The 57,671-nt window shown below is 42.0% G+C and carries 44 protein-coding genes and 1 pseudogene (1 of these 45 running past the window's edge); 38 read left to right on the top strand and 7 right to left on the bottom strand.

Features of this window, described 5'->3' with window-relative positions; translation table 11 throughout:
• The 30 genes and pseudogenes from CEX98_RS00985 to CEX98_RS00840 all read left to right on the top strand — a co-directional run.
• Nucleotides 1-611, top strand: partial view of a nucleotide sugar dehydrogenase gene (locus CEX98_RS00985; RefSeq protein ID WP_099640274.1) — the 3' portion only. 556 nt of this gene lie to the left of the window's left edge; the window shows 611 of its 1,167 coding nt (coding positions 557-1,167); its start codon lies beyond the left edge, outside the window; the stop codon is at nt 609-611.
• Between the two features lie 291 nt (nt 612-902).
• On the top strand, nt 903-1,379 hold the full coding sequence (gene rfaH, locus CEX98_RS00980) for a transcription/translation regulatory transformer protein RfaH (protein ID WP_099640273.1): 477 nt from the start codon (nt 903-905) through the stop codon (nt 1,377-1,379).
• Between the two features lie 538 nt (nt 1,380-1,917).
• Nucleotides 1,918-3,033, top strand: a complete 1,116-nt coding sequence (locus tag CEX98_RS00975) for a polysaccharide export protein (RefSeq protein WP_099640272.1) — start codon at nt 1,918-1,920, stop codon at nt 3,031-3,033.
• A gap of 8 nt (nt 3,034-3,041) precedes the next feature.
• Entirely contained in the window at nt 3,042-3,476 is a 435-nt protein-coding gene (locus tag CEX98_RS00970; RefSeq protein ID WP_099640296.1) for a low molecular weight protein-tyrosine-phosphatase, read from the top strand.
• Nucleotides 3,477-3,490: 14 nt separating this feature from the next.
• A pseudogene (locus CEX98_RS00965) lies at nt 3,491-5,724 on the top strand (polysaccharide biosynthesis tyrosine autokinase).
• Between the two features lie 305 nt (nt 5,725-6,029).
• The gene (gene tviB, locus CEX98_RS00960) at nt 6,030-7,304 is read left to right on the top strand and encodes a Vi polysaccharide biosynthesis UDP-N-acetylglucosamine C-6 dehydrogenase TviB (RefSeq protein WP_099640271.1); all 1,275 of its coding nucleotides are present in this window, start codon (nt 6,030-6,032) and stop codon (nt 7,302-7,304) included.
• Between the two features lie 77 nt (nt 7,305-7,381).
• Nucleotides 7,382-8,413: an NAD-dependent epimerase/dehydratase family protein gene (locus CEX98_RS00955; protein WP_099640270.1), complete on the top strand. Its 1,032-nt coding sequence runs from the start codon at nt 7,382-7,384 to the stop codon at nt 8,411-8,413.
• A 2-nt stretch (nt 8,414-8,415) separates the two neighbouring features.
• Nucleotides 8,416-9,366, top strand: coding sequence for a Gfo/Idh/MocA family oxidoreductase (locus CEX98_RS00950; RefSeq protein ID WP_099640269.1), 951 nt, complete (start codon nt 8,416-8,418; stop codon nt 9,364-9,366).
• Nucleotides 9,366-9,944 carry an acyltransferase gene (locus CEX98_RS00945; RefSeq protein WP_099640268.1) on the top strand — a complete coding sequence of 193 codons (579 nt, stop codon included), beginning with the start codon at nt 9,366-9,368 and terminating at the stop codon, nt 9,942-9,944. The genes CEX98_RS00950 and CEX98_RS00945 overlap by 1 nt, the downstream gene beginning before the upstream one ends.
• Before the next feature lie 15 nt (nt 9,945-9,959).
• Entirely contained in the window at nt 9,960-11,054 is a 1,095-nt protein-coding gene (locus CEX98_RS00940) for a DegT/DnrJ/EryC1/StrS family aminotransferase (protein ID WP_099640267.1), read from the top strand.
• Nucleotides 11,041-12,240: an L-2-hydroxyglutarate oxidase gene (gene lhgO, locus CEX98_RS00935; RefSeq protein ID WP_099640266.1), complete on the top strand. Its 1,200-nt coding sequence runs from the start codon at nt 11,041-11,043 to the stop codon at nt 12,238-12,240. The genes CEX98_RS00940 and lhgO overlap by 14 nt, the downstream gene beginning before the upstream one ends.
• Before the next feature lie 14 nt (nt 12,241-12,254).
• Entirely contained in the window at nt 12,255-13,232 is a 978-nt protein-coding gene (locus CEX98_RS00930; RefSeq protein ID WP_099640265.1) for an NAD-dependent epimerase/dehydratase family protein, read from the top strand.
• Nucleotides 13,232-14,395, top strand: a complete 1,164-nt coding sequence (locus tag CEX98_RS00925) for a DegT/DnrJ/EryC1/StrS family aminotransferase (RefSeq protein WP_099640264.1) — start codon at nt 13,232-13,234, stop codon at nt 14,393-14,395. The genes CEX98_RS00930 and CEX98_RS00925 overlap by 1 nt, the downstream gene beginning before the upstream one ends.
• A 72-nt stretch (nt 14,396-14,467) precedes the next feature.
• Nucleotides 14,468-16,330, top strand: coding sequence for an asparagine synthase (glutamine-hydrolyzing) (gene asnB, locus CEX98_RS00920; protein WP_099640263.1), 1,863 nt, complete (start codon nt 14,468-14,470; stop codon nt 16,328-16,330).
• Nucleotides 16,327-16,905: an acyltransferase gene (locus tag CEX98_RS00915; RefSeq protein ID WP_197707190.1), complete on the top strand. Its 579-nt coding sequence runs from the start codon at nt 16,327-16,329 to the stop codon at nt 16,903-16,905. The genes asnB (CEX98_RS00920) and CEX98_RS00915 overlap by 4 nt, the downstream gene beginning before the upstream one ends.
• Before the next feature lie 98 nt (nt 16,906-17,003).
• A complete protein-coding gene (locus CEX98_RS00910) occupies nt 17,004-18,119 on the top strand; it encodes a hypothetical protein (protein ID WP_099640262.1) in 1,116 nt (371 codons plus the stop codon).
• The gene (locus CEX98_RS00905; protein ID WP_099640261.1) at nt 18,109-19,356 is read left to right on the top strand and encodes a hypothetical protein; all 1,248 of its coding nucleotides are present in this window, start codon (nt 18,109-18,111) and stop codon (nt 19,354-19,356) included. The genes CEX98_RS00910 and CEX98_RS00905 overlap by 11 nt, the downstream gene beginning before the upstream one ends.
• A 12-nt stretch (nt 19,357-19,368) precedes the next feature.
• Entirely contained in the window at nt 19,369-20,538 is a 1,170-nt protein-coding gene (locus CEX98_RS00900; RefSeq protein WP_099640260.1) for a hypothetical protein, read from the top strand.
• Entirely contained in the window at nt 20,531-21,592 is a 1,062-nt protein-coding gene (locus CEX98_RS00895) for a glycosyltransferase (RefSeq protein ID WP_099640259.1), read from the top strand. The genes CEX98_RS00900 and CEX98_RS00895 overlap by 8 nt, the downstream gene beginning before the upstream one ends.
• Before the next feature lies 1 nt (nt 21,593).
• Nucleotides 21,594-22,961 (top strand): phenylacetate--CoA ligase family protein, encoded by a 1,368-nt coding sequence (locus tag CEX98_RS00890; protein WP_099640258.1) that lies wholly within the window; start codon nt 21,594-21,596, stop codon nt 22,959-22,961.
• Nucleotides 22,961-24,889, top strand: coding sequence for an asparagine synthase (glutamine-hydrolyzing) (gene asnB / locus CEX98_RS00885; RefSeq protein ID WP_099640257.1), 1,929 nt, complete (start codon nt 22,961-22,963; stop codon nt 24,887-24,889). The genes CEX98_RS00890 and asnB (CEX98_RS00885) overlap by 1 nt, the downstream gene beginning before the upstream one ends.
• A gap of 11 nt (nt 24,890-24,900) precedes the next feature.
• Nucleotides 24,901-26,013, top strand: coding sequence for a glycosyltransferase family 4 protein (locus CEX98_RS00880; protein ID WP_099640256.1), 1,113 nt, complete (start codon nt 24,901-24,903; stop codon nt 26,011-26,013).
• On the top strand, nt 26,010-26,603 hold the full coding sequence (locus tag CEX98_RS00875) for a sugar transferase (RefSeq protein WP_099640255.1): 594 nt from the start codon (nt 26,010-26,012) through the stop codon (nt 26,601-26,603). Before CEX98_RS00880 ends, CEX98_RS00875 begins: the two co-directional genes overlap by 4 nt.
• Nucleotides 26,600-26,950 carry a hypothetical protein gene (locus CEX98_RS00870; RefSeq protein WP_099640254.1) on the top strand — a complete coding sequence of 117 codons (351 nt, stop codon included), beginning with the start codon at nt 26,600-26,602 and terminating at the stop codon, nt 26,948-26,950. Before CEX98_RS00875 ends, CEX98_RS00870 begins: the two co-directional genes overlap by 4 nt.
• Nucleotides 26,950-27,720: a formyltransferase family protein gene (locus tag CEX98_RS00865; protein ID WP_197707189.1), complete on the top strand. Its 771-nt coding sequence runs from the start codon at nt 26,950-26,952 to the stop codon at nt 27,718-27,720. The genes CEX98_RS00870 and CEX98_RS00865 overlap by 1 nt, the downstream gene beginning before the upstream one ends.
• The gene (locus CEX98_RS00860; protein ID WP_099640253.1) at nt 27,720-28,901 is read left to right on the top strand and encodes a DegT/DnrJ/EryC1/StrS family aminotransferase; all 1,182 of its coding nucleotides are present in this window, start codon (nt 27,720-27,722) and stop codon (nt 28,899-28,901) included. The genes CEX98_RS00865 and CEX98_RS00860 overlap by 1 nt, the downstream gene beginning before the upstream one ends.
• Before the next feature lie 261 nt (nt 28,902-29,162).
• Nucleotides 29,163-31,133 (top strand): polysaccharide biosynthesis protein, encoded by a 1,971-nt coding sequence (locus tag CEX98_RS00855; RefSeq protein WP_099640252.1) that lies wholly within the window; start codon nt 29,163-29,165, stop codon nt 31,131-31,133.
• Nucleotides 31,134-31,362: 229 nt separating this feature from the next.
• Complete coding sequence (locus CEX98_RS00850) at nt 31,363-33,393, top strand: YjbH domain-containing protein (RefSeq protein ID WP_242441584.1); 2,031 nt, start codon at nt 31,363-31,365, stop codon at nt 33,391-33,393.
• Between the two features lie 344 nt (nt 33,394-33,737).
• Nucleotides 33,738-35,330 carry a hypothetical protein gene (locus tag CEX98_RS00845; RefSeq protein WP_099640251.1) on the top strand — a complete coding sequence of 531 codons (1,593 nt, stop codon included), beginning with the start codon at nt 33,738-33,740 and terminating at the stop codon, nt 35,328-35,330.
• Between the two features lie 247 nt (nt 35,331-35,577).
• Complete coding sequence (locus CEX98_RS00840) at nt 35,578-36,255, top strand: hypothetical protein (RefSeq protein ID WP_172439699.1); 678 nt, start codon at nt 35,578-35,580, stop codon at nt 36,253-36,255.
• An 81-nt stretch (nt 36,256-36,336) separates the two neighbouring features.
• Here CEX98_RS00840 and galU read toward each other — a convergent pair whose 3' ends face one another.
• From galU to CEX98_RS00825, 3 genes are all read right to left on the bottom strand, one after another.
• Nucleotides 36,337-37,233: a UTP--glucose-1-phosphate uridylyltransferase GalU gene (gene galU / locus CEX98_RS00835; protein WP_099640250.1), complete on the bottom strand. Its 897-nt coding sequence runs from the start codon at nt 37,231-37,233 to the stop codon at nt 36,337-36,339.
• A 69-nt stretch (nt 37,234-37,302) separates the two neighbouring features.
• Nucleotides 37,303-38,676 (bottom strand): MBL fold metallo-hydrolase RNA specificity domain-containing protein, encoded by a 1,374-nt coding sequence (locus CEX98_RS00830; protein ID WP_099640249.1) that lies wholly within the window; start codon nt 38,674-38,676, stop codon nt 37,303-37,305.
• A gap of 162 nt (nt 38,677-38,838) precedes the next feature.
• Nucleotides 38,839-41,337, bottom strand: a complete 2,499-nt coding sequence (locus CEX98_RS00825; RefSeq protein WP_099640248.1) for a S8 family serine peptidase — start codon at nt 41,335-41,337, stop codon at nt 38,839-38,841.
• Nucleotides 41,338-41,959: 622 nt separating this feature from the next.
• On the opposite strand from CEX98_RS00825, the gene CEX98_RS00820 reads away from it, so the two are divergent.
• The 4 genes from CEX98_RS00820 to CEX98_RS00805 all read left to right on the top strand — a co-directional run bounded on the left by CEX98_RS00820 (nt 41,960) and on the right by CEX98_RS00805 (nt 45,198).
• Nucleotides 41,960-43,483, top strand: a complete 1,524-nt coding sequence (locus CEX98_RS00820; RefSeq protein ID WP_099640247.1) for a curlin repeat-containing protein — start codon at nt 41,960-41,962, stop codon at nt 43,481-43,483.
• A gap of 106 nt (nt 43,484-43,589) precedes the next feature.
• Complete coding sequence (locus CEX98_RS00815) at nt 43,590-43,976, top strand: curli production assembly/transport protein CsgE (RefSeq protein ID WP_242441583.1); 387 nt, start codon at nt 43,590-43,592, stop codon at nt 43,974-43,976.
• Between the two features lies 1 nt (nt 43,977).
• Entirely contained in the window at nt 43,978-44,427 is a 450-nt protein-coding gene (locus CEX98_RS00810; RefSeq protein WP_099640246.1) for a curli assembly protein CsgF, read from the top strand.
• Nucleotides 44,428-45,198 carry a CsgG/HfaB family protein gene (locus CEX98_RS00805; RefSeq protein WP_099640245.1) on the top strand — a complete coding sequence of 257 codons (771 nt, stop codon included), beginning with the start codon at nt 44,428-44,430 and terminating at the stop codon, nt 45,196-45,198. It begins immediately after the preceding gene.
• A 78-nt stretch (nt 45,199-45,276) separates the two neighbouring features.
• On the opposite strand, the gene CEX98_RS00800 is transcribed toward CEX98_RS00805, so the two are convergent.
• A complete protein-coding gene (locus CEX98_RS00800; protein WP_099640244.1) occupies nt 45,277-46,200 on the bottom strand; it encodes a manganese-dependent inorganic pyrophosphatase in 924 nt (307 codons plus the stop codon).
• Between the two features lie 224 nt (nt 46,201-46,424).
• Between CEX98_RS00800 and CEX98_RS00795 the strand changes: the two genes are divergently transcribed.
• Together CEX98_RS00795 and mutM are read left to right on the top strand one after the other, a co-directional pair.
• Nucleotides 46,425-46,910 carry a hypothetical protein gene (locus CEX98_RS00795; RefSeq protein ID WP_099640243.1) on the top strand — a complete coding sequence of 162 codons (486 nt, stop codon included), beginning with the start codon at nt 46,425-46,427 and terminating at the stop codon, nt 46,908-46,910.
• 24 nt (nt 46,911-46,934) lie between these two features.
• The gene (gene mutM / locus CEX98_RS00790; protein WP_099640242.1) at nt 46,935-47,744 is read left to right on the top strand and encodes a bifunctional DNA-formamidopyrimidine glycosylase/DNA-(apurinic or apyrimidinic site) lyase; all 810 of its coding nucleotides are present in this window, start codon (nt 46,935-46,937) and stop codon (nt 47,742-47,744) included.
• A gap of 18 nt (nt 47,745-47,762) precedes the next feature.
• On the opposite strand, the gene CEX98_RS00785 is transcribed toward mutM, so the two are convergent.
• A complete protein-coding gene (locus CEX98_RS00785; RefSeq protein WP_099640241.1) occupies nt 47,763-49,382 on the bottom strand; it encodes a DUF342 domain-containing protein in 1,620 nt (539 codons plus the stop codon).
• Between the two features lie 165 nt (nt 49,383-49,547).
• Nucleotides 49,548-50,441: a LysR family transcriptional regulator gene (locus CEX98_RS00780; protein WP_099640240.1), complete on the bottom strand. Its 894-nt coding sequence runs from the start codon at nt 50,439-50,441 to the stop codon at nt 49,548-49,550.
• 109 nt (nt 50,442-50,550) lie between these two features.
• Between CEX98_RS00780 and CEX98_RS00775 the strand changes: the two genes are divergently transcribed.
• Nucleotides 50,551-52,122 carry an NADH-quinone oxidoreductase subunit L gene (locus CEX98_RS00775; RefSeq protein WP_242441582.1) on the top strand — a complete coding sequence of 524 codons (1,572 nt, stop codon included), beginning with the start codon at nt 50,551-50,553 and terminating at the stop codon, nt 52,120-52,122.
• A gap of 8 nt (nt 52,123-52,130) precedes the next feature.
• Nucleotides 52,131-54,542 carry a YbcC family protein gene (locus CEX98_RS00770; protein WP_242441581.1) on the top strand — a complete coding sequence of 804 codons (2,412 nt, stop codon included), beginning with the start codon at nt 52,131-52,133 and terminating at the stop codon, nt 54,540-54,542.
• Between the two features lie 53 nt (nt 54,543-54,595).
• On the opposite strand, the gene CEX98_RS00765 is transcribed toward CEX98_RS00770, so the two are convergent.
• Nucleotides 54,596-57,529: a TonB-dependent receptor gene (locus tag CEX98_RS00765; protein ID WP_099640238.1), complete on the bottom strand. Its 2,934-nt coding sequence runs from the start codon at nt 57,527-57,529 to the stop codon at nt 54,596-54,598.
• Between the last annotated feature and the right edge of the window lie 142 nt (nt 57,530-57,671).

Below are 57,671 nucleotides of genomic sequence, written 5' to 3'. Positions count from 1 at the left end.
TAACTACTGATCCTACGGAAGCTGAGGCTATAAAGCTATTCTCAAATACATATTTGGCTATGCGGGTTGCTTATTTTAACGAACTTGACACCTATGCAGAAGCACATCAATTAAGCACCAAGCAAATAGTGGAAGGCGTTGGCTTAGACCCTCGCATAGGAAGTCATTACAATAATCCATCTTTTGGTTATGGTGGATATTGCTTGCCCAAAGACACCAAGCAGTTACTCGCTAACTACCAAAATATACCCAACAATTTGATAAAGGCTATAGTAGATGCCAACAGCACGCGAAAAGCATTTATTGCTGATTCAATTCTAAAGCGCGGTGCCAAAACTGTCGGGATTTATCGGTTGATTATGAAAGCAGGCTCTGACAACTTCAGAGATTCAGCAATTCAGGACGTGATGAAGTATATCCGAGCTGAAGGAGTTGAAATCATTATTTTTGAGCCGGTTCTACAACAGTCTGAGTTTCAACATTTTAGGGTCTATGATGATCTAAACCAGTTTAAAGCAGAATCGGATATTATTGTCTCTAATCGTATAGTTTATGAGCTGGAAGATGTGAGGGATAAAGTCTACACAAGAGATATCTATGGGCGAGATTAAGCTGATTTATTTATGATCTTCCGCTCAAATAGGTATGAAATATCTTCGTAAGAGGCTTAATTTTTAGCAAAGCTATTTTAGTCAAAAAGTAATTGTTGCTTTTACTATTTACTTAACGATCTTTGTTAAAAGTCATTTAAAGTCAATGTTTTGTGGGTTTTTTGATGGCTTCGTGACTGTATGTAGTGAACGATTTTTACATTTTTTGATTTCAACGGTGTGCTAGACGAAATTGATAAATTGAGTATAATAATAGGCGTATTTTTGGTTAGTTTTAAAGGATGAGTGCACATGGAGTGCTGGTATTTGGTATATTGCAAGCCTAAACAAGAAAGTCGTGCTAGAGCAAACTTGCTTGCTCAAGGTATTGAAGCCTTTTATCCAGTTATCAATCAAAGTAAAACTACATCATCAAAAGTATTATCGCAGCCTCTCTTTCCCCGTTATTTATTTGTTAGTTTAGATCCTGAGCTATCCGCTTTTTCTGTAGTTAAGAACACTAGGGGCATTTCTGATTTTGTTCGCTATGGAGCTAACCTGCAACTGGTTCCTGCCTCTCTAGTCTCGCAGTTGATGCAATCTAAACAGGAGTTCGGCGTATGCGAATTAAACATGGGTGATGCCGTGATAGTGCAAGACGGGTGTTATAAAAATATTCAAGCGCTCTATCAGGAACCTGATGGTGAAAAAAGAAGTGTGTTACTAATCAAACTGTTAAATCAAAGCATTGAAATCACCATTGCAAATAGTGCGATAATGAAGTTATAAAGGGGCTGGCAATTCAAGACGCATGTTACTTACTGTTAAGGCTACCGCACATAAAACTAATGATCATACCTTAGCTAATGTTCTTTTAACTATATAAGCGTCTCAATGTCTCGAGTTTATTTAAGAACGGCAATGAGTTTTATACCAAATGTCTGTTTTATCAGTTAGGTTGATATGCCGATAGTTTAGTCCATAGATGATAATTTGGACGAATAGCTTTTGGGAGCTGTAACCTAAGGGCGGAAGCGTGTCTGAAGCGGAGTGAACAAATATATTGATGTGTATTTGCTGACAGCTTTTACTGCGCAGGCTAGCGTAATGAAATTACATGTTGGTATGTGGACTTGAGATTATAGTTAAAACGTAAAAAAACAACGACTATGTTTTACTTGTAAAGGTTACTCATTTGTGAGTGAGAATGTCGGTGCAATATCAAGTACTCACTTGCGATTAACATCTCGCCATGCTTTAATTAGCCATCAAAAAATTGCTTGTTAAAAGCTTTTAAAAAGAACATATAAAATTTTAGGAAGATACAATGGCGCTACGCTGTAAAACTATCATTGCTTCTGCGGTCTTATTAGCAATGAGTGGCTGTACTCTGATCCCAGGGGGCCATTTCAACGGAATAAAGTCGGCTGAGCAGACCGCCAACCTAGAACGAGATTTGGAACAAGTTAACACTAGAGTGATAGATGCGAAACTAGTTCAACAACAGAAAACTAGTAACGAGGCTTCTATAGATCGGAGTGCATTAGTTGGGATAGACACCTCAAGTTATGAATACCGCTTGGGTGTAGGCGACGTTATCACGATTGGTGTTTGGGATCACCCTGAACTAACCATTCCTGCAGCAGTGCAAAGAACAGCTGAATTTGACGGATTTCGTGTACAAGCTGATGGAACTGTGACTTTTGCTTATGCTCCCAAAGTACCAGCAGCTGGAAAAACCGTAACTGAATTAAGAGACGCCCTATCACACAGACTAAGCCGAGTTATTGAAGAGCCGCAAATTGATGTAAAAGTAGTTGGTTTCAATAGTCAGAAAGCTTATGTTACAGGTGAAGTGAAAAAACCTGGAGTTCACCCGATTACTGAGTCACCAATAACTTTGATTGATGCAATAAATCAATCTGGCGGCCTAACCGAATCGGCTGATTGGGAGACTGTAACTTTCACTCGAGACAATAAAACTGAGATTATTCATCTTGATGATTTCTATGCCGAAGGCGATATTTCGCAAAATCGGTTATTAAAAAATGGTGATATAATTCATGTTAGCAGAAACGACAAGCGTAATGTTTACGTTTTAGGCGATGTTGTGAGAGCTGGTAAAGTTGATGTAAAGCGCTATGGCTTAAGTTTGGCGGAAGCTCTGAGTGAAGTGGGCGGCTTTAATGAGCGTACGGCAGATGCCAATGGTGTATTTGTATTACGTAAACGTAACCTAGAACGCGATGGTGTCATTGCTGATGTTTATCAATTGCATGCTAAAAATATTGCTTCGCTAGTCCTTGCGGAACAATTTAAGCTAGAGCCTCAAGACATTGTCTATGTAACCAGTGCACCATTGGCACGTTGGAACAAGGTTATTAGTTTATTATTACCTTCGCTTTCAACCGTTGATGCCCTTCAAGATATAGAAAACCAGTAGTGAGTAAGATGTTTGATAGTGTATTAATGGTATGTGCTGGTAATATTTGCCGCAGCCCCACCGCAGAGTATGTATTAAAGAGCAAACTCGTAGACCAAAATATAACTGTGTCATCAGCAGGCTTAACAGCATTGGAAGGTAAGCCGGCAGACTCAATAGCGCAAGAGCTTACCCAAGCAAGAAATATTGACATGAGTGGTCACCAAGGCCGACAGCTGAGCGAATCTATCGTAGCTCAAAACAGCTTAATCTTGGTGATGGAGCAGCGTCACCTTGACGATGTATGCACGCGCCACCCGCAAGCTCGTGGAAAAACATTTTTGCTCGGTAAATGGATTGGTGATAAAGAAATTCCCGATCCGTACCGCCAATCGCGTGAAGCCTTTGAGCACGTATACGAGCTAATCGACAGCGCCTGCAGCGCTTGGCAAAAGTATTTATAAGGAACTGAGAGTATATGAACGCTCAGCCAAATATGATCACCTCGCAAAGAAACACAAAAGACGATTTACAAGAAATAGACCTGTTGGCACTCCTTGGTGCTTTAATTGACGCTAGATGGTTTATTATTTGTATTACAGCCGTATTTATGGCTCTTGGAGTAGCTATCGCTATTTTCAGTACGCCTATTTATCAAGCCACAGCAATGATCCAAGTGGAAGAAAGGGGGGGGGCAGTCCCAGGCTTTGACGATATGTCTGGCATGTTTGAGTCAACTTCGGCAGCTATTACTGAAATCGAACTACTCAAGTCTCGTAGTGTAATCGGTGAGGCGGTAGATCAACTCAACTTAGATACAGTCGTCGAACCTAAGCTTTTTCCAATTATTGGGGCGCGTAGCTATCGTCAGTTCGTTCCTCAACCTGAGCAAGCATTAGCTCATCCAAGCTTTGGGGCAGATAGCTACGCGTGGGGTGGTGAAAATGTCGAAGTGTACCGTTTTCGCGTTCCTCAAAGCGCAATTGGCACTAGTTTTACCTTAAGGGCTTTAGAGCAAAGTAAGTTTCAACTTTTAAACGCCAACGATCAAGAGGTACTTGCTGGTGAGGTCGGTGAAACAGTAAAAAAAGGTGGCTTTGAGCTTACATTAAAAACTTTAACAGCACGACCAGGTACAGAGTTTGCAATAATTAAACGTAACCGTTTACAAACTATCGTTGACTTGCAAGCAGCCATTGGTGCGTCTGAAAAAGGCAAGGATTCAGGGATTATAACTCTGAGCCTGCAACACAATATTCCAGCTCATGCAGAACAAGTGCTAGATAAAGTGGCTGCAATTTATGTGCGACGTAATGTAGAACGCAACAGTGCCGAGGCGCAAAAATCATTGGAATTTTTAGAGGTGCAGTTACCTGAAGTTAAACGTAACTTAGAGCGTGCAGAAAAAGCTTTTAATGAGTACCAAATTAAACAAGAATCAATCGATATTAGCTTAGAAACACAAGCCATTTTAGAGCAAATTGTAAAATTGGAAACAAAAATTCAAGAGCTAGAATTAAAGCGTTTGGAAATGGGGCGAAAGTTTAAACGAGAGCACCCGTCCTACCTTGGTTTAGTAGAGCAAATTGATACGGTAAAAAAACAGCGCAATCAACTTTCATCAGAAGTACAAGTGCTACCAGAGACCCAGCGCGATTTATTAAGGCTGAAGCGAGATGTAGAGGTTAATAATGAAATTTACACTTTACTACTGGCCAAAACTCAAGAGTTAGATATTGTTCGCGCTGGTACAGTAGGTAATGTACGTATTGTTGACTACGCTGAGGTGAATACCACTAAGCCAGTCAAACCGAAAAAAGCGTTAATTGTCGTGATGGCGACTATGTTAGGTGGCATGCTAGCAGTGGCGACTGTTTTGGTTCGTCGAGCGTTACATAAAGGTATTGAAGATCCAAATGAGATCGAAGCCATTGGCTTACCTGTTTACGCAAGTGTGCCGTACTCAGAATACCAAGTTAAGCTAACTGGTTTTGCCAAAGCCCGAAAAAATAAAACCGGCAAAGCAAAGTCTATTCTTGCAGTTGACAATCCTGCGGATCTTTCTATTGAGGCGCTACGCAGTTTAAGAACCAGTTTACATTTTGCCATGATGGAGGCAAAAAATAACATTATAGCTATTTCTGGTCCAAGCCCTGGCGTTGGAAAGTCTTTTATTTCAGTAAACTTAGCAACCGTGCTCGCCCAAAGTGGCAAGAAAGTACTTATTATCGATGCTGATATGCGTAAAGGTTATTTGCAAACTCAGTTTGGCATGAAGTGGGATAATGGCCTAAGTGATTATCTATCGGGTCGCTTAGGGTTAACCGAAGCCACCAAGCCTTCTCAGGTAGAAGGACTAGATGTAATCACGCGAGGCCAAATACCACCTAATCCATCTGAGTTATTAATGCATAGTAATTTCAGTAAGTTGGTAGAAGAAGTCAGTGCTAAATATGACTTAGTGATTATAGATACACCACCAATCTTAGCCGTAACCGACCCTGCAATCGTAAGCGCTCACGCAGGAAGCACGCTACTAGTGACACGTTTGGCCAAAACCATATCAGAGAACTTGAGCTAACCCGCAGTCGGTTTGAAAAAAATGGCATAGATGTAAAAGGCGTCGTATTTAATGGAGTTGTTAAAAAGGCTAGTAATGCTTATGGTTATTATGGCTATTACAACTATGAGTATAAGTCAGATAAAGCGTAGTCCTTAAGTTTTAACGAGAAAATAACAGTCCTTGTAATTTTAGCATAACCTTGAGTCCGCAAAATAAATGATATTTGAAGGTTGCTGTTATAGTGTTTCTTACAAGGTTTCATACCGTTCTAGCTTTGTTTGGTACATAACCAAGCTAGGGCGGTAATCAGCTCAACTAACTTTATTTTGCGAAAAATAAATTTCGTCGTAGCCGTGACTTGATGTTGCTATGTCATGGACCTAATGTAAAGCACTCCCAATAATATTGGGGCATGTAAAAGTATTAATTAAAATTTGCCGAATGAGATGTATATATGGATTTAAATAAAGCAAAAATAGGTGTGATTGGTTTAGGTTATGTAGGCTTGCCCCTTGCTGTAGAATTTGGAAAGCGATACCAAACACTAGGTTTTGACATTAATCACAACCGAGTGAATGAGTTAATGGTGGGCACCGACTCAACACTCGAAGTAAGCTCTGAAGAGTTAAAGGATGCTCCGCTCCTAAACTACTCTCATACAGTGGAAGACTTGAAAAGTTGCAACATTTATATTGTAACCGTTCCTACACCGATTGATAAGCACAAGCAACCAGATCTAACCCCTCTAATAAAAGCCAGTGAAATGTTAGGTAAAGTGGTCAAAAAAGGGGATGTTATTATATATGAATCAACAGTATACCCCGGTGCTACAGAAGAAGATTGTATCCCAGTGGTGGAGAGAGTATCAGGTTTAACATTTAATAAAGACTTTTTTGCAGGCTATTCACCTGAGCGAATCAATCCAGGAGATAAAGAGCATAGAGTAACAAATATATTAAAAGTAACAGCTGGTTCGACACCTGAAATTGCAGAGTATGTTGATGCTTTGTACAAGTCTATTATTACTGCGGGTACTCATAAAGCAAGCTCTATAAAGGTAGCCGAGGCTGCAAAAGTGATAGAAAACACACAGCGCGATGTTAATATCGCGCTGATAAATGAGCTATCAGTCATTTTTAATAAGTTGAATATTGATACATTAGAGGTATTAGAGGCCGCTGGGACTAAGTGGAACTTTTTGCCTTTCCGACCTGGGTTAGTAGGTGGCCATTGTATAGGTGTTGACCCTTATTATTTAACACATAAGGCCCAAAGTGTTGGTTATCATCCTGAGATGATCCTTGCTGGTCGTCGTCTTAATGATGGAATGGGTAAACATGTTGTTTCAGAGCTTGTAAAGAAAATGCTTAAAAAGCGTATTCAAGTTGAAGGTGCAAATGTACTAGTAATGGGGCTTACCTTCAAAGAAAATTGCCCTGATTTACGTAATACAAAAGTAGTTGATATTGTTAGAGAGCTCAAAGAATACAACATCAACGTAGATATTGTTGATCCTTGGTGTTCAAACGAAGAAGCTGAACATGAATATGGGCTAACACTAATGGCTGAACAAAAGTCTGATAGTTATGATGCGATCGTTCTAGCTGTAGGACATAACGAGTTTAAGGAAATGGGAGCTGAGAAAATTAGAGCGTTAGGAAAAGAGCTGCATGTGCTTTACGATTTAAAATATGTCTTACCCAAAGAAGCTGTAGACATGCGCCTCTAAATACTGCGGCAACAGGCTCTTGAATAGAACTAGAAGCTATTTAGAGCCTTACAAAGATAAATATTAGAAGGGCTCTCATGACTCGTTACGAACAAATCAAATTGGAACTTCAAGAATCACCTAAAACTTGGTTAATAACTGGTGTTGCAGGCTTTATCGGCTCAAACTTATTAGAGCATTTATTAAAGCTTAATCAAACAGTAGTGGGTCTAGATAACTTTGCAACTGGATATCAACATAACTTAGATGAAGTACGAAATATAGTAGATACAGAGCAGTGGCAGCGATTCACATTTATTGAGGGTGATATTCGTAATTATGAAGATTGTGAAGAAGTATTGGGTATAACAAGCATAGACTATGTTTTACACCAAGCGGCACTTGGCTCTGTTCCTCGCTCTATTGCAGATCCTCTGACTAGTAATGCAGCTAATATTACTGGCTTTTTGAATATGCTTCATGCTTCTAAAGAAGCTAAGGTCAAAAGCTTTACCTATGCAGCAAGTAGCTCTACGTATGGTGATCACCCAGCACTGCCTAAAATTGAAGAGAATATTGGTAATCCGCTTTCACCCTATGCTGTCACAAAGTATGTGAATGAGTTGTATGCCAGCGTTTTTGCAAAAACTTATAGTTTTAAGAGTATCGGCTTAAGATATTTTAATGTATTTGGCAAAAGGCAGGATCCAAATGGCGCCTATGCAGCAGTTATTCCAAAATGGACTGCAGCTATGATTAATGATGAAGATGTATTTATCAACGGTGATGGAGAAACCAGCCGCGATTTCAGCTTCATTGAGAATACTGTACAGATGAATATACTTGCAGCTACAGCGCCAGAAGAAGCAAAAGATGAAGTATATAATGTTGCTGTTGGAGATCGTACTACATTGAATGAGCTTCATCAGGCAATAAGATCCGCGTTGTCAGAAAATGGTGTTGTTACAGAGAAAGAACCAATTTATCGGGACTTTAGAGCTGGTGATGTGAGACATTCTCAAGCTGATGTAACTAAAGCTATTTCAAATTTGGGGTACAAACCTGAGTATAGAATTTTGGAAGGTATTAGCAAAGCAATGCCTTGGTATTGTGGATTTATGGAAAAGTAATTATGAAGAATTTTGCATTAATTGGTGCGGCAGGATATATCGCACCAAGGCACATGAAAGCAATAAAAGATACTGATAATAATTTAGTAGCAGCTCTGGATAAGAATGACTCCGTTGGTATTATCGATAGTTACTTTCCAAACGCTGACTTTTTTGTTGAATACGAAAGGTTTGATCGTCATATCGACTTGCTCAAAAGGCATGGTACTAGTTTAGATTATGTAGCAATAGCTTCACCAAACTATCTACATGACTCTCATATTCGATTTGCCCTTAGGCATGGGGCGCACGCTATTTGTGAAAAGCCGCTAGTATTAAACCCACATAATATTGATGCGTTAAAAGTTGTGGAAGAGGAAACCGGAAAAAAGGTTTTTAATATCCTTCAGTTGCGACTACACCCCAGTATCATAGCGTTAAAGCAGAGGGTAGAAAAAGCACTAGCTGATAACCCTGATACTATGTTTGATATCGACTTAACTTACCTAACTAGTCGTGGAAATTGGTACTTCACCTCTTGGAAAGGCGAAGATAGCAAGTCTGGTGGTATTGCTACTAATATCGGTGTGCACTTCTATGACATGTTGGGGTGGATTTTTGGAGATATCAAGCATAATGAGGTGCATTTAAAAGAGCCAAATGCATCAGCAGGATACATAGAGTTTGCACATGCCCGAGTGCGTTGGTTTTTATCTGTAGATTATGATTACATCCCGCAAGAGATAAAAGAGTCAGGTCAACGGACTTATCGGTCAATCACGGTAGATGGCCATGAGATAGAGTTTTCTGGCGGTTTTACTGATCTACATACAAAGAGTTATGAACATATCCTTACTGGCAGTGGATTCGGTTTAGAAGAAGCACGCAAGAGTATTGAGATCGTAAGCACTATTCGAAATCAGGATGTTGTGCGATCTGACTTTATGCACGAGCTAGTAAGAGGAAAGCAATAATGAACGTTCAAATTCACGAATCTGCGATCGTTGATGAAGGCGCTCAAATAGGTGCCGACAGTCGAGTTTGGCATTTTGTGCATGTTTGTAGCGGTGCCAAAATTGGCGAAAAATGTTCATTGGGTCAAAATGTATTTGTTGGCAACAAGGTAACTATCGGGAGCAATGTTAAAGTTCAAAATAATGTGTCCGTCTACGACAATGTGACGCTTGAGGACGATGTTTTTTGTGGCCCGAGCATGGTTTTTACCAACGTATACAATCCCAGATCATTTATCGAGCGTAAAACAGAATACAGAAATACCTTAGTCAAGAAAGGGGCAACGTTGGGAGCAAATTGCACGATTGTTTGTGGTACGACAATCGGTGAGTATGCCTTTGTTGGTGCGGGGGCTGTGGTGAATAAAAATGTTCCTGCATTTGCGCTTGTGGTTGGCGTGCCTGCTAAGCAAATTGGCTGGATTAGTAAGTATGGAGAACAACTTGATCTTCCATTAACAGGTGAAGCGCAGATTAGGTGTCAATTCACAGGTGACCTGTACCAGTTGCTAGATGGTATTGTCTCCATTATTGGCTAATATCAAGAGAAAATTATGCAATTCATAGATTTATCAGCTCAATATAACCATTTGAAAGACCGCATAGACCGTCGTATAAATGCGGTCTTACAACATGGTCAATATATTATGGGTCCGGAAGTCAGAGAGCTTGAGTCTCAACTTGCTAGTTATGTTGGTACTAAGCATGCTATTACGTGTGCAAATGGTACCGATGCACTAACACTGGCTTTAATGGCTCTGAATATCGGACCAGGAGATGCGGTGTTTTGCCCGACGTTTACGTTTTTTGCGACAGCAGAAGCAATCGCCTTTTCAGGCGCAACGCCTGTATTTGTCGATTCAGACGAAAGCACCTTTAACATATGTCCAAAAGACCTATCACGCCGTATTGAGAATGTAAAAGAGAGTGGTGAACTAAATCTCAAAGCTATTATTTCTGTAGATCTATTTGGGTTACCAGCAAATTACCCAGCTATTTCAGAATTGGCAAAGCTGCATGGTCTTGTAGTTATAGAAGATGCAGCTCAAGGCTTTGGCGGAGAAATTAATGGTAAGAAGGCTGGAAGTTTTGCTGATATCGCAACAACCAGCTTTTTTCCGGCAAAGCCTTTAGGGTGTTATGGCGATGGCGGCGCATTATTCACAGATAATGATGACTATGCCGAACTATTGAAGTCATTACGTGTTCATGGAAAAGGCACGGACAAATATGATAATGTCCGTATTGGAATGAACAGTCGCCTTGATACTATACAAGCTGCCGTATTATTAGAAAAGTTGGCTGAGTTCCCTAAAGAGCTTGAAAAGCGAAATAGAGTTGCAGCTCAGTATAATGAGCATTTATCAGGTCAAAATAACACCCCCAAGGTTCCTGAAGGATACTTGAGCTCTTGGGCACAGTACACGTTAGTCTCAGATGACAGAAATTCAGAGATTGAAAAGTACAAGGAGCTAGGTATTCCTACTGCAATCTACTATAGCAAATGTATGCATCAACAAACGGCATTCTTGGAGCTTGGCTATACAGATCTGGACTTTCCAGTCGCATCTAAATTAGCTAATAGTGTATTCAGTTTACCAATGCACCCATACCTAGATTTAAGCGTGATTTTAAATGGAAAAGTTTGACTTTGTAATAGCTGGCGCAGGCATAATTGGATTGACTGTTGCACGAGAATTGAAACGAAAGTCACCAGCCTCAAAAGTTGTAATTCTAGAAAAAGAGCCAAGTTTAGGCATTCATGCATCTGGGCGGAATAGCGGTGTTCTACATACTGGAATATATTACCCATCAGATACATTGAAGGCTAAGTTCTGTAAGAAAGGGGCTGATACTTTATTTCAGTTTGCACAGGAAAATAGCATTCCAGTGCGTAAAGATGGCAAAGTCGTCGTAGCTCGTTCTGCAGAAAATGCTAAAGGGCTAGAAAAGTTGATGGCGAATGCACAAGCTAGCGGTATCAGCGCTGAGCTAATGGATGAGCATCAAATAAAAGAAATTGAACCTTTTGCATTTGCTAAGTTTGGTGGTATTTACTGTAAAGAAACAGCGGTTATCAATAGTAAGGAAGTGCTTAAGGTACTTGAACGAGAACTATTGCAAAGCGGTGTGGAGTTTAAATTTAACACGACAGTCTTGGCAGCTGATGCATCCAACTCTACTGTTAAAACATCACAAGGTGTGCTTGCATACGGTCACTTTATTAATGCTGCAGGTTCTTTCTCTGATAATGTTGCAAAACTATTTGGCGTTGGTGCTGAGTATAAACTTATCCCGTTTAAAGGGCTGTATTACAAGCTCAAAGAGAAGCATGCACAAAAGGTACGTGGCAGTATATACCCAGTCCCTGATCCTGCGTTGCCATTTTTAGGAATACATTTCACTCGAGTAATTAGTGGTGATGTGTATGTTGGGCCAACAGCGATCCCTGCTTTAGGACGAGAAAATTATGGCTTAATTGAGGGGCTTAGTATTGGTGAATCGCTTTCGATTTTGGGAAATCTAGCTAAGTTATATATTGAAAATGTGCAAAACTTCAGAAATTTAGTTCATAAAGAATTACCGCACCTATTTGATTCTGGCTTTATCAGATCGGCCGCTTCACTGGTGGATGGGCTGGATCCGACTTGGATAGAAAAAACTCCGAAAGTTGGGATTAGACCTCAACTTATTAATGTTTCCAAAAACAAATTAGAAATGGACTTCCTTGTAGAGCAAGGAGACCGTTCAACACATGTATTGAATTCGATATCGCCAGCGTTTACAAGTTCATTTGCAGTTGCTGAGCATTTAGTTAAAGAAATAAATATTTAAATTTAGGAGAAGACATGGATATAGCAGGAAAGAAAGTACTTGTTATTGGTGGTGCTGGCTTCATCGGTAGCAATGTCGTAAGTGAGTTGTTGAAAACCGATGTAGGCGAAGTTGTAATTTATGACAATTTTGCTCGCGGTAAAAAAGCATACGTTGAGAAAGCGCTTGAAGACTCTCGTTGCTCTTTCTATCCAAATGGGGGAGATATTCGGGAAGTAGATCTATTGAATGATGCGATGCAAGGGGTGGACGCGGTTATTCACTTGGCAGCTATGTGGTTGTTGCATTGTAAGGATTTCCCACGTACTGCATTTGACGTCAATATTCAGGGAACATTTAATGTTCTGGAAGCGTGTGTAAAGAACAATATTAAGCGGTTAGTTTACTCTTCTTCTGCATCCGTATACGGAGATGCTTTAGAGGTGCCTATGACTGAAGAGCACAAGTTCAATAACCGTAACTTTTATGGCGCATCAAAAATCGCTGGAGAAGCTATGTGTCGTGCTACTTTTGACCGTTTCGGTCTTGATTATGTAGGACTGCGTTATATGAACGTATATGGCCCACATCAGGACCAGACTGCAGCTTACACCGGTGTTGTACCAATCATGCTAAATAAAATTGATGCGAATGAAGCACCTGTCATTAATGGTGACGGTTCTCAGGCGTATGACTTTATATCTGTACAGGATGTTGCACGTTGTAACGTTTTGGCATTGCAAGCAGATGTCACAGACGAATTCTATAACGTAGGTACAGGGGTTCAGACTAGTATTAAAGAATTGTGCGACTTGATCTTGGATCTAAAAGAGTCTGATCTTACCGTTGAATACAAACCTTACTCAGCAGAAGATGCGCGTCGTATGGTTCAGAACCGTATCGGTTGTCCAGAAAAAGCAAAGCGTGATTTAGGGTTTGAATACAAAGATGACCTAAGAACAGGTTTACAAAACTTGATTGCATGGCGTGAAGAAACAAAAGGTCAGTTTTAATGGAAAAAAGAAATATTGCAATTGCATTGCCAGTAACCGGTGAAGAAGAGTGGCAGGCCATTCGTGAATCAATCGAAACAGGTTGGATCACACAAGGCCCTAAAGTTCGTCAATTTGAAGAACAGTTTGCCTCGCGTCATAAGGTGGAGCGTGCTCTTGCCGTTACTTCCTGCACGACAGGTTTGCACCTCGCGTTAGCAGCGCTAGATATAGGCCCTGGAGATGAGGTAATTGTTCCTGCGTTTACTTGGGTTGCTACTGCAAATGTCGTCGTTCACTGTGGTGCAGAGCCCGTTTTTGTTGATGTTGATCCGGCAACTAACAACATAGATCCAACAAAAATAGCTGAAAAAGTAAGTGACAAGACCAAAGCCATTATTGCAGTCCATTTATTTGGCTTGTGTGCTGATATCGATGCTATCAAAGCTATTATACCTGATCACGTTAAAATCATTGAAGACGCTGCATGTGCTGCCGGAGCTGAATATAAAGGTATACCTGCAGGTGGTCTTGGTGATGCGGCTTCATTTTCATTTCATCCCCGCAAGTCAGTTACGACAGGTGAAGGTGGAATGGTGACAACCAATAACGTGGAGTATGCGGAAAAAATGGACCAAATGCGAAACCATGGTGCGGCTATTTCAGAAGAGCAGCGTCATAAAGGTCCAAAACCTTACATTCTGCCAGATTTTAATATGATTGGTTTCAACTATCGCATGACAGATCTGCAAGGCTCTGTTGGTCTGATCCAGCTACCAAAGCTGGACTCTTTTATTGAGGAGCGAGCTAGGTGGGCTCAATATTATCGCGATAAACTATCACACATTGAGTGGTTAAGGCTTCCGGCTGAACCTGCTGAAGGCCGTCATGGTTGGCAATCGTTTGTAACTTTTGTTGATGAAACTAAATCACCCATGCCTCGTAACGAGATTATGGAAGAGCTGCAACAAGCTGGGATTTCAACTCGCCCCGGTACTCACGCTCTTCATATGCTAACGGTATACAAGGAGCGTAACGGCTATCATGAGGATGATTATCCGGGCGCACGCGACTGTAATAATTGTACGATGGCGATCCCTCTGCATAACCGAATGGTAAAGGAAGACTACGAATACGTAGTTGCTAAGTTGATTGAGCTAAACCAACGCGTTAAACTTGCTTAATTTGTTGACTTGAAGTAAGTGCGGTAGTTTCTACCGCACTTTGGTTGTTTTTTATATAAAGGTTACGAGAATATGTGCGGTATAGCGGGTATGGTTGCAGCTAGGTTTGAACCTGTGTCGAATTTAGCAATAAAAAATATGACAGATTCAATCGTACATCGTGGGCCTGACGGTGAAGGAATTTGGGTAGAGGGAAATGTCGGTTTAGGTCATCGTCGTTTATCAATTCTTGACCTTTCAAGTGCTGGACACCAACCTATGATGTCGAGTGATACTCGATATATCATGTCTTACAACGGTGAAATATATAATTTTAGAGAGCTACGAGCCGATCTTGAAAGGTTAGGTTATACTTTTAGATCTCAAACGGACTCCGAAGTATTGCTAAATGCATTTCATGCCTGGGGAACTGATTGCTTACTGAAGTTCAATGGGATGTTTTCTGTCGCTATATGGGATCGAGTGGAAAAACAGCTATTTTTGGCCCGAGATCGCTATGGCGTTAAGCCTCTGTATTATTCACAGAATGGCAAAGGCTTTTTCTTTGGTTCTGAAATAAAAGCAATCCTAACGCACCCTGATGTAAAAGCGGAAATGAATAAAGAAGCGTTGGTTGAATATTTTACGTTTCAGAACTTTATCACTGAAAATACGCTTCATAAAAATATAAATATATTACCAGCTGGCCACTATTTATTTGTTAATGTAAATGCTGAAAAAGTGAGCGCACCAATTCAGTACTGGGATTATGATTTCCAAGAGCCTGAGCATGCACTGGGTGAACAAGAATATATCGAAGAGTTGGACAGGCTCATGGTTCAAGCTGTCAACCGTCAGTTGGTGAGTGATGTAGAAGTAGGCTCTTATTTGAGTGGAGGGATGGATTCAGGAACTCTAACTGCACTTGCCGCACGCCAATTACCATATATGAAAAGCTACACTGTTGGCTTTGATTTGAGTTCAGCATCAGGCATTGAAATGTCGTATGATGAGCGAGCTAAAGCAGAACATATGTCATATGCTTTTAAAACCGAGCATTATGAGATGGTTTTGAAAGCAGGAGACATGGAGCGCTGCATGTCTGATTTGGTCTGGCATTTGGAAGAGCCTCGTGTAGGGCAAAGTTACCCAAACTTTTATGCTGCGAAGCTAGCATCGAAATTTGGCAAAGTGGTATTGTCAGGAGCTGGAGGTGATGAGCTATTTGCAGGATACCCATGGCGCTATTACAGAGCTGTAGTGAATGACGACTTCGAACACTATATCGATAAATATTATAGTTTTTGGCAGCGTTTGATTAACAATCAAGACCAACAAAAAGTGTTTGCACCCATCAAAGGAGATATTCAAAATGTGTGGACACGAGACATAATGAGTAATGCGTTTAAGCATCATGCTAAGCACCTTACAAAGCCTGAAGACTATATCAACCACTCTTTATACTTTGAGGCTAAGACTTTTTTACATGGATTGTTTGTGGTCGAAGATAAATTGAGTATGGCGCATTCTTTAGAATCTCGCGTGCCATTTATGGATAACGACCTAGTTGATTTTGCAATGAAAGTTCCCGCTCGACTCAAGCTCGGGAATTTAGACAAAGTTGTTAATGTCGATGAAAATGAGATTCAAAAATTCTTTCAACGCACTAAAGATGGTAAGTTGTTACTTCGTAAAGCGATGGAAAAGTACATCCCAACTGAAGTAACCAAGAGAGAAAAACAGGGCTTCTCTTCGCCTGATGCCACTTGGTTTAAAGGTGAGAGTATTGATTATGTGAGGGATAAAATACTCTCTAAGAATGCAGCGATATATCAATATATGGATTACGATGAAGTATCTCGGCTTGTAAATCAACATTTATCTGGACAAAAGAATCGCAGACTATTGATTTGGTCCTTACTGAATGTTGAAGAGTGGTGTAATAAGTTTATATGAGCGAAGATAAAGATGTATTCAAAGAGAAAGCGCGCAGCATGCTTCAACAGCTAGATGACGTACAAGCTATTGAGTTGCTTGCTGGTGTTTTACAAATAGTTGATACGCTTCATTCACAAAAGCTCCAAAAATACAATAGATCCTTGCCATTGGCGGATCTATTTGTTGATCGCTGGGAGCGAGCTAAATGTCTTGATTTCGGCGAGGGAACAAGTATTTACAACAGCTGTTTGGTCTTAGGTGATGTAAAGGTTGGTTCAAATACTTGGATTGGACCTCAGGTTGTTTTAGATGGTAGCGGTGGTTTGTCAATAGGTTCTAACTGCTCCTTATCCGCTAATGTCCAGATATACACGCACGACAGTGTTGCATGGGCAACATCGGGTGGAACAGAAAGCTATATTTATGAAGAAACAATAATAGGCAATAACTGTTATATAGGTCCAAACGTGGTTATTGCGAAAGGTGTTTCTATAGGTGATGGTTGTGTGGTTGGTGCAAATAGTTTCGTTAATGATGACGTAAAGGAAAACACCAGAGTGGCAGGTAACCCAGCAAAGCCAATAGGTCGTTAATTTTATAAACGCAACTAAAATTACAGCTAAGCGGTAACCTTTTAGCTATGTATGCACAATTTTGATATATATAATTATATTGAGTTAGGAAAACTTCCATGAAATATTACTACCTGGGTTTTAATAGAGTTTATTTAAACCCTTGGACTGAACAGGTGCTAGCATGCTTTAATGCAGTGTCTGAGCTTATTAAGTGCGGGCCAGGTTTTAATTTGTCAATTGAGATATTAAAAGAAAATATAACTAATCAAGATATATTAATAGTTGACTCTCTTGTTTTAGAACACCAGAAATTTAAAAAGATGAAAAGGCCTTTTGGCAGTAGCTATTATGGCGGAGATATCTCTGAGTTCCCTGCACAACTAGAGAATATGATTGAAGTTTTTGATTCATTTAAAGGCAAGAAGATTTTTATCGGGAATTTGGATGTTTACGGTGCCTCCAATGAATTGGTTAAATACATACAAGAGAATAACATTCATGTTGTCTCATTTTCAGATAAAAATACAACACTCGATTATACAAAAGTAAATTTAAGTAACTCTGTGATTCCTTATGCCAACCCAACGAGTTGTTGGCATTATCTAGTTACATCTCGGCCGGATCTTGTTATATCTTTTCCCCATTTTATCGATGAGAACGAATTTATTATTGCATCTCTTAAGGAGAAAAGGTATTTTTGCGATATTCCTGGCGTCATGTACGAAGATCGCCGAGCAGCTGAGCGTTTATTAACTGCTCCAGACAAAATTAGATTAATGGGCTATAAAGCTAAGCGAATTTTGGACTTTTTGCCCAATAAACTTAATGGGAAACTTACCTTTCAGAAAGTGAAAATGTTAAACTTGACGTTTAGAATGCGTATATTTAATACAAAAGTAGTTTATACGTGCGGTAGTTTGTTTGACTTTCCAGTCAGGAAGTTTTTCGAAATCCCTTCACAATCTTCATTGCTTGTTTGTAAACCTTTTTTTGGTATGGAACACCTTGGCTTTAAAAAGGGTCTGACTCATTTAGAAACCAAAGACCTCGAGTCGCTTAAAAAAGGTGAGATTGACGAATCTATTCAGGAAATAGCGACCTCTGGAGCTAAACTAGTCTTTGAAAAACACTCTTCAAGTGCAAGGCAGAAGCAGCTTAGAGAGTGTCTCGATAGAATTGAGAAAGATGAATTCTTAGGCTCATGCTGGAAAAGCGGCTCGTATGAAGTTTAACTTTCTGCATAAAGTAAAATGGAACGCAGCAGGGCAGTTGCTGCATATGGTTTATGGCATTTTACTTATTACCCTGATAGTTAAGAGCTTCGGTACTGAAAGTTATGCTTACTATGTGTACTTTCAAACTATTTTAGCGTCCGCACTGCTAGTAGAGTTTGGGGTAACCAGTAGGATATTAAATTTAGATAAAAGTGTATTTAAGGAAAAAATTAATGACTACTTTAATGCATATTATTCAACTATAGTACTGCTCTTTATCATGTCAGTCGTATCTCTTTCATGCCACTTTTTACCGAGTGATAAGTTGAAAGAGGATTATACGTTTATATTTGTTATCTCGTTTCTTGTTGTTTTTAACTACGGAAGAAGCCTTTTTAGGGCTTTTTTACTGCGCTCTCATCGAGATGAAGAGTTTAATAAGCTATATATTTTTTTTGATGTTTTTAGGTTGCTTTCCTGTGCTGCTTTGATCTACTTTGAGGTAATCTCTAATATTTGGGAAATGTTATTACAGCTAGTTGTTATTACAGCTGTAGAATTGATATTGCTAGCTAAAGGTATTGATAAAAGTGTTTGGTCAATAAAGCCAAAAAGTATGTTGAGTTTTATAAAGTGTGCACGTGGAAATAGACTCTATTATTTTTATAGTCTACTGGCTGTTGCTGTATTTCAAATACCTTATTGGATTATTCCTATATTAGATTCGAATGAAGCGGTCGCGCTATATGCTATTGCCATTTTACCTGGATCATTGTTGGTAACTGCGTTTTATCCAATTACTAGCTCATTGCTTCCATTTCTAAGAGATTCAAACTCATCTTTGGTAGAATCTAAGAAGTTTCTTTATCTAATATTACTCACGCTTGTTTTGGCTAGTTGCTATAGCTTGTTCTTAGTTATAAACGACTTCGTTTTCAGACTTTGGCTAGGAGACGAGTTTGATAGCCGGGTAGTAGGTTTGAGCGATGGGCTATTTTTATTTGGTTTATTTTGTGTAGTCAAGTCATTGTATACTGTTTTCCTTCTATCTCTAGAGGGAATAAGGCAGGTTGTAGCAGCTCTTGCTGTATCGATCGTACTTTATTATACATTTTTCTACTTTGCTATTGAACCATCGCTTGAGGGTTTGAGTAATACACTGTTCTTATTGCCTTTAATGACCATTATGCTTCTAGTCTTATTCGGTAAGTTCCGTTTCTTTTATCAAAACAAAAATCATGTCTTACAGTTGTAGTTTGAGGGGAATATGGTCATATCAAAATTTAGTACTCACCATTTATTTACCCTAATCGTGTTTTTAGCCACCCTAAGATCGTTTTTACTAGGTGGGCTGTCCTTTTTGAGTCTGGGGGCGTTTGTTTTATGTGTAATGTTTGTTATCTTCAACATTAGGGTGATAAAAGTTGAAGGTAAACACCTGAATCTAATATCTTATTTCATCTTTTTGATATCCTTTGCCTTTATTGGGACGTTATATTACGGTATAGATATAGATGGGAAAAGGTTGATAGGGGTAGTTGTCGTTTGTGGTACTGTTATATTAACTCCCTTTTTATTAAAGTATTTTACATCAGATGTTTTTAAAACAGTGATTATTATTCATTTGGTGTTTTATTACTTCCAGCTTATTTTCTACTACTTTTTTGGTGTTTATTTAGACTTTCTGATCTTGAACGAAAACAGCTCAAGGAATCTTGGTGGTGTTTTTGTTGTTCCGTACATCGGCTTGCCTTTAATGAGAGCGTCAGGGCTTTTCTCCGAGCCAGGTACGTATTCAAATTTTATGTTTCTTTTATATGTTGCCCACACATTGACTGCTAAAGAATCAAAAGATCTGCTTCAAGGAAAGTGGTTGAGCCTATTAATTCTTTCTCTTATGACTACATTTAGCTCCTTTGGGTTGATCTTTGCTTGTTGCATAATTTTATCAAGGTTGCGTAATGTTACAAACTTAATACTGCCCATAACATTATTTGTGGTTGTTGTGTCCCCTTACTTTGTAGATAGATTTATTTCTAAGGAGAGTGGACGAGAAGACTCTGGTATTGAATTTCGTGTACTTTATTTGAAGGATACAATTAGTAATTTTGAGTCTGTACAGGGATGGATGGTTGGTAAGGGGGCAATGTCTGTTCCTACATTTTTTCAAGGAGGGGACGGATCAGATAACGACACTGGGCTGATTATTTATTTGTTGAGAGAATTTGGTCCCATCTTCTGCTTTTTTATTTTGCTTCCTATTATATTATCTCAGATACGGTACGGGTTATCTTTGCTTCTATGCATCAGTTTATTTGTAAAAATTGCACCCTTTAGTTTTTTTATTCCATTATTTTATGTGGTTACTTTGAGCAATTACGGAAAGAAGCCGAATAGATCAGAGCATATTAAAGAGGCTAATCAGCAATATGGATAGTAAGTATATACATTTGGTTCCTTCATTGAAAACCGGAGGTGCGGAGTGGATGTTATTTAAATTGACTTCTCAATCTCCATGCAAGCATGTGATTTATTACTTCGAGGATGGGCCTGTTGCCAATAAGTTACTAGATGCAGGCGTTGAATTTGTTAAAATCGACGGCCCTTTGGACTTCTTGCGCGTTGTTAGGAAAGAAAAGTCGGGTAGAGTAGTCATGGCATGGTTGTATAAAGCGTGTTTGATAGCAGCTTTCGTTAAGTTACTAATACCTAATACAAAGGTTATTTTTAATCATCGTAACTCGCTTGGTTCAGACAATACTCAAAAGTTTTTACGTAAAGTGACACTTCTGCTTTTGAAGCTCGCCTCGAAGTTTGTTGATGGTGTAATATTTAACTCTAACAGAGGCAAGGAAACATATAGCCTATATGGAATTAAGGCAAAAAATGAAATTGTCATTCAGAATGGGTTTGATTTGGAGTTGTTTAGGCCTTTATTTGACAGCAAATTAGTACTTAGGGAAAAGTACAATATTCAAAGGGATAAGGTAATTTATATTGTTTCAGCTCGTAACTCTCCAGAGAAGCAACTTGGTTTGATAATTGATAGCTTTTTAGAGTTTTCTGAAAGCCACAAAAATGCCCTGCTTCTAATTTGTGGTAGAGAAACAGAGAAGTTATCTCAAGAATATCATAGTGAAAACTTGATGATAATTGGTGAAGTTAGTGACGTTAGTCAGTTTTACCAAATGAGTGATTTTGGGATACTATATTCAGTTACAGAAGGGTTCCCGAATGTAGTTGGAGAGGCTATGGCTTGCGGTTTACCGTGTATTGTGTCGGATGTCGGTGATTGTTCAGAACTAGCCATGGGTTCGGGTTGGGTATGCGATGCTACATCTAGGGAAGATTTAAAGGTTGCTTTGAGTGAAAGTATTTCTCTAAGCCATGAAGACTATGTGCTACGCTCCGGAAAAGCAGTGGAGGTAATTAAAGGTAACTATAGTATCTCTGCGGTGTGCGATAGGTTTATGCAGTTTATGAAAGGTTAATATGAATACAAGTAAGATTGCTAGAATTTTGCCGACTCCTTTATTTGATATTTTAATATCAATTTTTAATAAGCTTCAGTATGTAACCCGAAGAGCTGGTCAGTATAAAAAGATTCGGAAAGAAAGGGCTAGCTTTGATTCTCTAGGAATAGAACAACTAAGAGAGATTCAAAACAACCGGTTTATTGAGTTTGTGAATTATGCGAAAACCAATTCACCATACTTTAAAAAGCAATTGCAAGGTATTGATGTTTCCTGTGTGGCGGACATTAAGTTGCTGCCAATGCTGGAAAAGACCACGCTTATTAACGAACTCTCAGAAATAGCAACAATAAAAGAATCTGAAGCAATCGTCTCTTATACTGGTGGTACTACTGGCGCCTCAATGAAAGTGCTGTATAAAAAATCCTGTATGCAGGAAAGGTTTGCTTATTTGGATAATTTCAGAGCACAGTTTGGTTATGAGTTGGGCGCTAAAGTTGCGTGGTTTAGTGGAAAAAATCTGTTATGTGATCGGGACGTCAGAAAAAGGCGCTTTTTTAAAGACGATTACATTAACAAAATTCGTTTCTTTTCGACTTTTCACATAACACCTGAGCACGCAAGGCATTACTTCAGGTCTCTAGAAGAGTTTCAACCTAAGTATCTAGTTGGTTTTCCTTCTAGCGTATTAAGGATTTGTAAGTATGCGGAGAGCCAAGGATTAAAGTATAAAGGAAAAGTTGAAGTTTTTTTCCCTACAGCCGAAATGGTGACCAAAGAACATAGGGAAGTGATAGGGAGAGTGCTGGGGTGTCGCCTAGTAGACCAATATGCTTCTTCTGAGGGAGCGCCATTCATATTTGAATGCAATGAAGGCAATTTACATATTGATATTACTTCAGGGGTATTTGAGGTTTTGGATGAGGAGGGTAATGATACTCAGCAAGGGGAACTGGTTGTAACTGCATTTGGCACTAAGGGGACTCCACTAATTCGCTATCGCGTAGGAGACCGTCTTACTCTCTCTGAACGCACCGAATGCCCTTGTGGTAATCATATGCCTTTAGCAGAAAATATTGGCGGTAGAAAGGATGACTTTATAGTCTCACCAACCTTAGGCGAAGTTAACCTAGGAAACATCAGTAATAGTACAAAAGCCGTTTCTGGCATTATCTGCTTTCAGATAGAGCAACGTGAATTGGACAAGATAACTGTGAGGGTTGTGCCATCTAGTGCGTTTGATGAGCAGCAACAGAACAAGTTTGTGTCAGCTCTTAGTGAAAGAATGGGTGAGAAAGTAGAGATCAATTTCGAACTCGTAAAAGAAATTCCCGTTGAAAAAAGCGGTAAGTTTAGAATTATCAAAAATATGTTAAAGGCGAGCTAATGTGTGGAATTGCTGGTATTTGGGAATGGAATCACCCTGCGAATATACAAGAGGAAGCAGTACGGCAAATGGGGAATGCTATTGTCCACAGAGGACCTGATGATGAAGGTGTTTGGGTTGATTCGGTTAGTGGTGTAGGTTTGGCCCATAGGCGGCTATCTATTGTCGATTTATCACAAGCTGGACATCAACCTATGTCATCACATTGTGGTAATTGGGTAATAGCATTTAACGGCGAGATATACAACCATAAAGACATAAAGTTAAAGCTGGAAGCTATTAGGAGTAGGCGATGGAATGGACACTCCGATACCGAAGTGCTTTTAGAAGCAATAGCGGAGCTTGGTATTGATGAAGCACTGCGTCTAGCCGTTGGTATGTTTGCTTTTGCCCTTTGGGATAAGCAGTCTCAAGAGCTATATATCGTTCGAGACAGAATTGGGGAAAAACCTCTTTACTACTTTGATCGTGAAGACAAATTCATTTTTGGCTCTGAGCTATCATGTATAGAAGCAGTTGTTGACCTAAATGAACTCAGTGTTAATCGTTTTTCTTTATCTCAATTGATACGCAAAGGTTTCATTTCAGCTCCTAATAGTATTTATACACAGGTCTATAAACTTAGCCCAGGTTCTTATATAAAAGTGAGTAAAGGGACGTCTCAGGAAGTCAAATATTGGCAAATTTCGGAACTGGTAGGCCATCAAAATAACGCTACCTATGAGGAAAATTTAGCCGAGTTGGAAGAACTTATCTCCCAGAGTATCGGTGGGCAAATGTTAGCAGATGTCTCTGTTGGCGCTTTTTTGTCTGGAGGAGTGGACTCTTCGACAGTTGTTGCTTTAATGCAGAAGCAAAGTAAAAAGCCAATAAAAACTTACTCCATAGGGTTTCGTGATGCTGCATTTAATGAAGCTGAGTTTGCAGCAAAAATTGCTCAAAACTTGGGGACAGAGCATGCCGAGCTTTATGTTTCACAAGAAGATTTGCTTGAAGCAGTTAGTGAAATACCAAATGTGTTTAGTGAGCCTTTTGGGGATTCGAGCCAGCTTCCGATGCTGTTGGTCGCTAAAATGGCTAAAGAACATGTCACTGTATGCTTATCTGGAGATGGCGGAGATGAGCTGTTTTCTGGGTATAGACGTTACGGGTTGACCCTTCAAGCTTGGCATAAACTAAATAAATTACCGCTTTCCGTTAGAAAGGCCGGAAAGGTATTTTTTAGAGCGATACCTACTAGGTTGCTGAATAGCTTCGGTTCATTGATGAATCAGCCTATGTTGGGGGATAAGCTGAAGAAAGCTGCTGAAATCATTGATATAGCGGATTTTTCGGAGTTCTATCGAAGCTATTTAATGGCAAGCTACAGGGGGGCTGATGATCTAGTTATTGGCGGAGACCAAGGGGATCACGACGTTTTTTCGAGTGGGGCGCTAAAAACTCAGATAAAGCACCAAGACCTTATGACCACTTATGACTTATTAGATTATCTGCCTGATGATATCCTATGCAAGGTTGATAGATGTGCGATGGGTGTTTCTTTGGAAGGGCGTATTCCGTTACTTGATCATCGCATAGTTGAACATGCCCTTAAGATGCCTCATGAGCAAAAAGTTAAGGGTAATGTGAGTAAGTCTCCTCTTCGTGATATTTTATATAAATACGTCCCACGGGACCTTATTGAACGACCGAAAAAGGGGTTTGCAGTTCCTTTAGCTGGTTGGTTGCGAAATGAACTTAAACCATGGGCAGAGTCACTGTTAGATTTGTCTGAGATCGAAGCAGAAGGTTTCTTCGACGCTGAGCTAGTTGAAACGTTGTGGTCAGAACATCAGTCAGGAGCAAGAAACTGGTCTGGCGTTCTTTGGAATGTTTTGATGTTTCAGCAATGGCTTGAATCGCGCAAAAAACATAAAGCTGGACTTTAAAAGGACTTGAAATGAAGGTAACGATCATCGGGGCTCTACCCAGTTCATTAGTGAACTTTAGAGGTGAATTGTTAAAAGCGCTCAAGAGCAAAGGTGCGTCAGTGACTGCTATGGCTAACGGCGCCACCGAAGGAGAAAGGGCGGGTGTACTCAACTACACTGATAAATATTTGGATTATCCTGTAGCCCGAAACGGGTTAAACCCGGCGAAGGATCTTCTAACACTAAAGAAATTGTATGCTTACTTTAATTCAGAGCAGCCAGATGTGGTCTTAGCATACACGATTAAACCTATTATATGGGGTGGATTAGCTGCACGCTTGTCCGGAGTCAAAGGTTTTTACGCGCTGGTAACTGGCTTGGGTTATGCCTTTCAGCCAGCTGGCTTTTCAAAGAAGATCTTAATTTTCATAGTTAGAACACTTTATAAAGTGGCTTTAAAAAGGGCTAAAGTCGTTATTTTTCAAAACCCTGATAACCTAGATGTATTTGTTAAACAAGGTATAGTTCCGAGATGTAAATGCCGTTTAGTTAATGGCTCAGGCGTTGATCTTGAGTATTTTAAGAAAACCCCTTTATCGGACAAACCCACATTTTTACTCATAGCTCGTCTTCTGGGCGATAAAGGAATTAGGGAGTATGCTCAAGCTGCAAAGCGAGTCAAGCTCCTTTACCCTGACGCTATTTTTAATTTGGTTGGTCCAGAAGATCCGTCCCCCGATGGGATTAAGATTGAAGAGGTTTTAAAATGGCATGAAGAAGGGATCATTACATATCATGGGGCTACGAAAGATGTCCGTCCATTTATCTCTGAATCAAATGTCTTTGTTCTGCCTTCTTATCATGAGGGACTGCCTAGAACCGTGCTAGAAGCAATGGCGATGGGGAGACCGATACTGACTACTGATGTACCCGGTTGTAGAGAAACCGTTGCAAATGGTCACAACGGTTGGAAAGTTGAAAAAGCCAATGTTCAACAATTATACGAAAAACTACTTTGGTTTATAGAAAACGTAGAACAATGGGAAACAATGGGGGAAAATAGTTATCAGTCGGCGAAAGATAAATTTGATGTGCATAAAGTCAATAGAGATATCGTTGAAATAATGGGTATGGCAAAATGAAGAGAGCATTTGATTTATTCGTTTCAGTAGTTGCTTTGACTGCTTTGTTTCCAGTTATAATTGTGGTTGCATTACTCATTAGGGTTAAACTTGGATCTCCTGTTCTGTTTATCCAAGAGCGGCCAGGGTTGGGGGGGCATACTTTTAAAATGCTAAAGTTCAGGACTATGCGTGATGACAGAGATAGTTCAGGAAACTTACTAACTGATGAGCAGCGTATGACACCTTTTGGTGCCTTTTTACGCTCCACTAGTTTGGATGAGCTTCCTGGGCTGTTTAATGTCATAACAGGAGATATGAGCTTAGTTGGACCAAGGCCATTACTGGTACAATACCTTCCGTTGTATAATAAAGAACAAGCTCGTCGTCATAATGTGCGTCCGGGTATAACTGGTTGGGCGCAAGTTAACGGTCGTAATGCCATTAGCTGGGAAGATAAATTTAGACTTGACGTATGGTATGTTGATAATCAGAGTTTTTGGTTAGATATAAAAATTTTGCTTCTTACAGTTAAAAAGGTTGTTGCAAGGGATGGAATTACAGGTCACGGTGAAGCGACTACAAAGTTTTTTGAGGGTAACGACAGGTGAGTATAAAAGCTGAATTAGGGAAGTTGCTATTTTATTTCGATAGGGGAAGAAAAACTTATTCATCTTATCTAGAAAATGGCTCGACCTATCTTTATGCGAGAATTTTGAAAGAAAATAATGAAAATATAGTGAATGTTTTATCTACTATATATTGTTATTGTCCAGAGGATTTGCAGGAGGATATCTTAGAGCTGACCTATCACATAGATATCTGGTCCTCCCATTGGTGGGCTTTAGAGAAAGATCTTAACCCCGGACCAAACGATGTATTTATTTTTCAGAATCCTGCTAGATATCCAAAATCTTCAGAAGATAATATAGTTAGTTACTACAGAGGGCTGGAGTGATGAGTAAAGTCAAAATATTATTTATGGGGCGAAAACCCGTAGCTGGAAAATCACTAGAGTGGTTAGCTTCTAGAGATGATGTTGAAGTGGTTGGTGTTATTACAGATTCACACTTGCCTAGTTCGATTTGTAAAAGGATTGCCGAAAAGCACAAAATTCCCTTGTTTAGCTTTACAGATGCATTGGAGCAAACTAATTCAGGTGAGTTAAAATTTGACCTTGGTTTGTCCATGCTATTCTGGAGAAAGTTGAAAGAAGGTTTGGTCCACTCGCCTGAGCTAAAAACAATTAATTTTCACCCTGCGCCGCTGCCTGAATATAAAGGTACTGCTGGTTATAATCTTGCAATTTTGGAGGGGCTGGATGAGTGGGCAATGACTGCGCATTATGTGGACGACGAAATTGATACAGGTGAAATAATTGAAGTCCAGAGCTTTCCTATTTGTAATGCTACAGAAACGGCACAGTCTTTAGAGAGTACGTCACAGGAGCAGCTATATACGTTGTTCGTAAGTGTAGTCGAGAAAGTGTTACAAAATAAGTGCATTTTACCCACCAGTCCGAACATTGGTGGTAGATATATTTCAAGAGCTGAAATGGAATCAATGAAAGAAATAAAAGACGGGGACGATATACCAAGGAAAATTCGGGCTTTTTGGTTTCCGCCATATGATGGTGCGTATGTAACGATTGGTAGTACAAAGTTTACACTAGTCGATGAGTGCATTTTAGCCAGCTTGGCAAGCTCTTCAGTAAGTAAGGTTTTCTAATGTTAAATACTCCTTTTTCTCCATGGCCTAGTTTTACTCAGCAAGAAGCTGATGCAGTTAGCCGTGTTGTATTATCAAATAAAGTAAATTATTGGACTGGTACTGAAGGCCGTGAATTTGAAAAAGAATTTGCAGCTTGGACTGGAAGTGAATATGCAGTTGCACTAGGTAACGGTACGCTTGCGCTTGATATTGCATTAAAAGCGTTAGGGGTGAGTGAAGGCGACGAAATAATTACAACTCCTAGAACATTTTTAGCATCAGCGAGTAGTATAGTAACTGCAGGTGCTAAGCCTGTTTTTGCTGATGTTGACTTAAATAGCCAAGCTATTACAGCAGAATCTATAAAAGCAGTGCTTACACCTAAAACTAAAGCTGTAATTGTTGTTCATTTAGCGGGTATGCCTGCAGAAATGGATGACATTATGGCTTTGAGCGCAGAACACGGCTTTTATGTTATTGAAGACTGTGCTCAAGCCCACGGTGCAAAATATAAAGGTAAATCTGTAGGCTCTATTGGTCATATTGGCGCTTGGAGCTTTTGCCAAGATAAAATAATGACTACTGGTGGTGAAGGTGGCATGGTGACTACTAACTCTAAAGAGTTATGGTCTAAAATGTGGAGTTATAAAGATCACGGTAAAAGTTATGATGCCATTTATAACCGTGAACACCCCCCTGGTTTTAGATGGCTACATGAGAGCTTTGGCACCAATTGGCGTATGACAGAAATGCAAGCTGCCATAGGCCGTATTCAATTAACCCGTATGCAAAATTGGACTTTAAAGCGCCAACAAAATGGTCAAGCTATTGATGAAGTAGCCAAACAGTTTGATGTGGTACGTACCGTTAAAATACCTGACTATATTGAACATGCAGAGTATAAACATTATATCTTTGTGCAGCCACAGTACTTAGCTGAAGGATGGAGCCGTGACCGCATTGTCGATGAAATGGTTAAACGCGGCGTACCCTGTTTTCAAGGAAGCTGCTCAGAGGTCTATTTAGAAAAGGCGTTTGATAATACACCATGGCGACCTAAGCAGCGTCTATCTAATGCTGTTGAACTAGGCGAAACGTCATTAATGTTATTGGTGCACCCCACACTCACAAAACAAGAAATGATTAAAACCACTACAGTACTAAGTGAAGTATTAGCTTTAGCGCAACTAAAGCGTTAGGCTCTGACCACTCGGGTAATGTTTTCAATGCACCCGTTTGGTCATTCTAAATTTGTGTTTATTGTTTTGAGCTCATTAATGCTGAGCTAAATTCGTTACAGGTTAGCTCAATCCACAAAGGTATCGTCAAAGCAATAGCCAACTTTCTACCAAAACCTTAGCAATTCTATACTCGGAAAAGGTAGATGTTTTTATTAATAATTTGGCTATAATGTAGACTCACCCGAGCTTACTAAAGACGTGGATATAAAAGGGATAAAAATGGAGACTTGGCTACAAGCACTTTTAAGTGCACCTCGCAGTAAAAAGCGGCTACTTACTTTATTGATTGATTCAATTTTTATTTTTTCAGCTTTTTGGTTAGCCCTTATTGTTAGACTTGACAGTCTCTCCCCTTTATTTAGCCGCCATAATTGGATGTTATTAGGAATTGTACTGCCGTTAAGTCTACTTGCTTTTGTCAGGCTAGGGCTATATCGAGCTGTACTGCGCTATGTTGGTGCCAATGCTGTAGGTGCTGTGGTGTTAGGTACATCAATTAGTACTATGGTGTTGGTGATTACCGCCTTTTTTACTCAAGTGAATATTCCTCGTACTATGCCAGTTATTTATGCTTGGCTCTTGGTGCTCTCGGTTGGCGGGGCACGTATTTTGGTACGGGCGTTAATAAGCCGTGTTACCTCTACCACTAAAACCCCTGTGGTTATTTATGGGGCAGGCGATGCGGGCCGACAGCTTGCCACAGCTTTAGCAACTGGACCAGATTATTTTGTTAGCGCTTATATTGATGACGATAAAACTAAGCATCACTCTATTATTCTTGGTAAAGTAGTGTTACCGTTTGAAGACATTTACAAGTTGATCGATAAAAAGCAAGTGAAAAAAGTATTGCTTGCCTTACCGAGTGTATCACGTGCCCGTCGTAAAGAAATTTTAACCAAATTAGAAAAGTTACCGTTAGAAGTGATGACGGTACCCGGAATGGCCGACGTGATTGATGGCCGCGCCAGCCAAAATGAAATAAAAGAAGTTGAAATCGAAGATTTATTGGGCCGGGATCCCGTCGCTCCCAAAGCTGAGTTAATGGCTGCTAATATTCATAATAAAGTGGTGATGGTCACGGGAGCAGGTGGCTCTATTGGCTCTGAGTTGTGTCGGCAAATTATCAAACATGGACCTGCTAAGTTAGTGCTGTTTGAGGTCTCTGAATTTGGCTTATACAGCATAGAGAAAGAACTGCTACAAACCTGTACCGAAAAAGGCTTGAATGTTGAGATTGTACCTATTATTGGCTCTGTTCAGCGTATTAACCGCATTGAAACCTGCATGAAGGCGTTTGGCGTACAAACAGTGTACCATGCCGCAGCTTACAAGCATGTGCCGCTGGTTGAGCTAAATGTGGTTGAAGGCGTGCGCAATAATGTGTTTGGTACTTATTATGCAGCTAAAGCGGCAATTAATTCTGGGGTAGAGACCTTTGTGCTTATTTCCACCGATAAAGCCGTGCGCCCCACCAATGTAATGGGGGCAACCAAGCGTATGGCTGAACTTGTACTGCAAGCCTTAGCTGAGAGCAAGTCTGTGTATAGACACACCCGTTTTTGTATGGTGCGCTTTGGTAACGTGTTGGGTTCAAGCGGCTCGGTTGTGCCCTTATTCCGTCGGCAAATTAAAGAAGGTGGTCCAATAACACTAACACACAATGATATCACTCGCTTTTTTATGACGATTCCAGAGGCTGCTCAGCTGGTGATTCAAGCAGGGGCGATGGGTCGTGGCGGCGATGTGTTTGTATTAGACATGGGCGAGTCGGTTAAAATTAAGGATTTAGCTACTAAAATGGTGCATTTATCAGGCCTTGAGGTCAAAAGCGGGTCGAACCCTCATGGCGATATTGAAATTAAATGCACGGGTTTACGCCCAGGTGAAAAGCTTTATGAAGAGCTGCTTATTGGGGATAACGTGGAGCAAACCTCACATGAGCGCATTATGACTGCTTCTGAGGTAAAGCTTTCTATTGGAGAGCTTGAAACGTTGATCGCAAAGTTTGACAAGGCTTGTCATGACTTTGAGCATGATGTCATTCGTACCCTGCTGTTAGAAGCACCATTAGCCTTTACACCTACGGATGGTATTGGCGATCTGGTTTGGAATGCTAAACAAGATCTCGATAGCTATACAGATGAAATTATAGATGAGCCAAAGGTAGTTAATCTAAGAAGTAACAAGTAAATTATTTTGTTCATTCACTGATCGCTCTATAATGGCGTTATAGAAAAAATAATACGCAGCTCTTTAGGCTGCAGCAATGGAATTGGTTTGCGCTTATGCTAAAAATAAAATATCTAGTTGTCTGTGGCACAGTGGCAACGGCTTTGCCTGCTTTGGCAAAAAACACAGTTGATGATTATAGCTCTCTTGCAGGTTTACTGGGGTATTTAATACCCCTAGCGCTGATACTTTGCAGCCTGGCACAGCTGATATAAGTTATAACAACCAATTAGACATACAGGGACAACAATATAAAGACGGACATAACTTTATTTTTTCAGCAGGGTTATATCCTGGCCTTGAAATTAGCGGAATGATAGCCTCAAGTACTATACATGATAACCTATTTACGCGTGCTGCTAAGGATGAAGAGCAAACTAGGGATCTCTCCTTTAATCTAAAATACGAACTTCCTTTTATCCCGAATGATTGGCTCACGCTGGCCATTGGTGCTAAAGATTTGGGAGGGGCCGCAAATAATTACGAAACCTACTATGCCGTGGGATCAAAAGAATGGCGCAACTTTAGGTTTTCGGCTGGTATAGCCGCAAGTGATCGAGCCTCCGGAATGATGGATGGTGCATTTGGTAGCGTAGAGTGGCAAGCATTGGACTGGTTTACCCTGCAGCTAGAGCACGATGCTGAAGCGTTTAGTGCTGGTGCAAGAGTGACTATCCCTAAAGCTTGGTTATATGATATAGGTGAGCTGACCTTAACCAGTAAGTTTTATTCTAATACCGAATATAGCGAAAAAGATACCTACTGGGGGCTCAGTTTTAGGTTGCCTCTTTATGAACCCACAAAAGCCCGTAAAGTAACAGCAGCACCGCAGCCTACAAGCCATCAAGCAGCAAGGTTGGTCAATGTAAAAGACCAAGATGGTGGCCAGAAGAATAACTCGCTTAGCGAATCAAATAAAGCATCTGGATTACCAGGTAGGGCTTTACAGGAGGCTAAGCTAAGCACTGAACCTAATGATAACTATGGCTTGCCAAAAGCATTGAATATAAGTGCGAGAGCATTAAAACATGCATTGCTGACAGACGGCTTTGAGGGGGTGAGCGTAGGGGTCAATAACAACGCTCATGTTGTAGTTAGTTTTGAAAACCATATTTTTAATCGTAACGATATTGATGCCCTTGGTTTAGTTATGGGGCGAATAACTGAATATCTCGACGACCCCCAAGCTCGATTTACTATTCAGCTTAAAAACCATGGCATGGCGATGTTGGCAATTTCTGGCGAAGTGAATAACTACAAGCAGTTCCTTCATCAAGGTATCACTCCTGATTTATCGATTAATCAAGGAGAAATGTCTGCAGTCGCAGGAGTTGCTTGGGTTGGGGAGATTAGTGCTAATAGCCCTTACTTTAAGCCAAGGTTTACGGTATTCCCAAGTTTAGCAACCAATATCGCTACTGAGTTAGGAGTATACGACTACTCACTAGCAGCTAAAGCTAATGTTACCGTGCCACTCTGGTATGGTGCAGGTGTTTCAGTTACCGCGCAAACAGAGGTTGATAAAACCGATGACTTTGAACTCGGTAAACCATTTGCCCGCTTCGCCAAACAAGATGGCTTGACTGAGGCAACTTTTTACCAAACCTTTGACTTGCCATTTGGGCTATATAATCAAACCCACATTGGCTTTTTCAAGAATTATAACGACTATTTGGGCTTCAAGAATACCACTGGTTGGTTGAGTGGTAACGGTCGCCATAAGATAGAAGCCAATTACGCTTATTTAGAATATGAAGACTATGATGGTTTTGAGCGTGATTACGGCACTGTATCATATCGCTATTTGTGGGCTGAAAAGGATCTTAGCTTTCATGTGACTGGGGGGGAGTTCTTTTACGGTGATAAAGGGGTAAAAGTAGAAACTCGTTTTTGGTTTGGAGATAGCTATATTGGAATCTATGCTCAGGACACAAATGTCCAAATTGCAGGTATTTCGATAAGTATTCCGCTTACTCCGCGTAAAGACATGGCACCAAGATGGTATGGGCAACTGAAAGGTCATGAATCGTGGCGTTATAGCATTGGTTCACGTATTGGAGAAAGCCATAATCGTTTGGCTGCTGCAAGAGCAGAAGAGTTAACCACTCAAGTGAATATGGAGCGTACATTTTTCAACCAAGGGCGTTTGTCTGGTGCTTATATTTATAATCACTTAGAAAGGTTACAAGCCGTTTACCATGAATACAAAAGCAACAAGTAGGACTTGGTTTTATTTTCTTTAGGAACAAAGTTGTAACTAAATTAGCAAAACACTTATTATTTTGTAAATTGCTGCCACTAAGAGGTTGTTTATTAAATACACTGGTAGTAATCTAGTAAAGAAATTAAGTGGACTGTTTGGCAGCGTATAGCATCTATGCTAAATTTTAGTGGCTTGGGAAATTTGCTAACTTCTGAGTAGCGTTAATTCGCAGGCCCTTTATCAGGGAAGAAAAGTCCCTGTAAGACAATAATTTATCAGTACGCGTGCATAAAACATGCTTAGCGTAAAATTTGTAACTGTGCATCTAGCACGTGATACTTTAAAGGAAACAAGGACTAATCATGATTGCGAACAAAAAATCTATCCTCGCATTGTCTATCGCTTCAGCGTTAATGCTATCTGGCTGTTTTAGCGATGATGATAACAATGTAGTAATAACTCCACCACCTGAACCGACTGACCCAGTAGTTGTTGCACCAGAAGTACCAGCAGAGCTGAGTTTTGTTGTAAACGGCGCCGTGATCAATGATGCAGACTCAAATGTTGTTGATGCAACGGTTAAGTTCTTAGAAAATGGTGCTCCGTCTACTAGCATCGTTAATGCCAATGGTGAGCAAGTCCAAGAGCTTCAAACTGGAGAAGAAGGCGGTTTTGTTATCACTCGTAAAGATGGCTCGAACACGGAAAGCGTGACAGCTGTTGTTTCAGCCGATGGTTTTGTAACTAAGTCATTCATCATCGATCTTGCAAACGCAGACGGCGTAAAAGTAGTTAACGTCGAGTTGGCGCTTCTTGAGATTGGTAAAGTGGGTATTGCAGCTGATACTGGAGAAGGTGCTGTTGCTAATGGCGATACTGGCGCTGAAATAGAGGCTTCTGCTACATCTGGCGACAACGCAGTTGCAACTGCTACACTTCCTCAAGGTACAGCCCTTAAAGACAAAAATGGTGAAGCTGTTGAAGGTGCAACCGCTACTCTAAGCGTTGTTGGTGTAGAAGCAGACTCTACTAGTAAAGGCCAAATCTTACCAGAAGGTCTAAACGCGAATGCCGACACGCAAGTTGATGTGCCTGTTTCTGTTGCTGATATCAACTTATTGGTTGGTAGCACGGCAGTTAAATCGTTCGAAAACGGTGAGTTGAATGTGACATTAGCAGCACCAGACTTAACAGGTGTAGATGCTGGTGACTTATCTGTAAGTTCATTTGATACAGACACTGGTAATTGGATGGCGGATGACTTTGCTGTTACTAAAAATGTAGACGGCACAGTAAGCTTTAACACTGATCACTTGACTTTCTTTGCTGTAACAAGAAAGCAAGCAATCTGTGCAAACCCAGTAGCGGCAAACATCACTGGTACTGTTCCAACAGGTGGTCTAGTATTTACAGCAGTTTCATCTGATGGGGCATTCTCTGCACCATTACCTCCGGGTACAGCAACAAGAGAGTTTATCTCAGCAGCTAATGCAAAGAGATACGGTATTGCAGCAGATGCAAGTGCACGTATTAAGGTACGTGACCGTGAGGGTGGTGTATGGTTTGAAACACAAAACGAAGTAGCGATTTGTGCCGAAGATCCAATTGCTATCACCCTAACAGCACCGTTTACACTTGTTGATAAACAATTAACGTTGAATGGTGTGTGTGCTAACGATCGTAATGTATCAGTTGACTTGAGCAACTCTACAGTTAAGTACAAGCGTGCTGGTAAAGGTGTACGTACTGCGCTAAAAGATGCGAATGGTAACTTCCAGTTGACCAACCTACGTGAAGGTGAAACGTATCAAGTATCTATCAACTTCCGTGGCGTTCCAGTAACAACTGCCAATACATTCGAACTTGATAGCGTCAATGCTGATGACTTAGCACGTACCTTTGAGGTAACCTGTCCGACAACTACAGGTTCAACAGGTACAACAGGCGGCAATTAATAGCTTACCTGTTTTAGTACATGTGAAAATGCCGACAATTTGTCGGCATTTTTTATGGGCGATGTAACTTCCTTAGATGGTAGACTTGATGGAACGGCTATGTTCATTAATTGGTGAACTAATAACAAAGCCTATAGGGGCTGAACTAACTATCTCAATTTGGGTTATCATATTTAACGGCTTCCAGAGGCTATTAAAAAGCGCTAAACTTACATTTCTTTAATTCAACTAAGACATTAATTTTGGTATGAAATCTCACTTAGGTCGTCGTGCATTCTCTGCAATGGAGCTTCATACTCTATTTAATGGCTACATCTACTCGGACGAAAAGCTAAAGCGTGAACAGCCTAAACACTGGCATTTCTGGTTGCCATTGATTTGCTATTATACTGGGGCTTATAGCGATGAAGTTGGCTCCTTAACCCTTGATGATATTTATCACAAACAGCATGTACATTTATTTCACTTTAAAACTCATGGAAAAATTCAATCGCGCTTTGTGCCTATACACCCCGCGTTATGGCAAGCTGGGTTAGAACCTTATATAAAGTTGGTACAACAACAAAAGCAGCAAAGATTAATGTTTGACCTACCAGCGAAAACGGGCCGTTATAGCGAAAAAGTCCGGATCTGGTTTTCTGGTGAGGGAGAACGACTTGGTTATCTACAAAAATGTGGTTTACCAAATGTTGATCAGCAAGGGTTGAAAACGGCAATTAGCAGTTTGCGCCTTAATTTTGAACAGCAAGTTAGGATTTCAGCCATCCAACATGGTAGTAAAGCAAGTTTTTTATATTTGATGGGATTAAAAGAGGATGGACAAGAGATAGCTATCCCTTCACTCAATTTATTGAAGCAAGTAACCTCACCGATTCGTGTTATTAACCCTAATGCAACTTGGCAGCGCTTTGTAGCGCGGGATTAAATTATAAAAGCTTTAATTAATCGCTTATAGTCAGTTTAGTGGTTGCTCCACCTCCGCCAGTCATCGGTGGAGCAAAATTATTTAAGAAGCAATACTTAGCTGTTGAAAGCGTTTGAGAAACTGACTGAACTCGTTGCCTAGTTGTTCGTCTCTAATTGTATATTCAACGATAGCTTTAAGATAACCTAACTTATCTCCACAGTCGTGTGAACAACCACTCATATGAAACGCCTCTACGGTTTCTTGTTCCATAAGCATATCTATGGCATCTGTTAGTTGGATTTCACCACCTGCGCCTATCGGCGTTTTTCTCAATAACGGCCAGATGTTTTTAGACAACACATAACGGCCAACAACAGCTAAATTTGAAGGGGCTTCTTCCACGGGGGGTTTTTCCACCATATGTTTTATAGGGCTACTTTCGCCTGGATTAAGTGCGACCCCATTGATGTCTGCAATGCCATATTTACATACGTCTCGTTCTGGTACTGGTTCTAACATGATCTGGCTCGCTTTGGTTTGATGAAAGCGCGTCAACATAGCAGCCAAGTTTTCATGATTTTGATCTGCTGTATATTCATCCAAGATTACATCCGGTAGTACCACCACAAAGTCATTGTCTCCCACAATCGGTTGAGCACATAAAACGGCGTGACCAAGCCCTTTTGCCTCGCCTTGACGTACATGCATAATGGTGACACCTTCTGGGCAAATCGAGCGAACTTCATCTAAAAGCTTACGTTTGACACGTTTTTCAAGTGAAGCTTCTAGCTCAAAGCTGGTATCAAAATGGTTTTCAATGGCATTTTTGGATGAATGAGTGACTAATACGATTTCTTTTATGCCGGCAGCTGCACATTCAGCCACTATATATTGAATCAACGGTTTATCTACCAATGGGAGCATTTCTTTGGGGATAGCTTTGGTCATTGGAAGCATGCGGGTGCCTAGGCCCGCAACAGGAATAACAGCTTTCATAAATAGTCCATATTTTGTGCATGTTCATGTTAGCGTGCCATAGTTAAGTGATAAATTAGTGACAATAGATCAGTGTGCAATTTCTACAATTGTATTTGGAAGTAAGCTTTCATACTTCGCTTTCAAGCTTTGTTTGGCATTATCATCACCATGAACCAGCTTGATATGTTTAGGCTTTTTCTTCATCTGGGTAACAAAGCGAACCAAGCCATCTTGATCTGCATGAGCTGAATAGCCACTGATTGTGTGAATTACGGCTTTGATATCAATACGCTTATCGTTAATTTCAACATAACCGCCTCTTGGCCCATAAGTCTGTATGGCTTTACCCAACGTACCTTGACTCTGATAACCGACAAAAATAACGTCGGCAGTGGGGTCTGGTAAAAACTGCTCGAGGTAATTGACTATTCTGCCGCCACTACACATACCACTGGCAGCAATCACAATAGCTGGCTTATTTCGTTTACTGAGGTAGTCTACAGTGGCAATATGAGTCGAATGTGAATCTATGGTGTAAACACTAGAAAAGTCTAACGGATGGCGCCCTTGGCGGAGCTTTTTTTTTGCTTCTTTATCCCACATTGCTTTGAAATCAATATAAAACTCCGTAAAGTTTGCGGCCATGGGAGAGTCAACAATAACCTCAATGTTCTGCCACATTTTATGGTTAGGTGCACTATGAATGATCTGCTCGAGCTCATACAGGAGTTCTTGAGTGCGGCCAATACTAAATGCAGGAATTAACACCACACCATTATCTACGGTTGCTTTTTCTATGACTTTTTTAAGTGTTTTTGTGCGGTGAGCTCGGCCTTGATGTAACTTATCACCGTAGGTGGATTCAATCACCAAGGTGTCAGCTCTATATGGTGCTTTTGGAGAGGGAAGTAATGGCGTGTAGGGGGCCCCTAAATCGCCAGAGAACACCACTCTTTGCCTGCCTTTCGCTTTACCAAGTTCAATTTCGATATAGGCAGAGCCTAGGATATGCCCGGCCCGTTGTAGCCTTGCTTTGACAGGGAGTGCATTGGAGTCGCAGGGAAGTGAAAACCACTGCTTGAAATCGACAGCCACAATCAGCTTTTCCAGTAATTTAAGACAGTTATCAATAAGGCGCTGCTCCCGTGTCACCCCAAGTTTTAGCGCATCTTCAATTACCATAGGCAATAATTTGGCGGTGGCAAGTGAGCAAAATATAGGGTGCTGAAACCCAGCTGCAAGGAGGTATGGGATACGGCCTACATGGTCAATATGGCAGTGGGTTACAATGAGTGCGCAAACGTTTTCAATATCAAACTCGATTGGTAGTGGTTGCTCTGATTCACTACCCTGAAATAAGCCACAATCGATAAGTACACTGTGTTGGTTTTTGATAATCAGCTCATGGCAAGAGCCAGTGACGCCAGTTGTTGCACCGTGATGGAGTATCTTGAAGTTCATAAAATCATCCTTTTTTATGTTGGGAATGTGATGGTGCGTTGAGGGACGATTGAGTTCAAGCATAAAAGATTGAAAAGCTGTAATAAAGTGTAATCTTAATTGGCTTACTGAAGCATAAAAAAGCCCCTTACGGGGCTTGAACAATCCACTGGAAGAGGATAGTTAGAAGCTTACGTTAATTTCATTAGAGCAAATATCACCGGCTTGACACACTTTATAGGTGTAGCTGGTGGCCTCTAAATCACGCTCGAAGTCTCTGTATTTGCCTGTATTGTTCACGGTTTCAAGCAATTGGCCATCGCGGTAAATAGAAACTTGCTCCGCGCTACTACCTTCCCATGAAAGCTCCACACGAATAAAGCCTAGGCGAGATTTATTGGCGCGAACCAGAGATAGCTCAACTTCGTCGGTGCTTACAATTACCGTTTGCATTGTAGTGTGGCTATTACCTTCGCTGTCAGTAACCGTGAGTTCTACACTGTACTCACCGGCTGCTGCAAACTCGTGAATAGGGCTTGCATCTGTGCTGATACCGCCATCACCAAAGTCCCACGCCCAGCTGACGATGTCGTCGTTAGGATCACGGCTTTCATCGGTAAAGGTCACTGTTAGGCCAGAAGCAACATAGCTAAAGCCAGCTTCAGGTGGTTGTGGCGTTGTTTCACCAAGACCGGTTAGGTTGAGTGTCCAGCTATTTAATGTACCAGTATCAATTCCTGCGTTATCTGAGACAGACAGCGTCCAATCACCAGTTGCTACTTCACCGTTAAATGCCGCAGAGTTGAAGGTTTGGTTAATGTTATCAGTTCCACCGCCTTGACGGTTATGCAGTGTTGCAACCGTACCAGCTGGAGAAGTTAGTGTTACAATCAAGTCACCAATATAGGTGTGAGTAATGTCTACCAATGTATTGCTATCAAACACAGTGACTTCGTCAGCAACAGTTACTACTGAAGTAATACCTGTGGCGTCGTTATCTGGGATCTCCACAGGTGTGGTGTTTTCATAGCTAAATTCACTTAGCCCTTGTGGAAGCACGTACAGGCCGACTTGCTCGTGATCTGCCAGTTCGCCAGAAGTTGCGTTAAGCGTTAGATTATATTCACCCCATTGCGTTGTGCTTGATGTTGGTACTGATAGGGTAACAGTATCACCCGGCATCGCTGTTGTAGCTGAAAGTGATGCACCTGCGATTGGTGAAGCCACTGATAGGTTGATTGAGCCCTGCCAGTCTGCCACTGACGTAAAGGTAAACTCATATGTTGCAGTATCACCAGCTGTGATCTCTTGATTACCAGGGCGAGCAGACACTCTAAAGCCAGGCTCAGGATCGGCATCAATAATGGCTTGGTTAACGTTCAAACGCTTACCAGATACGGTTTTATCCGTCAGATCTGCATTTACGTCACCGCTTTGCATCAGTAAGTTTTTCAGCTCAATAGCAGAAAGTGTTGGGTTAATTGATAAAACCAGCGCAGCAGCACCTGCTACATGTGGTGTTGCCATAGAGGTACCAGATAAACTCGAATATCCACCTCCAGGCACAGTTGACACAATAGCACTACCCGGTGCACCCATATCTACAGAAGTTAGGCCCCACTGCGAGAATGAAGACATCGCATCCGTGTGAGTCGTACTTGCGATAGAAAACACGCTGTCGTGCTCATAGCTTGAAGGGTAGTGAGGGTTTACATCGTTGTCCACAGCGCTGTTACCTGCTGCTGCAACAAACAAGATATCGGCATTTTCACTTGCCGTGATTGCATCTGAAAGTGCTTGGCTAAAGCCACCGCCACCCCAGCTGTTATTCGTTACGCGCACATTGTGGCCTGCATCTTTCAATGCAACCATATAGTCAATACACTTAATGGCGTCCGAAGTTGAACCAGAGCCTGACGCACTAAGGAATTTACAGCCTACAATAGATACTTCGTGGTTCACCCCAACAACACCTGCTGCGTTGTTACCTGACGCACCGATTGTACCAGAGACATGAGTACCGTGGCCTTGGTCATCCATTGGGTCACCGCTGTCTGTGATAGCGTTAATACCATGGATGTCATCGATATAGCCATTGCCATCGTTGTCTATGCCATCTCCTGCGATCTCACCTGGGTTAACCCATGCATTAGCGGCTAGATCTGGGTGTGTGTAGTCGACACCGGTATCGATAACGCCGACGATCACACTGCGTGAACCTACTGTGATATCCCATGCTTCAGGTGCATCGATGTCAGCATCAGCAGTTCCACCTGTCTGACCTGTATTATGCATACCCCAAAGCTCATCGAAACGGCTATCGTCTGGAATGCCAAGCGCTTTTACTTGGTAGTCAGGCTCTACATATTCTACTGCTGGGTGATTGGCAAGTTTCTCAATAGCTTGTTTTGCTTTCATGCCATCGAGTTTAAAGTTTGCTAGGCGACCTTGAAGCACATGGCGGTATTTATCGTCTACACCGTCGGCATTTAAGTCTGAAATCTTTGCTTTTACTAGGTTTCTCGCATTTGCACGAAGTGCAGCAGAAGTATTTTCTTTAAAGACAACCAAAATACTGTCATCTGCAGTCGCGGTGGTTGTTTCAATTTGAATTGCTGCTTGGGCTGTAAAAGCCAGTGTAGGAAGCAAAGCCAAAGACAATGCAGAAAGTTTTGATCTCATTTTTATAACCTTTTTAGTTTGTAGCACACTCGTATGTGCTGTTTTGAGTTGGTAATTTCTGGTAGTGGCTGTGGTCTTTTTGGCAACGTCTTAAAACCTAGACCTAGATATTTTTGGATGCAATGTAAAAAAAGGGTTAATTGTTAAAATCAGTCGTTTTTATGGAAAAGCTGCGTTTTTGAATAGATTATTTGGTTCTTTTTTGTGGGAGAGGTTGAGAGGAATGTGTGTGAACTTTACTCATACTTTTTTTGTGCTTAATGTGTTGTCTCGTAATTAGGTGTAAGAGTTTTTGTTTATCCCTATGAAAAATATAAGTTATTTTTTTCATAAAAACTTACGATTTATCTTAAGGTGTTCCCAACTTAGAGTTAACAGTGACAAAGCGTAATAAAATATATTATTTCATCATATTGGTAGGGTGAATTTGATATAGATTATGTTTTTCACTCAAATGTAACACTCTGGTAACTGGCTTAGGTGGAAACGGCTCTTATCTAAGAGTCACAACAGGATGTTGATTAAGTGGAAGGTAGCGTTTAGCTGAGTGTCGGCAACAACTCAACGCTAATACTGAACACTTAATTTTAAAATAATATAAAAAATCTCTAAGGAGAACAGTGTGAAGTTTTCAAAATCAATAGTGAGTTGCGCAATAGCGCTGGCACTCACACACTCAGTTGCAGTGCATGCAGAGGCAAAGTCTGGCAATAAACCGCTTTCTACTTCGGCACTTTCACAAGTTGGGCAAGTAAATGGAACAAGTAATCAGCTTAAGCTATCTCAAACGTCCTCGGGCCATGGCGATAACGAATTAATCTCAACACAACTTGGCACGTCGAATCTTACTGATGTCACTACGATTGGTAATGATAATACGACCACTGCTGAGCAGAGCGGTACGGGCAATGTCGCAATAATTACAACAACTGGCGACAATAACGAGCAGCTATATAGTCAAGATGGTGAGTCCAACGGAGCGTTAACTGAAGTCACCGGCGATCAAAACCATATTGATGTTCAGCAGTCAGGTGCTGGCTTACTGGGCATTAATAATGAGGCGATTAACGTCATTAATGGCGATCAAAACAGTATCACAGTTTCTCAAGGTTCTGGTGGTCAGTGGTTTTATAACTTAGACATGCAAGGCAGTCAAAACGAAGTTTCTGCGACACAAGATGGCACCTGGAATGAGGCAACACTTGAGTCTGTTCAAGGGGATATGAACCATGTCGTTTTAGAACAAGCTGGTTTGTACAATCAATACAAGGTTGTTGACTTGCAAGGTAGCGATAATGAGCTTGAGTCTAGTCAAAGTGGTGACTTTAACGCTATCACCATTGAAACGATTACCGGCGATCACAACCAGATTGAAATAGAACAGTCTGAAGGTGAAAGTAATACTGTTAATGTATTTGAAATTACAGGTAATGATAACGAGCTTAGCGTAGATCAAGAAGGCTCAACCAACGTCTTTAAGTCTGACGTCCTTGTTGGTAATGAGAACGAAGTTCGCACGGAGCAGCGTGGTGATGAAAACGTTGTGCTTGCGGATGCTGTTGGTGACAACAATGAACTTACTACTATGCAAATTGGTAATGGTAATGATACCTACCATGGTGTTGCTGGCGATAACAATGAATTTTCAGCAACACAAGTTGGTAATGCCAATATTGCCCATTTAGCTAGTTTTAATGGTAGCGACAACGATGTGGATATTGCTCAATCTGGCAATGAGAATATAGCCGTTGTTCAATCATCTTATCCAACCGTTAGCTTAGCAAGTGATGGCAACGCGGTAGACATTGCACAAGATGGCAATGGCAATGGTGTTGCTGTCACGATGAGCAGTGTGTTTGAAAGCAGCGCTAACCAAGTAGACATTGCCCAATCGGGTGAGTTCAATGCGATTGACCTAATGATTGAAGGTAGCCGCAATATGCTCGACATCACGCAAACGGGTGATAATAACTTTGTTATGGGTATGGGTTCTGAAGCCTTTGTTATTAATGGTGATGATAATGCCTTCACCGTAAGCCAAATTGGTAATGGCAATATTGTAGAAGGTGGTATTAGCGGTAGCGGTCAAAACATTACGGTCACACAAGTGGGTGACAATAATGTAGCAACGATCACCCAACAGTGATCCGCTTTACCAACGCACATGGGTAATACCAAGGGACTTAATTTTAGTCCCTTGGCTTTTCAAAGGACGACAATATCGTATACCTCACGTAACGAGTAAAACAATAATGATAAGAACACTACTCCTGAGCATTTTGTTTATCGCGACGATCTCTCCAAGTGCGCAAGAAGAAGTTGAAATTGATGGTTTAGTAATTGATCAAAGCATTAGCCGATTTGGACATCAGTTTTATTTCCAGTTTTCTCAGCTTTGGCGCGATGTGCCAAATACAGCAGGTATCAACATCACCGTAAAAGAAACCGTTTTGCCAAGAGCGGGCACACGCTTAGAGGTGCTGATGAATAGCCGAGCAGTATACGCAACGGCAATGGGACGGCGAGGCGGCTCGATAGATGAACGGGTAGAAACTGCCATTTTTACTATCATGGATGCAATGGCCAGAGCGCAATATCAACAAAATGGCTCAGAAGATTTAGCCGCAAGTGGGTGGTAACATGACAATAATAAAAACAATCGCTGCATGTAGTGCAGCAATATTCCTAATAACTAACAATGTGTTTGCTACTGAATTAGTATACAAGCCCATCAACCCAGCCTTTGGTGGCAATCCTTTAAATGCCAACATGCTGTTGAGCAAGGCACAATCACAAAATAAACATCGCGCGCCGATTGTCGAGAAAACCTATGACGAGAAGTTTCAGGAATCGCTCGAGCGCACCTATTTGAATCGTTTGGTTAGAGAAATCACCGACGTTGCCTTTGGTGACGATATTAAAGATAGTATTTTTGATCAGGACGCTACGTTCATGAGTGGAGATTATCAAATTCAGGTGATCACCAGCACTCCCGATACTATCACGGTGCGGATCACCAATATCTCATCCGGTGAAGAAACCATTCTTGAAGTGCCAAGGTTTTCTGGCTCACCAGACGGGGTATTTTAAATGTCTCGTATTCTTTTTGTTATGGCAGTTGTATTGCTTGGTGGCTGCACCAGTATGTCTCGAGTACTTCCCCCTGAGCAGAGTATTGCGGTAGAGCTGAGTGAAACCGAAACCTTTGCCCAGCTCAAAGCCCTCCCAAAACCTAGGGGCCGAATTCCTGTTTCTGTCTATTCTTTTCGCGATCAAACTGGGCAATATAAACCGCAAGATAATGTGAGCTCGTTCTCAACAGCGGTTACTCAGGGAGCCAATTCGATTTTAATGCAGGCTTTACATGAAACGGATTGGTTTATTCCCGTCGAGCGAGAAGGGCTACAAAATCTGCTTACCGAGCGTAAGATTATCCGTGCGGCCAATGATGATCAAGATGCGGCATTACCGCCGCTTATGACTGCCAAAATTATTTTAGAGGGCGGGATCATCAGCTATGACTCTAATATTCGCACCGGTGGATTAGGTATGGAGTACTTTGGTATTGGCGCCTCTGAGCTCTATCGAGAAGATATTATCTCTATTTACATGCGCGCGGTGGATGTGCGAACAGGTCAGGTATTACTTTCCGTTGCCAGCAGTAAAAAAGTACTGTCGATGGAAGTGCGTGCTGGGTTTTTCCGTTATGTTAGTTATAAGCGACTCGCTGAAGCTGAAGGCGGATTTAGTGACAATGAACCAATGCATATTTGCGTAACGCAAGCCATCGAAAAAGCACTTACGCTAATGGTAGAGCAGGGAATTGATAAAGGGATTTGGTCAGCCGCAACGGCATCTTAAGTGTGGTTGGCTATCTGAGTGCGGTACTATCAAGTAACCAAATGGCAAATTGCCGAGGCTTACACCTCGGCAATGTTATTACTCTGCAAATGCATCTTGCAGTGGTGGCACAACTTGCTTCTTACGGCTAAGTACGCCATCTAACCATACTTGGCTTGCTTCTGGTTTTGCATCGTATGCTTTAGCAATAATAGCTTCGTCATCTGAGGCAATTAGCATTTGTGAACCTTCTTTCATGATATCGGTAAGAAGTAGCATAACGCTGTGACGGTTGCCTTCTTCTTTTAGCTTCGCGATATCTGCGTGTAGCTCGTCTTTGATTTTGTCGAACACCGCAAGGTCAACCACTTCAAGTTGACCAATACCAACTAGGTTGCCATTCATATTGAAGTCTTTAAAGTCACGCATGACCAAATCGCGAATTGGCGTGCCGTCAACAGCTGACTTCACTTTGAACATTTCCATGCCTAATGCTTTTGCATCGTCAACGCCTGCGATTTCTGCCAGTGCTTCAACACATTTGATGTCTGCCGTGGTACAGGTTGGTGATTTGAAGATCACAGTGTCACTAAGGATTGCACACATCATAATCCCCGCGATGTTTGCTGGAATTTCTACGCCGTAGAAGTCGTACATCATTTTGATAATAGTGTTACTACAACCTACAGGACGGATCCAACACTCTAGCGGTGTAGAAGTTGTTAAATCACCTAGTTTGTGGTGGTCAACTACACCAACAACCGTTGCTTTGTCGATGTCATCTGGGGCTTGTGTCTTTTCTGTGTGGTCAACGATATAAACGTCTTCACCCGCATAGCTCATTTTTAGTTCTGGCGCTTCAAAGCCAAAACGGTCAAGGATAAACTGTGTTTCAGGCGATACTTCACCTAAACGTGTTGGGATTGCTTCTTCACCAATTTGGTTTTTTAAATAAGCAAGTGCGATTGCACCGCAGATTGAATCTGAATCAGGGATCTTGTGACCCACTACATACATTGCCATTGACGGAACTCCTTAAAATTTTGCCCACATTCTAGCAAAATAACTTGCCATTTAAATAGTGTAAATGCGCAATTTGGCGTAGATGAGGGCGTAAAATTGCAAGGTAGACAGCCGGTGTTTAAAGATTATTGATGCGCATGAAATAATCGCTTGGGGTAAGGCATATCAACGTGTATTAATGTCGTTGGGTATTATACACTAATAGCTCAAGTTAGGAGATGAGTATGATCCAAATGAGCCGCAAGGCATGGAATAATGTGGTGATATTTTCCATGTTATTAATGATTTTCTTTCTCAATGGTCTCCATTATAAATTGAACCCAGATGATGACGCTGCTGGTATACAGGCGGTGCTACCAGAGCAAAGCTTTGTACTAACCATCGCTTTTCCTGGGTATAAAGTTGAACGCATTGGCACAAGCTGGCGTATAGCATTACCGCCTGAGGAAGAAAAAGATTTCTCTGAAGCCGCGCTAAAAGCTTTGGTAGCAAAGTGGCAAAGTGCTCAGTTATTGGTTATTGATAAACCCGAGCAAATGGGGCAAGCATTGAGTGCTGCTCAGCTTTGGCTGGCAACTCAAGAGTTACCTTTGAGCTATCAACTGTACCAAAGCGAGAGTGACTTTTATTTGTTCGATAAACAAAAGCAGCGCTGGTTTGCGCTGACGCTCGAACAAGCCAAAGCGTTATTTTCACCCATTGAATTTTGATACAAATAAGAGATTAAGTGCGTGATGCCTGAATTACCAGAAGTCGAAGTAAGCCGGTTAGGCATTCAACCTTATTTAGAGCAACAAGTGATTGCCACAGTAAAAGTGCACAATAGCAAGCTGAGATGGCCCGTACCTGCTGATGTGAAACTGCTCGAAGGAGAAAAGGTGACGGCAGTAAAGCGACGCGCCAAATACCTGCTGATTGAATCAACTCACGGTACGGCAATTCTGCATTTAGGTATGTCCGGCAATTTACGAGTCGTAGATGCTCAAGCGCCTCTAAAAAAGCACGATCATGTAGAGATCATCTTAGCTACAGGTAAATCATTACGATTAAATGATCCTCGTCGCTTTGGAGCATTTTTATGGCAGCGCGCTGGTGAGCAACATACCGTGCTGGCAAAGCTTGGTCCAGAGCCTCTAACTGCGCTATTTACCGCTGAGCACTTGTTTGAAATGAGTCGAGGAAAGAAGCAAGCGGTAAAACAATTTATCATGGATAACAATGTAGTGGTTGGCGTGGGTAACATTTACGCCAATGAGTCTCTATTTAAAGCAGGGATCCACCCCAAAAAAGAAGCCGGTAAAATCTCGCTTAAGCGCTATCAACTTCTAACACCGATCATCAAAGAGACCCTCAGCGCTGCCATAAAGCAAGGTGGAACGACCCTAAAAGATTTTTCTCAAAGCGATGGTAAACCGGGTTACTTTGCCCAAGAATTGTTAGTGTATGGCCGTAAAGGGGAAGCGTGCGTAACTTGTGAAACACCGTTAAAAGAAATTCGCTTGGGGCAGCGTAGTACAGTTTATTGTGCCAAATGTCAGCGATAACCTTTATGCCTCGACTGACTAGCTTCCAGCCGTTTTGAAATCAATCTTGACTTGGTTTTCTTGCAGTGTAGCTGTGCATGGCGGATAGCTTCGCGTCGTTTTGTAAACTCGGTCGAAAATATGGATTTCAACGCCTGAGTGCAGGGCTTTATTCGCAGACAGCCTAGTGTTTTCCAATAAGGCATTTAGGTCATGATCAAGCTGATAAAGCTGCTTTTCTAGCTGCTCAGCTTGTTGGCAATAATGCATTTGTGTTGCGCCTATTTTCGTTTTAAGCGCCTGTTTTTTAGCGGTGTCTTTAACTAATTCCGCTTTTTCTATGGCCTGTTGAAGTTGATCTAACGACTCGTTTGTTGTTGCCACTTCTTTGAATAAGGTGTCTGTTTCTTCGGTGATTTTTAACCCTTTGCGCGCCAAGTAGACCATCATCTTTGCACCGGATTCACTGCCGATCTCTCCGGCAACCACCATTTGTGCATCTATGATTGAGCCGCCTATGAGTTTGCCATTAGGGTGATCTCCCGTGCCTACTTGGATCAGCTTCTCTGCTTTAATATCACAGTGATTACTTTGCTTGTTAATCAGCACATTCTCACCTTCAAGGTAAGTGTATTGACCATGGGCTATTTCAACATTGCCTTTGGCGATAAGTTTGCACGTTAGGCCCTGCTCGTTATTTTGATGATCTACATGACCAATCACACCACCTTTGACCTCGATACTACCACCAGCGATCAACTCACCAGACTCTACCGTGCCAAGGACGGTGATGTCTCCTTGCGCGGTAACATGCATACCAGGTTCAACATTGTGAGTAACCACAACGCTGCCATTAAAATCGACGTGGCCGCTTTTTACTGTGACATCTGCAATGGTAAAAACATCATCCACGCGCATACCATTCGCAATGTCTGACGGACAACCAGCAATGACGGCGATAAGCTCAAGTGGATTTTGCGGGTTTATCTCAGTGCCTTCTCCAGCCATAAGTTGAAACGAGTCGCCGGGTTTAGCTTCAATAGTTTCTCCTGTGACGGTAAACCCTTCTTTACCTGGTGTGGCTGGTTTTTGTGTAACGAGTAAATCGCCAGGGGCGACGCTGGCAAGCTTACCAAAGTCACGCATATCAACCGTGCCATCTTCACGCATTTTGGGTTGTTTTAGTCGCTCTTTTAATGTTTGCACATGAGCGAGCAGCTTAGCCGGTTGGCCATCTTGTGGTGGCCGCCCCTGTGCAATTACGCCAGACGCTTCTTCGCCGGGGGAAAGCTCAAACTGTTTACTGAGAATCTTTTCAAGGTAGGCTTGTTTATAGCCGCGACTAACACCTGCTTTGATGATGACTTTTTTGGCATCTTCTAGGGTAATCGTTTTACCACCTTGTGCCGTTTTTAACTGGGCAACGGCCTGCATTTTATCGTCGCTCAGTGTGACGCTAAACTCGGCATCATGTTGTTTCGCAACCACCAACTGGCTTTCTGGAAACTCACTTTTGAAATAGGCATCGATGGATTCATGGTCAACTTCGCAAGCGGCAAATTTCGACTTCTCAAGCGCTTCAACAATAAAGGCAGCACTAGGCGGTGAAACCGATTTCACATCCATCAAAATATTGCCGTTATGCGCGAGTTTGAACACGATGACTGCCTCGTTGAAACTGTACCCTATATTCTCAGCTTGCTAAATAAACGTTAAATGGTCAAGTGCTTAGGGCTAATTTCTTAGATAATAGTGCACTCAGCTTAAAAACGCGGAGAAATTGCGGTTTTCTAGTACTTTTGACTGATCAATAAATACGTATAATCAAAATGAAACTGGCTGATTCCGCGCCGCTTGCAGCAAAATTTTAATCGCTTCAGGAACCACTTTTTTATGTGTCGATATGGCATAAAAATACTCATATATATCAGGAAGATCTTGATACTGTTGTAGTACTCCTTGGGCAATTTCGTCTTTCACTACAACGGCGGGTAAAACGGCAATGGCGCCGCTGTCTCGGGCGAGTAATCGCATCATTGCCATATCGTCCACTTCAGCCAGTATATTTGGAAAATATTGGTATTGTGCACATAGTGCATTAAATGCAGTTCGCAGATCTGAGTTGGCAGGCGGCAAAATCCAGCGAGTTTGCTCAAACCCCTGAGGGAATGGTGTAGTTGGTTTGAGATGCGGCGGTCCAATAATTGCCAATGGCTGTTTAGCGACCTCTTGGCATTGCCAGTAAGGATCTGAGGTATCTAGGTTGACGGTACGATTGGTCAAGACCAGATCCAACTCGTGATTGGTCAGCCCATTTAACAGCTCAGAAATACTGCCCGACTTTAACGTAAACTGCACATCACTACGTTGCATTAGTGGGCTGATAAAGGCTTCCACAAAGTTACGCGAAAGTGTGGTTAGTACACCAATGGTGACATGAGTAGTCGATTGCACACCTCGGCTTAACAAAGCTTCAAGCTCTTGCCCTGTGGTAAAAATATCATCGGCATAACTCAGTACTTTTTTCCCCTGATCGGTAAGCATTAAGCTGCGACCAACACGTTCAAACAACGACACCCCCACATTATGTTCAAGCTGCTTAATCTGTGCAGAGAGCGCAGACTGGGAGACGTGCAAAGTTTTGGCTACTTGAGTAAGGTTGCCAACCTTGGCAACTTGCCAAAAATAATACAAGTGATGATAGTTGAGTCGACTCATCTTAATACATAATAAAAACAGAACGAATAGTTAAATTATATCTATTTTTCTTAATTTAAAAAGGTTGAAATAATACCGGTATCTTAGGTCTAGAAAAGAAGCTTAGAGAGTGATTACTAACGTTTTGGTTGTTTTACTGCTGCTACACTTTTTGACTGCCGCGTCCTTTATGGGCAAATCCACTCGTACTAATACGAGCCTGCTGCGCGCGACAAATGTTTTTGCACTCGGAGTGGCTGCGTGTGTTATCGCGGCCTGGGGCTTGTGGGCGACGGCAAAGCTTACTGCGAGCACATGGTTTGAAATGAACTTTTTACGGCTTAGTGTCGTGTCTTTGATTAGCTTTATGAGCTTTATATTGCTGCGCTACTCTATTCATTATCTTGCCGGTGAAAAGCACCGAAACCGCTATTTTCGCTATCTGTTGATCACATTGTTGAGTGTCACTGTGGTGGTACTAAGCAACCACCTCGCGTTGTTTTGGTTAGCTTGGGTGGGTATAAGCTTGAGCCTACACCGTCTTTTATTGTTTTATCCCAACCGTCCTAGAGCTGCATTAGCTGCACATAAAAAGTTTATTCTTGCGCGGCTCGCTGAAAGCGCGTTACTTGGTGCTTTTATTTGCCTTTACTTAAGCACCGGTATGCTGCAACTCAGCGACATCAGCGCATATTACAGCGCGCACACCGGAGCGCTCAGTACCTTAGAGCAAGTTGCGGCTTGTCTTCTCGCCCTTGTAGCCTTGATTAAGTGTGCTCAACTGCCCGTGCATGGCTGGCTAATGCAAGTTGTGGAATCGCCAACGCCGGTTAGTGCATTATTGCACGCGGGGATCATCAACTTAGGCGGCTTTTTAGTGATGACTTTTGGTCCGCTTATTTTACGGGTTGATGCCGCGAAATGGCTGCTATTAATTGTGGCTGGGATCACAACTTTACTTGCCGCACTTATCATGACCACTCGGATCAGCTTGAAGGTACGACTCGCTTGGTCCACTTGTGCACAAATGGGGTTAATGCTGGTGGAGTGTGCGCTTGGACTATACGAATTAGCACTCCTGCATCTTTTAGCGCATTCAGCATACAAGGCACACGCATTTTTAAACGCCAGTCAGTGGCTTTATGAAGATTTGACCCGTCGAATGAGTAACCAAACCGAGCCTCCCTTGTGGCAATGGTTGGTAGCGCTGTGTGGCGCTCTGGCTTTGACTTACGCTGCCGCTGTGGTGATCGCATACCAAGGTCCGGTGAGCATTTGGGCATTAATGGTAGGGGCGCTGACGGTATGGCTGGCGCTACGTTTTGAAGCACAAGTCGCGAGCAGTTATTTTAGAATTATCGCGATTGCAGTGCTGTTGCTAGCGGCCTACAGTCTACAAAAATGGGTGTTCCATTCAGTGATTGTATTGCCCAGTGAGCTCAGAGCCCAAGCGCTGTCTCCTGCAGATCTTTGGTTACTCGGTATCGTCGTTACTTTGGTTGTAGTGAATTACTTATTGTATTACCGCGCACAATTACCCTCGATACAAAAACTTTCACGGGTGTTATATGCGGGACTGTACTTAGATGAATGGATGACACGCCTGACCATATTTATTTGGCCCGTGCATTTACCAAGGACCAAAAAGCAGAAGCACTTGGCAATGCATCGATACGCAGCCGGTCATGAGGAGCAGAAGTAGTGTTGAATATGCAAAATAAACCAATCACTCCGTTGTCAGCGCCACAACAGCAGCAGTTGCTTAGCGCTGAAGCTCGAATCGCGCCAACTTGGCCATTAGATCAACTGATAGCAGTCAATCCATTTTGGGGCATGAGAGAGTTACCCTTTGATGCCGTGGCCCATAAAATGAGTGCCTTGGCGCAGGTGAGGATGTTGATGCCAGTTGCTTTTTATGTCGCGCAGTGGCAGCAACAAGCCATTCAAGAAGCCGCGCTACAACAGGCTGCACAGCATTATGACGTGTTGCGTGGTACAACCGAGCTGCTTAACTGGCTCAAGCAGAGCCACTGCGGTGAGCTACCCCATTGGCATACGTTGGCCGATTTACTCGACCGTCATCGCTCTGAGCATAAGATGCCGTGGCAAGAAGAGATCAGTCATCAGATCAGCCAATTTTGTGCCGCGCATTATCAGCAAGTACAGCCGATCTTGAAACAAACTCATGGGCAAGACAAACTTTGTTTATATCGTCATTGGCATGAAACCGTATCGCGAGATTTGGGGATCAGCATAGTGATGGGAGAGTCCGGACTGGCTGACTATTTCAAAGCATTGCCGACAGATCCTGACACCCTTATCGCGTTAGCCGTAGAGACCTTGGAAGTCGACTTTAATGCGCTTAGCGATTACGCGCATATGTTGCTGCTGGATATTAATGGCTGGGGCTCATGGGTTGCGTATGAGCGTTGGCAGGCCGATTTAGCCAAGCAGCCGGCGTCAGATATGCGCGCATTATTGGCGATCCGCATGGCATGGGAGTTAGTGATTTGGCAATATGTGAGCGACCGTCATCCCACAACGTTTACGCGCATAAAATATCATTGGAACAAGCAAAAGCTGCAATTACCAGAGATTATTGCAGAGCACAAAAGTGCGCTGCTCCCGCGTATGGTATTTCAGCGAGCACTCGAATTAAGTTATCAAATGACGCTAACAGAGCAGCTGCTTGCAGATCTACCAAGTGCAAACCATGAGGTTACCTTGCAGGCCGCTTTTTGTATTGATGTGCGCTCAGAAGTTATCCGCAGAGCCCTTGAAGCACAGAATGCAGGTATTCAAACGCTTGGATATGCCGGCTTTTTTGGCCTGCCACTGGAGTATCATGCGACCAATTGTCGCTTTAGCCGACCGCAATTACCTGGGTTGTTAAAAGCGCCAATTACTGCAATACAAACCCCTGCGCCTCAAGCTCTTGCGACCCACCGGCAGCAAGCTGGACGCTGGCATAGTTGGTCACATTCTGCGGCGGCGTCGTTTTCTATGGTTGAGTCCATGGGGATGAGCTATTTTTATCAATTATTAAGCAAGGTCTTTGCGCTGGATTCAGCCAGACACCCCGTGGACAGCCATATTGATGATCGCAAGTGGCGCCTAAAACAAGATGGCAAAGACATTTGTGCTGCTGATCAAGCCAAACTTGCAGCTGGGATATTGGCGGGAATGGGCTTAAAGACATTTGCGGATACCGTACTTTTGGTTGGCCATGGCGCGCACACCACCAATAATTTACATGAAGCTGGGTTGCAATGTGGGGCATGTGGTGGTCAGTCTGGCGAGGTGAATGTGAAAGTGTTAGCACAGCTTTTAAATGACCCTGCCGTGCGCACTGAGCTCAGTAAGTTAGAAGTAAATATTCCAGCAAATACTCGTTTTGTCGCTGCGCTTCACAATACCACCACTGAAGCCATTGTAACGTATGATGACGTGAGTCAGGATGTTTCTGAGTGGTTACAGCAGGCATCACATATGGCGCGTGTTGAACGGGCACAAACACTGGCGTTGAACCCTGAAGGCATGTCGCAGCAAGCATTACATAAGCAGTTTATTGCTCGGACTACCGACTGGTCTCAAGTTCGCCCTGAGTGGGGGCTTGCCAACAATGCTGCTTTTATTGTGGCACCAAGAAAAACCACACAAGGGCTGGACCTACAAGGGCGTGTATTTCTTCACGAATATGATTGCCAGCAAGACCCAGACTTTAGTCAATTAACCACAATCTTAACGGCACCTATGTTGGTGACCAACTGGATCAATATGCAATATAACGCCTCGGTAACCGACACACACAAGTATGGCAGTGGTAATAAGGTGCTGCATAATGTGGTAGGAGGGCGAATAGGGGTATTCGAGGGGAATGGTGGAGACTTACGTATTGGTTTGCCTATTCAATCTGTTCACAATGGCGAAAAATGGATGCACACCCCGCAGCGACTAAGTGTTTTCGTGCAAGCCCCTGAAGACGCGCTAACTCGTATAATGGCTGAGCATGAAGTGGTGAAACAACTGGTTGAAAACGAATGGCTATACTTATTGGCTATCGCCCCTGATGGTCAGAGTGTGAGCCGCTTCCAACATGGTCAGTGGCTACCGTTGTGTTAATGTTAAGTGGCCTCCTTCACTGAACAAACTTGAGTGAGGGAGGCCGGTTTTTACTAAAACTTAGCGGTCACACTCAGTTTTGAGGTGCGTCCAGGCCCTGGCATTAGGCTCAAGGCTAAGGCATCAAGGTAAAATTCGTTAGTGACATTATCAATATGGAAATTAACCTCAACATGTTCACTCAACTGGTATTTGGCGTACACATCGACTAAGCGATACGACTCGGTTGGCGTGTGCGCAGCTGTTCCATGCCAGTTTTGCCAACCGCTATCGCGGTCGAAATCGGTTTCTGGTGCGCCGGTATACGTAATGCGCGTGCCAATCTCTAACTTCTCGTCTAGCAAGTTCAGGCCTAAGATTGCAGTGGCGGCCTTTTTTGGGGGAATGTGGTTAGACACATAGTTACCAGAAAACCCAAAGCTTGAACAATCAGGTACTTCGTCAGTTAAGCCACTTTTGTCTCGTATATATTGCGCTGTTTGTGAGTCACAAAGCTTGACGTCGGTGTAATAAGTGGCGCTAAGATCAGCAAACACAGGGCCGTATGCTAAGTAAGACTGAAACTCTATGCCCTTGGTTGCAAACTCATCGGTATTACCTATGGTTAACGTAACATCGTAAGGACGAATAAGGGTACGATCAGTCACCGTTCGGCGCGTGATGTAGTTATCTATGGTGTTATCGAAATAGGCTAACTTAATCCGAGATGTGGTGCTGCCAAATAGCGCATCATCAATATAGGAAATACCGAGTTCCCAGTTTTTGGCGCGCTCCGGGTCTACCTCAAATATCACGCTTGCCACCGACCAACCTAAGGTTGATTCCATAATGCTGGGCATTCTCATGGCCTCGCTATATCTTAAATAACCGAGCCAGTAGTCATTCAGTTGTCCATTGATAGCAAAGTTTGCGGTAAAGCCATCATCTCGACGTGATGCGGTTTCGCCTATGGTATAAGTGCCAAGTCCCTCGCTGCGCTCAGCCCAACCCAGCGAACTGTCTACGTAGTCAACTTGAGAAATATCGACAGGGTCTTGTCCCCATGCGCTGACTTCGCCTGTTCCGGTGACGCGAGGATCGTTTGCGTCGCTATAGTTACCGTCACTATCGGCATACCAGCGCGCTTCGCCTAGGCTGTTGTTGTCAGCATCCCAAAGTTGAATGACTTGATACTTTTTAGTGTCTTCTTCCCAATATGCATTGTGGTCATTAACACGAAACCAAGTGTAGCGACCGCCAAGCTCTAAGCTGAGCCAGGATGTTGGCGCCCATTTGGACTGCACAAATAGGCTGCTCTCATAACGTGTGCCATCGCGGTGCTTACGGTTGGTTTGAAGATCGGTTTGGCTATAGTGAACATCATCGCCAGGGCCAACATCTTCTTTTTGGAATGTGTAGCCGTAATCGAGCGTTAATATGCCTTGATCGGCGAAGCTAAACAGGCTTTGGTTACTTAATTCAACGCCCGTACGCTGGGCTTGGGTTTTCGCTAAGTAAAGTATATCAACGCAAGCTTCGCATTCATGATCGCCAGTAAACTCTTTACCTTCTAATGGGTTGCCAAACACATTGCCGTTGTAGGCCTTTGAGTCTGTTGTTGTGAACCATACATTCGCTTTAAGCTTTTTTAATAGTGGATCTGTGGCAGAACTGTATTGATAACGTAAGCTGTAGGCGTCGACGTCTTGTTTGGAGTGCTTCCATTGGCTCAGAGTATCGCCTGAGTTGCGATAAATTTGTGAGGCCATGATCTCACCGTAGTCGGCATCAAAGCCACGGTAACTGAACTCTAAAGCAGAGTTATCGTTAATCATCCAAGTTGGCTTGATAAGTAAAGAGCGGGTTTTATTGGCCGTATTTAGTACTTCTTCACCGGCTTTGTAAAATCGTGCGATCCCTTCTTCGGTCTTGGTGTACTTTGTCTCGATCCATTCGCCATTGACCTCTTCCCAGTCACTGGCTGGAGCTTCATAAAAGTAACGCTCTCGGTCTTTTTCTCCGGCAAAATAGTTGCCTGCATCGCGGTTTGCTGCGGCAAGTACAATGCTAAAATCCTCTTGCTCCGACGCAAAAGCGATATTATAAAAATGGGCGTCGCTGTCGAGTAAGCTAGGTGCATCGTCTCGAGGCGTGGCATGGAAGTCACTTGGTGCGTGACGTGTGTTGCTTTGTACACCGGCTTTTATTCGAACCCCAGTGCGCTCGCCAGCTTGGATAATATCTTTGGTTTTAAGCGTATCCATGACCACAACACCGCCAACAGCACCTGTACCATGTTCACTATTATTGGGGCCTTTGTTTATGTGTATGGTGCTTAACAGATCTGGGTCGACATAGGCTCTATCTGAGATCCCTGCGTAGCCTCGATATACGGTGGTGCTTTGGATAGCACCGTCGATCACAACCGGTACTCGGTTTTGTCCTTGCATGCCTCGAATATTGACGTCAATGGCTCCGCCGTTACGAGATTCACCGACCTGTACACCGGGAATGCCTTTTAATATGTCGGCCGCTGACGTGCCACGAAACTGTGCGATTTTATCGCTATCGACAAAAACCGCTGAGCTGGTTTTTAAATAGGGCAAGTCGGCTTGTTCTACTTGGCTTTCGTCAAACATACCCGGTGCAATAAAGCTACCAGCAACCTGAATGGCACTTAATTCAGTGGCAGTTACTGAGCTTTTGGATTGATGCAAGATAATGGCATTGTCTTCTATGGTCATGCTCAGGCCTGAGCCTTGTAATACTTGTGTAAGTGCATCTCTTACGGTGGCTGGGCCTTGGAGTCTGGGGGCTGTGTGTGATTGGATCAATTCAGGTTCAAAAATCAACGTCATATTTGACTGTTGTGCAATATCTATTAAGGTTTGCTCTAGCGACTGCGGTTGGATGTCGAGCATCAATACTTGCGTATTGGCTTGTGCGGTGACGCTTTGCGTAGCAAGCGCTGCGGCCAGCGCTACTGTTGTAAGCTTTAACTTGTTCATGTTGTTCTCGGAGAATGGTTTTATCTATAAAAACGAATGAGAACTATTTTTCCGTACCTGTATTGATGCATTATTTTAAAAAGTAGGGGCTAGTTGGTCGTTGCCACCTACTTTTTATACCAAATGTATTAGGGCCTGTTGA

This window comes from Pseudoalteromonas piscicida (assembly GCF_002744175.1).
Classification (GTDB): domain Bacteria; phylum Pseudomonadota; class Gammaproteobacteria; order Enterobacterales; family Alteromonadaceae; genus Pseudoalteromonas; species Pseudoalteromonas piscicida_B.
This window is presented reverse-complemented; position numbering and strand designations above follow the sequence as displayed.

Coding starts and splice junctions, on each gene's coding strand:
- CEX98_RS00975 (WP_099640272.1), top strand. CDS start 1,918: ATGGCGCTACGCTGTAAAACTATCATTGCTTCTGCGGTCTTATTAGCA.
- CEX98_RS00855 (WP_099640252.1), top strand. CDS start 29,163: ATGGAGACTTGGCTACAAGCACTTTTAAGTGCACCTCGCAGTAAAAAG.
- CEX98_RS00800 (WP_099640244.1), bottom strand. CDS start 46,200: ATGGCAATGTATGTAGTGGGTCACAAGATCCCTGATTCAGATTCAATC.
- CEX98_RS00915 (WP_197707190.1), top strand. CDS start 16,327: ATGAGCGAAGATAAAGATGTATTCAAAGAGAAAGCGCGCAGCATGCTT.
- CEX98_RS00895 (WP_099640259.1), top strand. CDS start 20,531: ATGGATAGTAAGTATATACATTTGGTTCCTTCATTGAAAACCGGAGGT.
- CEX98_RS00815 (WP_242441583.1), top strand. CDS start 43,590: ATGATAAGAACACTACTCCTGAGCATTTTGTTTATCGCGACGATCTCT.
- CEX98_RS00905 (WP_099640261.1), top strand. CDS start 18,109: ATGAAGTTTAACTTTCTGCATAAAGTAAAATGGAACGCAGCAGGGCAG.
- CEX98_RS00955 (WP_099640270.1), top strand. CDS start 7,382: ATGACTCGTTACGAACAAATCAAATTGGAACTTCAAGAATCACCTAAA.
- CEX98_RS00780 (WP_099640240.1), bottom strand. CDS start 50,441: ATGAGTCGACTCAACTATCATCACTTGTATTATTTTTGGCAAGTTGCC.
- CEX98_RS00860 (WP_099640253.1), top strand. CDS start 27,720: ATGTTAAATACTCCTTTTTCTCCATGGCCTAGTTTTACTCAGCAAGAA.
- CEX98_RS00910 (WP_099640262.1), top strand. CDS start 17,004: ATGAAATATTACTACCTGGGTTTTAATAGAGTTTATTTAAACCCTTGG.
- CEX98_RS00880 (WP_099640256.1), top strand. CDS start 24,901: ATGAAGGTAACGATCATCGGGGCTCTACCCAGTTCATTAGTGAACTTT.
- CEX98_RS00890 (WP_099640258.1), top strand. CDS start 21,594: ATGAATACAAGTAAGATTGCTAGAATTTTGCCGACTCCTTTATTTGAT.
- CEX98_RS00900 (WP_099640260.1), top strand. CDS start 19,369: ATGGTCATATCAAAATTTAGTACTCACCATTTATTTACCCTAATCGTG.
- lhgO (WP_099640266.1), top strand. CDS start 11,041: ATGGAAAAGTTTGACTTTGTAATAGCTGGCGCAGGCATAATTGGATTG.
- CEX98_RS00765 (WP_099640238.1), bottom strand. CDS start 57,529: ATGAACAAGTTAAAGCTTACAACAGTAGCGCTGGCCGCAGCGCTTGCT.
- CEX98_RS00805 (WP_099640245.1), top strand. CDS start 44,428: ATGTCTCGTATTCTTTTTGTTATGGCAGTTGTATTGCTTGGTGGCTGC.
- CEX98_RS00875 (WP_099640255.1), top strand. CDS start 26,010: ATGAAGAGAGCATTTGATTTATTCGTTTCAGTAGTTGCTTTGACTGCT.
- asnB (WP_099640263.1), top strand. CDS start 14,468: ATGTGCGGTATAGCGGGTATGGTTGCAGCTAGGTTTGAACCTGTGTCG.
- CEX98_RS00925 (WP_099640264.1), top strand. CDS start 13,232: ATGGAAAAAAGAAATATTGCAATTGCATTGCCAGTAACCGGTGAAGAA.
- CEX98_RS00940 (WP_099640267.1), top strand. CDS start 9,960: ATGCAATTCATAGATTTATCAGCTCAATATAACCATTTGAAAGACCGC.
- asnB (WP_099640257.1), top strand. CDS start 22,961: ATGTGTGGAATTGCTGGTATTTGGGAATGGAATCACCCTGCGAATATA.
- CEX98_RS00795 (WP_099640243.1), top strand. CDS start 46,425: ATGATCCAAATGAGCCGCAAGGCATGGAATAATGTGGTGATATTTTCC.
- CEX98_RS00865 (WP_197707189.1), top strand. CDS start 26,950: ATGAGTAAAGTCAAAATATTATTTATGGGGCGAAAACCCGTAGCTGGA.
- CEX98_RS00830 (WP_099640249.1), bottom strand. CDS start 38,676: ATGAACTTCAAGATACTCCATCACGGTGCAACAACTGGCGTCACTGGC.
- CEX98_RS00825 (WP_099640248.1), bottom strand. CDS start 41,337: ATGAGATCAAAACTTTCTGCATTGTCTTTGGCTTTGCTTCCTACACTG.
- CEX98_RS00970 (WP_099640296.1), top strand. CDS start 3,042: ATGTTTGATAGTGTATTAATGGTATGTGCTGGTAATATTTGCCGCAGC.
- CEX98_RS00770 (WP_242441581.1), top strand. CDS start 52,131: ATGCAAAATAAACCAATCACTCCGTTGTCAGCGCCACAACAGCAGCAG.
- CEX98_RS00810 (WP_099640246.1), top strand. CDS start 43,978: ATGACAATAATAAAAACAATCGCTGCATGTAGTGCAGCAATATTCCTA.
- galU (WP_099640250.1), bottom strand. CDS start 37,233: ATGAAAGCTGTTATTCCTGTTGCGGGCCTAGGCACCCGCATGCTTCCA.
- CEX98_RS00945 (WP_099640268.1), top strand. CDS start 9,366: ATGAACGTTCAAATTCACGAATCTGCGATCGTTGATGAAGGCGCTCAA.
- rfaH (WP_099640273.1), top strand. CDS start 903: ATGGAGTGCTGGTATTTGGTATATTGCAAGCCTAAACAAGAAAGTCGT.
- CEX98_RS00950 (WP_099640269.1), top strand. CDS start 8,416: ATGAAGAATTTTGCATTAATTGGTGCGGCAGGATATATCGCACCAAGG.
- mutM (WP_099640242.1), top strand. CDS start 46,935: ATGCCTGAATTACCAGAAGTCGAAGTAAGCCGGTTAGGCATTCAACCT.
- CEX98_RS00845 (WP_099640251.1), top strand. CDS start 33,738: ATGATTGCGAACAAAAAATCTATCCTCGCATTGTCTATCGCTTCAGCG.
- CEX98_RS00840 (WP_172439699.1), top strand. CDS start 35,578: ATGAAATCTCACTTAGGTCGTCGTGCATTCTCTGCAATGGAGCTTCAT.
- tviB (WP_099640271.1), top strand. CDS start 6,030: ATGGATTTAAATAAAGCAAAAATAGGTGTGATTGGTTTAGGTTATGTA.
- CEX98_RS00930 (WP_099640265.1), top strand. CDS start 12,255: ATGGATATAGCAGGAAAGAAAGTACTTGTTATTGGTGGTGCTGGCTTC.